Annotated in this window: 53 protein-coding genes and 1 riboswitch (1 of these 54 cut by a window edge); of the genes, 42 read left to right on the plus strand and 11 right to left on the minus strand. The window is 69.8% G+C overall.

Going from position 1 to position 57671, the window contains the following annotated elements:
• Nucleotides 1-20: 20 nt before the first annotated feature.
• The gene (locus ABTV10_RS11120; protein WP_499034713.1) at nt 21-443 is read left to right on the plus strand and encodes a hypothetical protein; all 423 of its coding nucleotides are present in this window, start codon (nt 21-23) and stop codon (nt 441-443) included.
• Nucleotides 444-645: 202 nt separating this feature from the next.
• Here ABTV10_RS11120 and ABTV10_RS11125 read toward each other — a convergent pair whose 3' ends face one another.
• Nucleotides 646-771, minus strand: a complete 126-nt coding sequence (locus ABTV10_RS11125; protein WP_499034715.1) for a BlaI/MecI/CopY family transcriptional regulator — start codon at nt 769-771, stop codon at nt 646-648.
• A 539-nt stretch (nt 772-1310) separates the two neighbouring features.
• Between ABTV10_RS11125 and ABTV10_RS11130 the strand changes: the two genes are divergently transcribed.
• Nucleotides 1311-1952, plus strand: a complete 642-nt coding sequence (locus tag ABTV10_RS11130) for a M23 family metallopeptidase (protein WP_499034718.1) — start codon at nt 1311-1313, stop codon at nt 1950-1952.
• Between the two features lie 80 nt (nt 1953-2032).
• On the opposite strand, the gene ABTV10_RS11135 is transcribed toward ABTV10_RS11130, so the two are convergent.
• The gene (locus ABTV10_RS11135) at nt 2033-2398 is read right to left on the minus strand and encodes a RidA family protein (RefSeq protein ID WP_433612625.1); all 366 of its coding nucleotides are present in this window, start codon (nt 2396-2398) and stop codon (nt 2033-2035) included.
• Nucleotides 2399-2504: 106 nt separating this feature from the next.
• Between ABTV10_RS11135 and ABTV10_RS11140 the strand changes: the two genes are divergently transcribed.
• Nucleotides 2505-3530 (plus strand): Rv2578c family radical SAM protein, encoded by a 1026-nt coding sequence (locus tag ABTV10_RS11140; RefSeq protein WP_499034720.1) that lies wholly within the window; start codon nt 2505-2507, stop codon nt 3528-3530.
• A gap of 6 nt (nt 3531-3536) precedes the next feature.
• On the opposite strand, the gene ABTV10_RS11145 is transcribed toward ABTV10_RS11140, so the two are convergent.
• A complete protein-coding gene (locus ABTV10_RS11145; protein WP_499034722.1) occupies nt 3537-4688 on the minus strand; it encodes an acetyl-CoA C-acetyltransferase in 1152 nt (383 codons plus the stop codon).
• 174 nt (nt 4689-4862) lie between these two features.
• Between ABTV10_RS11145 and ABTV10_RS11150 the strand changes: the two genes are divergently transcribed.
• Nucleotides 4863-6002 (plus strand): AI-2E family transporter, encoded by a 1140-nt coding sequence (locus ABTV10_RS11150; protein ID WP_499034723.1) that lies wholly within the window; start codon nt 4863-4865, stop codon nt 6000-6002.
• Nucleotides 6003-6005: 3 nt separating this feature from the next.
• Here the strand turns inward: ABTV10_RS11150 and ABTV10_RS11155 are convergent, their stop codons facing one another.
• Nucleotides 6006-7544 (minus strand): AMP-binding protein, encoded by a 1539-nt coding sequence (locus tag ABTV10_RS11155; RefSeq protein WP_499034725.1) that lies wholly within the window; start codon nt 7542-7544, stop codon nt 6006-6008.
• 68 nt (nt 7545-7612) lie between these two features.
• Nucleotides 7613-8551 (minus strand): KPN_02809 family neutral zinc metallopeptidase, encoded by a 939-nt coding sequence (gene ypfJ, locus ABTV10_RS11160; protein ID WP_499034727.1) that lies wholly within the window; start codon nt 8549-8551, stop codon nt 7613-7615.
• A 169-nt stretch (nt 8552-8720) separates the two neighbouring features.
• Between ypfJ and aspS the strand changes: the two genes are divergently transcribed.
• The 3 genes from aspS to ABTV10_RS11175 are packed head-to-tail and all read left to right on the plus strand — an operon-like array spanning nt 8721 to nt 12740.
• Nucleotides 8721-10499 carry an aspartate--tRNA ligase gene (aspS, locus tag ABTV10_RS11165; protein ID WP_499034728.1) on the plus strand — a complete coding sequence of 593 codons (1779 nt, stop codon included), beginning with the start codon at nt 8721-8723 and terminating at the stop codon, nt 10497-10499.
• 51 nt (nt 10500-10550) lie between these two features.
• Nucleotides 10551-11516, plus strand: coding sequence for a DUF389 domain-containing protein (locus ABTV10_RS11170; RefSeq protein WP_499034729.1), 966 nt, complete (start codon nt 10551-10553; stop codon nt 11514-11516).
• 48 nt (nt 11517-11564) lie between these two features.
• A complete protein-coding gene (locus ABTV10_RS11175; protein ID WP_499034730.1) occupies nt 11565-12740 on the plus strand; it encodes a hypothetical protein in 1176 nt (391 codons plus the stop codon).
• Between the two features lie 7 nt (nt 12741-12747).
• On the opposite strand, the gene ABTV10_RS11180 is transcribed toward ABTV10_RS11175, so the two are convergent.
• Nucleotides 12748-13530 (minus strand): TetR/AcrR family transcriptional regulator, encoded by a 783-nt coding sequence (locus ABTV10_RS11180; RefSeq protein WP_499034731.1) that lies wholly within the window; start codon nt 13528-13530, stop codon nt 12748-12750.
• Nucleotides 13531-13674: 144 nt separating this feature from the next.
• Here ABTV10_RS11180 and ABTV10_RS11185 point away from each other — a divergent pair, with 144 nt between their 5' ends.
• From ABTV10_RS11185 to aroQ, 12 genes are all read left to right on the plus strand, one after another.
• Nucleotides 13675-14355, plus strand: a complete 681-nt coding sequence (locus tag ABTV10_RS11185) for a PIG-L family deacetylase (protein ID WP_499034732.1) — start codon at nt 13675-13677, stop codon at nt 14353-14355.
• A gap of 99 nt (nt 14356-14454) precedes the next feature.
• Complete coding sequence (locus tag ABTV10_RS11190) at nt 14455-14613, plus strand: DUF8730 family Cys-rich protein (protein ID WP_499034733.1); 159 nt, start codon at nt 14455-14457, stop codon at nt 14611-14613.
• A 53-nt stretch (nt 14614-14666) separates the two neighbouring features.
• Nucleotides 14667-16073 carry a replication-associated recombination protein A gene (locus ABTV10_RS11195; protein ID WP_499034735.1) on the plus strand — a complete coding sequence of 469 codons (1407 nt, stop codon included), beginning with the start codon at nt 14667-14669 and terminating at the stop codon, nt 16071-16073.
• Nucleotides 16074-16235: 162 nt separating this feature from the next.
• The gene (alaS, locus tag ABTV10_RS11200) at nt 16236-18908 is read left to right on the plus strand and encodes an alanine--tRNA ligase (protein ID WP_499034738.1); all 2673 of its coding nucleotides are present in this window, start codon (nt 16236-16238) and stop codon (nt 18906-18908) included.
• A 2-nt stretch (nt 18909-18910) separates the two neighbouring features.
• Nucleotides 18911-19519, plus strand: a complete 609-nt coding sequence (ruvX, locus tag ABTV10_RS11205) for a Holliday junction resolvase RuvX (protein ID WP_499034739.1) — start codon at nt 18911-18913, stop codon at nt 19517-19519.
• Nucleotides 19516-20991, plus strand: a complete 1476-nt coding sequence (gene mltG / locus ABTV10_RS11210) for an endolytic transglycosylase MltG (RefSeq protein WP_499034740.1) — start codon at nt 19516-19518, stop codon at nt 20989-20991. The genes ruvX and mltG overlap by 4 nt, the downstream gene beginning before the upstream one ends.
• 5 nt (nt 20992-20996) lie before the next feature.
• Entirely contained in the window at nt 20997-21809 is an 813-nt protein-coding gene (locus ABTV10_RS11215) for a shikimate dehydrogenase (protein ID WP_499034743.1), read from the plus strand.
• A 108-nt stretch (nt 21810-21917) separates the two neighbouring features.
• Nucleotides 21918-22496: a prepilin peptidase gene (locus ABTV10_RS11220; RefSeq protein WP_499034744.1), complete on the plus strand. Its 579-nt coding sequence runs from the start codon at nt 21918-21920 to the stop codon at nt 22494-22496.
• Nucleotides 22497-22558: 62 nt separating this feature from the next.
• A complete protein-coding gene (aroC, locus tag ABTV10_RS11225; RefSeq protein WP_499034746.1) occupies nt 22559-23755 on the plus strand; it encodes a chorismate synthase in 1197 nt (398 codons plus the stop codon).
• A gap of 4 nt (nt 23756-23759) precedes the next feature.
• Entirely contained in the window at nt 23760-24329 is a 570-nt protein-coding gene (locus tag ABTV10_RS11230) for a shikimate kinase (RefSeq protein ID WP_433612683.1), read from the plus strand.
• Nucleotides 24330-24333: 4 nt separating this feature from the next.
• Entirely contained in the window at nt 24334-25443 is a 1110-nt protein-coding gene (gene aroB, locus ABTV10_RS11235) for a 3-dehydroquinate synthase (RefSeq protein ID WP_433612685.1), read from the plus strand.
• Nucleotides 25440-25868 carry a type II 3-dehydroquinate dehydratase gene (gene aroQ / locus ABTV10_RS11240; RefSeq protein ID WP_433612687.1) on the plus strand — a complete coding sequence of 143 codons (429 nt, stop codon included), beginning with the start codon at nt 25440-25442 and terminating at the stop codon, nt 25866-25868. The genes aroB and aroQ overlap by 4 nt, the downstream gene beginning before the upstream one ends.
• Before the next feature lie 122 nt (nt 25869-25990).
• Here the strand turns inward: aroQ and ABTV10_RS11245 are convergent, their stop codons facing one another.
• The gene (locus ABTV10_RS11245) at nt 25991-26602 is read right to left on the minus strand and encodes a B-4DMT family transporter (RefSeq protein WP_499034747.1); all 612 of its coding nucleotides are present in this window, start codon (nt 26600-26602) and stop codon (nt 25991-25993) included.
• A 147-nt stretch (nt 26603-26749) separates the two neighbouring features.
• Here ABTV10_RS11245 and ABTV10_RS11250 point away from each other — a divergent pair, with 147 nt between their 5' ends.
• The 16 genes from ABTV10_RS11250 (at nt 26750) to ABTV10_RS11325 (ending at nt 44543) form a co-directional block, all read left to right on the plus strand.
• Nucleotides 26750-27868 (plus strand): M24 family metallopeptidase, encoded by a 1119-nt coding sequence (locus ABTV10_RS11250; protein WP_499034749.1) that lies wholly within the window; start codon nt 26750-26752, stop codon nt 27866-27868.
• A gap of 17 nt (nt 27869-27885) precedes the next feature.
• The gene (efp, locus tag ABTV10_RS11255) at nt 27886-28449 is read left to right on the plus strand and encodes an elongation factor P (protein WP_433612693.1); all 564 of its coding nucleotides are present in this window, start codon (nt 27886-27888) and stop codon (nt 28447-28449) included.
• Entirely contained in the window at nt 28450-29028 is a 579-nt protein-coding gene (gene nusB, locus ABTV10_RS11260; RefSeq protein ID WP_499034751.1) for a transcription antitermination factor NusB, read from the plus strand.
• A 169-nt stretch (nt 29029-29197) separates the two neighbouring features.
• Nucleotides 29198-29806, plus strand: coding sequence for a bifunctional pyr operon transcriptional regulator/uracil phosphoribosyltransferase PyrR (gene pyrR, locus ABTV10_RS11265; protein ID WP_433612697.1), 609 nt, complete (start codon nt 29198-29200; stop codon nt 29804-29806).
• Nucleotides 29803-30744, plus strand: coding sequence for an aspartate carbamoyltransferase catalytic subunit (locus ABTV10_RS11270; RefSeq protein WP_499034753.1), 942 nt, complete (start codon nt 29803-29805; stop codon nt 30742-30744). The genes pyrR and ABTV10_RS11270 overlap by 4 nt, the downstream gene beginning before the upstream one ends.
• Complete coding sequence (locus ABTV10_RS11275) at nt 30741-32105, plus strand: dihydroorotase (RefSeq protein ID WP_499034754.1); 1365 nt, start codon at nt 30741-30743, stop codon at nt 32103-32105. Before ABTV10_RS11270 ends, ABTV10_RS11275 begins: the two co-directional genes overlap by 4 nt.
• A gap of 2 nt (nt 32106-32107) precedes the next feature.
• On the plus strand, nt 32108-32659 hold the full coding sequence (locus ABTV10_RS11280) for a PH-like domain-containing protein (protein ID WP_433612701.1): 552 nt from the start codon (nt 32108-32110) through the stop codon (nt 32657-32659).
• Nucleotides 32656-33816, plus strand: a complete 1161-nt coding sequence (gene carA / locus ABTV10_RS11285) for a glutamine-hydrolyzing carbamoyl-phosphate synthase small subunit (RefSeq protein ID WP_499034755.1) — start codon at nt 32656-32658, stop codon at nt 33814-33816. The genes ABTV10_RS11280 and carA overlap by 4 nt, the downstream gene beginning before the upstream one ends.
• Nucleotides 33816-37160, plus strand: a complete 3345-nt coding sequence (gene carB, locus ABTV10_RS11290) for a carbamoyl-phosphate synthase large subunit (RefSeq protein WP_499034756.1) — start codon at nt 33816-33818, stop codon at nt 37158-37160. Before carA ends, carB begins: the two co-directional genes overlap by 1 nt.
• Nucleotides 37157-38005, plus strand: coding sequence for an orotidine-5'-phosphate decarboxylase (pyrF, locus tag ABTV10_RS11295; RefSeq protein WP_499034759.1), 849 nt, complete (start codon nt 37157-37159; stop codon nt 38003-38005). The genes carB and pyrF overlap by 4 nt, the downstream gene beginning before the upstream one ends.
• A gap of 497 nt (nt 38006-38502) precedes the next feature.
• Nucleotides 38503-38823, plus strand: coding sequence for an integration host factor, actinobacterial type (gene mihF / locus ABTV10_RS11300; RefSeq protein WP_007535578.1), 321 nt, complete (start codon nt 38503-38505; stop codon nt 38821-38823).
• A gap of 78 nt (nt 38824-38901) precedes the next feature.
• Nucleotides 38902-39468 carry a guanylate kinase gene (gene gmk, locus ABTV10_RS11305; RefSeq protein WP_499034762.1) on the plus strand — a complete coding sequence of 189 codons (567 nt, stop codon included), beginning with the start codon at nt 38902-38904 and terminating at the stop codon, nt 39466-39468.
• Nucleotides 39469-39533: 65 nt separating this feature from the next.
• The gene (gene rpoZ, locus ABTV10_RS11310; protein ID WP_005513439.1) at nt 39534-39839 is read left to right on the plus strand and encodes a DNA-directed RNA polymerase subunit omega; all 306 of its coding nucleotides are present in this window, start codon (nt 39534-39536) and stop codon (nt 39837-39839) included.
• Between the two features lie 14 nt (nt 39840-39853).
• Nucleotides 39854-41113, plus strand: a complete 1260-nt coding sequence (gene coaBC, locus ABTV10_RS11315) for a bifunctional phosphopantothenoylcysteine decarboxylase/phosphopantothenate--cysteine ligase CoaBC (RefSeq protein WP_499034768.1) — start codon at nt 39854-39856, stop codon at nt 41111-41113.
• 174 nt (nt 41114-41287) lie between these two features.
• A complete protein-coding gene (gene metK / locus ABTV10_RS11320; RefSeq protein ID WP_499034772.1) occupies nt 41288-42499 on the plus strand; it encodes a methionine adenosyltransferase in 1212 nt (403 codons plus the stop codon).
• Nucleotides 42500-42560: 61 nt separating this feature from the next.
• The gene (locus ABTV10_RS11325) at nt 42561-44543 is read left to right on the plus strand and encodes a primosomal protein N' (RefSeq protein ID WP_499034774.1); all 1983 of its coding nucleotides are present in this window, start codon (nt 42561-42563) and stop codon (nt 44541-44543) included.
• A gap of 43 nt (nt 44544-44586) precedes the next feature.
• Here the strand turns inward: ABTV10_RS11325 and ABTV10_RS11330 are convergent, their stop codons facing one another.
• Nucleotides 44587-45318, minus strand: coding sequence for an MgtC/SapB family protein (locus tag ABTV10_RS11330; protein WP_499034776.1), 732 nt, complete (start codon nt 45316-45318; stop codon nt 44587-44589).
• A 112-nt stretch (nt 45319-45430) separates the two neighbouring features.
• Nucleotides 45431-45602, minus strand: a riboswitch (M-box (ykoK) riboswitch).
• Nucleotides 45603-45651: 49 nt separating this feature from the next.
• On the minus strand, nt 45652-46668 hold the full coding sequence (corA, locus tag ABTV10_RS11335; RefSeq protein ID WP_499034778.1) for a magnesium/cobalt transporter CorA: 1017 nt from the start codon (nt 46666-46668) through the stop codon (nt 45652-45654).
• 189 nt (nt 46669-46857) lie between these two features.
• Here corA and ABTV10_RS11340 point away from each other — a divergent pair, with 189 nt between their 5' ends.
• On the plus strand, nt 46858-47853 hold the full coding sequence (locus ABTV10_RS11340) for an esterase/lipase family protein (protein ID WP_499034780.1): 996 nt from the start codon (nt 46858-46860) through the stop codon (nt 47851-47853).
• Between the two features lies 1 nt (nt 47854).
• Here ABTV10_RS11340 and ABTV10_RS11345 read toward each other — a convergent pair whose 3' ends face one another.
• A complete protein-coding gene (locus ABTV10_RS11345) occupies nt 47855-48061 on the minus strand; it encodes a hypothetical protein (protein WP_499034782.1) in 207 nt (68 codons plus the stop codon).
• Between the two features lie 108 nt (nt 48062-48169).
• Here ABTV10_RS11345 and ABTV10_RS11350 point away from each other — a divergent pair, with 108 nt between their 5' ends.
• The 4 genes from ABTV10_RS11350 to ABTV10_RS11365 all read left to right on the plus strand — a co-directional run bounded on the left by ABTV10_RS11350 (nt 48170) and on the right by ABTV10_RS11365 (nt 53400).
• Nucleotides 48170-49888 carry an alpha/beta hydrolase gene (locus ABTV10_RS11350; RefSeq protein WP_499034784.1) on the plus strand — a complete coding sequence of 573 codons (1719 nt, stop codon included), beginning with the start codon at nt 48170-48172 and terminating at the stop codon, nt 49886-49888.
• 131 nt (nt 49889-50019) lie between these two features.
• On the plus strand, nt 50020-50943 hold the full coding sequence (fmt, locus tag ABTV10_RS11355; protein WP_499034785.1) for a methionyl-tRNA formyltransferase: 924 nt from the start codon (nt 50020-50022) through the stop codon (nt 50941-50943).
• On the plus strand, nt 50940-52427 hold the full coding sequence (locus ABTV10_RS11360) for an RsmB/NOP family class I SAM-dependent RNA methyltransferase (protein WP_499034787.1): 1488 nt from the start codon (nt 50940-50942) through the stop codon (nt 52425-52427). Before fmt ends, ABTV10_RS11360 begins: the two co-directional genes overlap by 4 nt.
• Nucleotides 52428-52542: 115 nt before the next feature.
• Nucleotides 52543-53400 (plus strand): mycofactocin-coupled SDR family oxidoreductase, encoded by an 858-nt coding sequence (locus ABTV10_RS11365; RefSeq protein ID WP_499034789.1) that lies wholly within the window; start codon nt 52543-52545, stop codon nt 53398-53400.
• 18 nt (nt 53401-53418) lie between these two features.
• Here the strand turns inward: ABTV10_RS11365 and ABTV10_RS11370 are convergent, their stop codons facing one another.
• Complete coding sequence (locus ABTV10_RS11370; protein WP_499034791.1) at nt 53419-55782, minus strand: phosphoketolase family protein; 2364 nt, start codon at nt 55780-55782, stop codon at nt 53419-53421.
• Nucleotides 55783-55989: 207 nt separating this feature from the next.
• Here ABTV10_RS11370 and ABTV10_RS11375 point away from each other — a divergent pair, with 207 nt between their 5' ends.
• Nucleotides 55990-57042 carry a zinc-binding alcohol dehydrogenase family protein gene (locus ABTV10_RS11375; RefSeq protein ID WP_499034793.1) on the plus strand — a complete coding sequence of 351 codons (1053 nt, stop codon included), beginning with the start codon at nt 55990-55992 and terminating at the stop codon, nt 57040-57042.
• 76 nt (nt 57043-57118) lie between these two features.
• A protein-coding gene (locus ABTV10_RS11380) for a glycoside hydrolase family 65 protein (protein WP_499034795.1) crosses the window boundary here: on the plus strand, nt 57119-57671 show its beginning. 1823 nt of this gene lie beyond the right edge of the window; only the first 553 of its 2376 coding nucleotides appear in the window; its start codon is at nt 57119-57121; its stop codon lies off the right edge, out of view.

Below are 57671 nucleotides of genomic sequence, written 5' to 3' on the forward strand. Positions count from 1 at the left end.
CTCTCCCGCAGGAGGTTGCCGTGATGAATCTCGTTCGCCGACCGGCCGTCTGCACGGCTTTGGTGATCGGCTCGTTTCTGGCGCCGGTCGCCGTCGCGACCGCGGCGGTGACCGTTCCGTTCCAGATCGACCCGGCGCCGTTCGGGAACCCGAACGGCAGCTTCGACGCGCCCGCGGTCCGCTGCACGGCCGTGGTCGGGGAACAACCTGGCACGGTGACGATCACCGGCGGCAAGGAAGACCGGTGGGGATGCCCCCTCTCGTCCGAGGTGCATTGGCTGAACCTGTCGACCGGGGCGTCCGGATCCGCCCGACTGTCCGACGGACTCGGCGGATTCCCGGCCGAGGCGATCCTGCGGACGGGCGCGGGGCAGCTCGCCGTCACCGTCCTGCCCGCGGCCGGAACGATCACCCCGGGCATCGCGGTCTTCTACGTGCCGTAGCTGCCACGATCGGTCAGCGCAGGGTGTCGGCGACATTCCACGCGTCGACACCCGGTCGAGGTGCGTTGCCCCGGCGGGTCAGGCGGGTCGGCACGCCCGGCGCGGGCCGCGTATGTCAGGAGGCGGAGTGCCGCGCTCATCGAGGTTCCTCGGGGGGTCAACCGCTCGAGGGCCGTCCGCAGGCTCGCGGACTCCTCCTCGCTCATCTGCGGTGCAGGTTGTCCATGGTCGACATCACGGTGGTGTAGGCGATGTCGCGTTCCCGAGCGAGTTCGTCGAACACCTGCCGGACCGTCGCGGCGCCCTCCCGGCCCCAGAGCCGGTCCATCCCACGGCTTCGAGCTCGCCGAATCCGCGAACACGCACGCTTGCCTCCCGTTATCGTCGCTCCTCAGGAGACGACGCCGGTTTTGCCCCGGACGCCGCACGAATCAGGGGTGGAAATCCGGCAACGGAGTTTCGACGCTTTGTTACGTCCTACGTACAGAGACAGTAGATGGGGAGGTCTGCCAGTTCGCCACCGTCCACCTCGAAAGGCGGATCCGCGCATATGCCGTTCCCACCACCTGCGTCCCGGTCGTACGGGGTAGCGACGATTCCGGTGTGGGGTTCGGCCCTTGCGGTCGGCTGCGGCGAGGGGTCCGGCGAATGTCGTCGCAGTCCGCGTCCCGACCGCCACGGCGTCGAAAACGTGCAGGTCGAGGCGTCGTCCGCGGCCGATTCGGGGCGTTGGCGGAGCCGGCACCCCGGGCATTCGAGTTGCGAGCACCGTCGGGGTATGGAAATTGTTCGTCTCAGGATTCGTAGCGAGTTTTGTCCAAGTCGGTTCCATCGAACCGATCAAACGCTCGACGAAAGGGTGTGGGAATGGGACGTTCGAAGTGGCAGTTGGGAATCCGACGCGTGGTCGCCGGTGTCGTGTCGGCCGCGGGCCTGACGGGTGCACTCGTGATCGGTTCCGGAGCGACGGCATCGGCGCAGCCCGCGCTCCCGCCGGTCGGTTCGGCGGAAGTCGCGCAGTTCTTGAACGACGCCGCCGGGATGGTGGAGAGCGTGACCGGGGCAGTCCGGAGCCTGCAGAGCCTCGACTTCGGCTCGAGTTCCGGACTGCCGTTCGGCAGCATGGGACTCGGCGGTGTGGTCAGGCCTGCGTCCGGTCCCATCACGACGCGGTTCGACGGCGGGCACATGGGCATCGACATCGCCGCTCCGATGGGGGCGCCGATCCTCGCCGCCGCCGACGGCACCGTCATCAACGCGGGCCCCGCATCCGGATTCGGACTCTGGGTCCGGATCCGTCACAACGACGGCACCGTCACGACCTACGGCCACAACGACGTCAACTTCGTCTCGGTGGGGCAGCGGGTATCCGCCGGTCAGCGGATCGCGAACGTCGGTAGCCGCGGCAACTCCACCGGTCCGCACCTGCACTTCGAGGTCGACCTGCCCGGCGGGATCAAGGTCGACCCGGTCCCGTGGCTCGCGGCGCGCGGCGTGTTCATCTTCTGACTGCCGGTTTCGGGTCCTCGAACGACTCGGACCGTCCGGCCGGCGGTGCCGGTCGGACGGTCCGAGGTGGGACGGCGTTCTCAGTCGGTGACGACGGCGTCGGCCTCGATCTCGATCAGCAGATCGGAGTCGATGAGCGCGCTCACCTCGAGAATGGTGGTGGCCGGGCGGATGTCGCCGAACACCTCACCGTGTGCGAGGGCGGCCTCCTCCCACTTCGACATGTCCCGCAGGTACATCCGGGTGCGGATGACGTCGGTCAGCGAGGCGCCGGCCTCGGTCAGCGAGGCGGCGATCGTCGCCAGGGCGCCGCGCGTCTGCTCCTCGAGCGTGGCGCCGGGCGCCGTCGTGCCGGACACGGCGATCTGGTTGCCGATGCGCACCGCGCGCGAGTAGCCGATCTTGGGCTCCCACTCGGAACCGGACGAGATGTTCTTTCTGGTCATGCGCCAGATTCTGTCAGGCGGGTGGGGGGCCGGCGCGCGCGCACCGTTCGAACACGATTTCGACTCTTCTGTTGACACTGGTTCGCACGCGTGTTCGACTGTCGTCATGAGGTGGCAGGGGCAGGCACTCGACGCGAACGACAACGCGCTCCCGGGGCTGGAGCGCGCGGGGCTCATGCGCAGCGTCCGGACGCCGGAGTTCGACGGGATCACGTTCCACGAGGTGCTGTGCAAAAGCGCCCTCAACAAGGTGCCGGAGGAGTCGGCGCTGCCGTTCCGCTTCACGGTCAACACCTTTCGCGGGTGCACGCACGCGTGTCGATACTGCTTCGCGCGGCCCACCCACGAGTATCTGGATCTCGATTCCGGGCGCGACTTCGACACCCAGGTGGTGGTCAAGATGAACGTCGCCGCCGTGTTGCGGAAGGAGCTGGCGCGCCGATCGTGGAAGCGTGAGCACGTCGCGCTCGGCACCAACACCGACCCGTACCAGCGGGCCGAAGGGCGCTACCGGCTCATGCCCGCGATCATCGGTGCGCTCGCGGAGTCGCGCACCCCGTTCTCGATCCTCACCAAGGGCACGCTGCTGCAACGGGATCTGCCGCTGTTGCGGCAGGCCGCCGAGCAGGTGTCCGTCGGCATCGGGGTGTCGCTCGCGATCCACGACGCCGAACTGCAGAAGGCGATCGAGCCCGGTACCCCGTCCCCGAAGGCGCGCCTCGAACTGATCCGATCGGTCACCGATGCGGGGCTGCCGTGCAATGTCATGGTCGCGCCGGTCATTCCGTATCTCACCGACGGGGCCGCGCACCTCGACGGCCTGTTGTCCGCGATAGCGGAGGCCGGGGCCACCGGCGTCACGATCTTCCCGATGCACCTACGGGGGAGCACGCGTGGGTGGTTCCTGAATTGGCTCGCGTCCGAGCATCCGGCGCTGGTGCGGCGGTACCGCCAGCTGTACGGCCGGGGTGCATACGTCACCCCCGAGTACAAGGCGTGGCTCAAGGCGCGCGTCGAACCGATGGTCGAGAAGTACGGCCTGGGTGGGCGATCCGAGCACCGCGCCGCTCCCGCTGCCGAGCGGCGCGAACTCGTAGGTGCCGGCGCGGCCCCCGATCCCACACTGTTCTGAACGGCGTCAGCCCAGGCGTTCGACGATGAGCACGTTCGCCGTCCCGCCGCCCTCGCACATCGTCTGTAGTCCGTACCGCCCGCCGGTTCGCTCGAGTTCGTTGAGCAGCGTCGCGAACAGCTTGGTCCCCGTGGCGCCCAGGGGATGTCCGAGGGCGATGCCGCCGCCGTTCACATTGACCTTCGCGGGGTCGGCGCCGGTCTCGGCGAGCCACGACAGCACCACCGACGCGAACGCCTCGTTGATCTCGACGGCGTCGAAGTCGTCGATGCTCATGCCGGTCTTCCGCAGCGCGTACTGCGTGGCCGGGATCGGCGCGCTGAGCATGAAGATCGGATCGGCGCCGCGGACGCTCATGTGATGGATGCGGGCGCGCGGAACGAGGTTGTGCGCCTTGACCGCCGACTCCGATGCGACGAGGACGGCACTGGCCCCGTCGGAGATCTGGCTCGCCAGCGCGGCGGTGAGGCGGCCGCCCGGCCGCAGCGGCTGGAGTTCGGCCATCGCCTCCAGGCTCGTCTCGCGCGGTCCCTCGTCGACCGTGACGTCGCCGATCGGAACGATCTCGCGCCCGAACCGTCCCTCCGCGATCGCCGCGTGTGCCCGCTCGTGGCTGCGTAATGCCCAGCGCTCCATGTCCTCCCGGCTGATGCCCCACTTCTCGGCGATCAGTTCGGCGCCGTGGAACTGGGACACCTCCTGGTCGCCGTAGCGTTTCGCCCACGCGGTCGATCCCGTGAACGGATCGTCGAACCCGAAGTCGCGGCCGACGGTCATCGCCGCGGAGATCGGGATCCGGCTCATGTTCTGGACGCCGCCGGCGAGGATCAGGTCGGATGTTCCGCTCATCACTGCCTGCGCCGCGAAGTGCAGTGCCTGCTGGCTCGACCCGCACTGCCGGTCGACGGTGGTGCCGGGCACCTCCTCGGGCAGTCCAGCCGCGAGCCACGATGTCCGCGCGATGTTGCCGGCCTGTCCGCCGATCGCGTCGACGCAGCCGAAGATGACGTCGTGGACAGCCGCCGGATCGAGGTCGGTCCGGTCCATCGCCGATCGGATCACGCCGGCTCCCAGGTCGATCGGGTGGACCGCCGCCAGAGCGCCGTTCCTCCTGCCGACGGCGGTCCGAACCGCGTCGACGATGTATGCCTCGGTCATGGGAGCCCTCCTCGATGCCACGAATAATCAGTTAGATAATTTATCTATACAGCACGCGATGGCGTCCGTCCAGGTCGGGCACGCGGGATTCGTCGGCCTGCGATCCCCGGCCGAACCTCGCCCGGGCGGGTAGGTTCCCGCGTAGGGCAGCAATCGTCACGGGGCGGAGGTGTGATGGCCGGCGACGACTCGCAGACCGGCTCGGACGGGCCGGCCTCGACCGACGACAACCGAAAGGCGAATCTGCGCTCGCTGCGGATCGCGCTCGTCTATGTCCTGCTCGCGGTCGCGGCGTACCAGGTGGCGGGCTGGCTGTTCCACAACACCCGCGGCTTCCTCGGCGTGCTGTTCCTCGCGTGGCTGGCCAGCGTCACCATCGAACCGGTCGTCGACCGCCTCGAACGGGCCGGGCTGCGGCGCGGTGCGGGAACCGGATTGGTGCTGATCGGGACGATCGTCTTCGCCATCGGGTTCGTCGCGATCTTCGGCGCGCTGCTCGCCGAGCAGCTGGCGCAGTTGCTGGGCGCCCTGCCGGACGCCCTCACCCGCGTCACCGAATGGGCCAATCGCACCTTCGGCACCGACTTCGCCACCGGCAAGGACCTGATCAAGGTCACACCCGAGACCATCCGGGACCTCGCCGAGAGGTACACCCCCGGGGTCCTCGGTGTCGTGTCCACCCTGGTCGGAGTGGTGTTCCAGGCGGCAACGGTGCTGCTGTTCGTCTTCTACATGTCGGCGCAGGGGCCGCAACTGCGCCGCACCATCTCGAGCTGGTTCCCCGCGCGGCAGCAGAAGATCATCGCGACCGTGTGGGAGATCTCGGTCGACAAGGCCGGCGGATACGTCGTGTCCCGGGTGATCCTCGCCGCGATCAGTGCGGTCGTCACGGGCATCTTCTTCCTGGCGATCGGCGTCCCGTACTGGCTACCGCTCGCGATCTGGACCGGCGTCGTCTCCCAGTTCATTCCGACCCTCGGCACGTATCTCGCGATCGCGCTGCCGGCGATCATCGCCGCGGCGGCGCAGCCCTTCGACGGCGTGTGGGTGGTGCTGTTCGGTACCGCGTACCAGCAGATCGAGAACTACATCCTGCATCCACGGATCACCTCGCGGACCGTGTCGATCCATCCCGCGGTCGCGTTCGGGTCGGTGATCGTCGGTGCCTCGCTGTTCGGGGCACTCGGCGCGCTGGTCTCGGTGCCGGTGGTGGCGGTGATCCAGGCGATCGTCGAAACCTACGGGCACCGTTACGAACTCGTCCACGAGGAGGAACCCGAGTCCGCCGGGGGCGCGGAGGACGAACCCGACTGAGGGTCAGCGGCCGGCCCGATAGGGGGCCCGCAGCACCCGCTTGCTGAGCTTGCCCATCGCGCTGCGGCCGAGGTCCTCGCGGAACTCGATGGTGCGCGGCACCTTGTAACCGGCGAGCGTGCCGCGGCAGTACTCGACGAGGTCGGCGGCGGCGGGTGCACGGTCGGGGCAGCGCGGGACCACGAGCGCCAACACCGATTCCCCCATGTCCGCGTCGGGCACACCGATGACCGCGACGTCCGCGACGCCCGGGTGGGAGGCGAGGACATGCTCGATCTCCGCCGGATAGATGTTCACGCCGCCCGAGATGATCATGTCGGTCTCGCGGTCGGTGATGAACACGAAGCCGTCGCCGTCGACATAGCCGACGTCGCCGAGCGTGAACAACCCGGGCCGGATCAACGCCTCCGACGTCTTCCCTGCCGCACCGAGGTAGGCGACCGAGCGGCCGTCGCGCTCCTCGAACGCCAGCCTGCCCTCGGCGCCGGCCGGCAGCTCGTTCCCGTCCACGTCCACCGCGACGGCGCGGACGAACGGTGGCCGCACCCGCCCGACGCTGCCCGGCCGCGTCAGCCACTCGGCCGACGAGATTCCGCACAGCGGACCGGATTCGCTGCCGCCGTACGAATCGAACAGCACCGGGCCGAACCAGTCGATCATCGCGCGCTTGACGTCGTGCGGGCACGGTGCGCCGGTATGGGTGACCAACCGCAGCGAACCCACGTCGTAGCGCGCGCGGACGTCGTCGGGCAGTGACAGCAGGCGGTGGAAGTGCGTCGGCACCATGAGCGACGTCGCGATCCGGTACCGGTCGATCGTCGCGAGCACGGCCTCGGCGTCGAACCTCTCGAGGACGGTGACCGGACGGCCGCACGCGATGAGGCGCACCCCGGCGAGAGGACCGGTGTGGTGGAGCGGGCCGACCACCAGGTGACCGGGCCACTGCGCGAGCGGGAGCGCGCGCATCGACCGGACGTAGGCGTCGACCGTCGCACCCGGATCGGGGCTTCCGGCAAGGGCATTGACCCCCTTCGGGGTCCCGGTGGTGCCGGACGTATAGGAGAGGAACGGCAGTGCGGGAACGTCGGACGGCGGGTCGTCGTCCGACGCCTGCGCGAGCCACCCGTCCCACGGCGTGATCCCGTCGGCTGCGTCGTCCGGGCAGCGCCAGCCCACCACCAGCGGCACCCCGGCGAGCCGAGCGGCCTCGGTGCCGACGGCGGCGTTCTCCGGCCCGACGAACAGGGCCGCGGCCCCGGAATCCTCGAGGATGTACGCGAGTTCCGGGGCGGTCAGGTGGAAGCTCGCCGGAACGGGGGAGCAGCCCGCGTGGATGATGCCGACGTGCGCCAGGATCGTCTCCGCGCTGTTACGGGCGAACACCGCGACCCGGCGGTCGGGGCCCAGCGTGCTCGCCCGCAACGCGTTGGCGACCCGATTGACCACCACGTCGACGTCCGGCCAGGACATCTCGATGCGACTGTCGCGCAGGGCGATCTCGTCGGGCGCCTCGAGTGCGCGCTCGCGGTGCACGGTCGCCACAGGTGCCCTCCCAGGAAGTGTCGTCGACGGTCGTCCGCGACCGCCGAGGACAGGCTATGCGGGAGCGTTCAGCGCAGTCCGGCGGGACTGTCCAGATTGCGCGCCGAGTAGGTGTCGCACGCGCTGACCTGGCCCGTCTTGTAGCCGGTGATGAACCACTTCTGCCGCTGGTCCGACGAGCCGTGCGTCCACCCCTCCGGGTTGACGCGCGCACCGGCGGACCGCTGGATCCGGTCGTCGCCGACGGCCGACGCGGCGGACAGCGCGTCGCGGATATCGGCCTCGGTGAGCGGCTTCAGGAGCGGCACACCGGTGTCCGGGCGAGGTTCGGTGGCCGCGTAGTGGGCCCAGATCCCGGCGTAACAGTCCGCCTGCAACTCGGTGCGCACCGCCTGCGAGGTCGCACCGCGCGGATCCTGCTGCGCCCGGCCGATGTCGCCGAGCTGGTTCTGGATGTGGTGACCGAACTCGTGGGCCACCACGTACTCCTGCGCGAGGGCGCCGTCGTTCGCGCCGAACCGATCGGTGAGGAGCTGGAAGAAGCTGGTGTCGAAATACGCAGTCGAATCGGCGGGGCAGTAGAACGGGCCGACGTCGCTGGTCGCGTTGCCGCACCCCGTGCTCACCGCGCCCGAGAAGAGGCGCACCTGCGGTGCCGTGTACTCGACGCCGGTCTGCGCCGGCAGCTGCGGGCCCCACACGTCGTCGAGACTGCCGACGGTGTACAGCACGCGGCAGTCGACGTCCCGGTTGGCGTCCGCGCCGTTCTTGCACTTGGCGGCGAGGCCGCCGCTGACGGCGCTGGTCCCGGAGTCGACGGGCGCTCCCGTCGCCCCTGACAGGCCGCCGAGTATCGAACCGGGATCGCCGCCGAGGAGGAGCGCGAGGACCAGGACGACCAGGCCGCCGGCGCCGCCGCCCAGCACGAACTTGCCACCGCGGCCACCGCCGCCACCGCCGACCGAGACTCGCCCCGGATCGACGTGTGCACCCTCGTTGAACGTCATCGCGTTGACTCCCTGTCCGAAACTGGTTGTGCTGGTCGTTACAGACTTCCAGCAATAGGGGCACGCGTTTGGCGGTGACACGCGGAGGCTCCGTAGGATCGCAGCAGAAAGAAGACCGTGCTGAAAGCATGGATCGACCATTGTGCTGGAAGTTTGTGAAAGGATTCCCGTGCTGCGCACCCACCTGGCCGGCTCGCTACGACCCGAGCACGCTGAGCAGACCGTCACCCTCACCGGTTGGGTGGCGCGGCGGCGCGATCACGGCGGGGTGATCTTCATCGACCTCCGCGATGCGTCCGGCGTCTCCCAGGTCGTGTTCCGCGCAGGCGACGTCCTCGAGCAGGCGCACCGGTTGCGCGCCGAGTACTGCGTCAAGGTCACCGGTGTGGTCGCGGTGCGTCCGGAAGGCAACCAGAACTTCGAGATCCCGACCGGCGCCATCGAGGTGAACGCCACGGAGCTGGAGGTGCTCAACGAGAGCGCCCCGCTGCCGTTCCAGCTCGACGACCAGGTCGGTGAGGAAGCCCGTCTCAAGTACCGTTACCTGGACCTGCGCCGCGAGGTCCCGGGCCACGCGATCCGCCTGCGTTCCAAGGTCAACGCTGCCGCCCGCGCCGTGCTCGCACACCACGAGTTCGTCGAGGTCGAGACCCCGACCCTCACCCGTTCCACCCCCGAGGGCGCACGCGACTTCCTGGTGCCCGCGCGTCTGCAGCCGGGCAGCTTCTACGCGCTGCCGCAGAGCCCGCAGCTGTTCAAGCAGCTGCTCATGGTCGGCGGCATCGAGCGGTACTACCAGATCGCGCGCTGCTACCGCGACGAGGACTTCCGCGCCGACCGTCAGCCCGAGTTCACCCAGCTCGACATCGAGATGAGCTTCGTGAACCAGGAGGACGTCATCCTCCTGGCCGAGGAGATCCTGCACGCGGTGTGGAGGCTCATCGGCCACGAGATCACCACCCCGATCCCGCGGATGACCTACGCCGAGGCCATGCGCCGCTACGGCTCCGACAAGCCCGACCTGCGCTTCGGCATCGAGCTGGTCGAGTGCATGGAGTTCTTCAAGGACACCACGTTCCGCGTGTTCCAGGCCGAGTACGTCGGCGCCGTCGTGATGCCGGGCGGCGCGAGCCAGCCCCGCAAGCAGCTCGACGCGTGGCAGGAATGGGCCAAGCAGCGCGGCGCGAAGGGCCTCGCCTACGTGCTGGTAGGCGAGGACGGCACCCTCGGCGGCCCGGTCGCGAAGAACCTCACCGACGCCGAGCGCGACGGGTTGGCCGCGCACGTCGGTGCGAAGCCCGGCGACTGCATCTTCTTCGCCGCCGGCCCCACCAAGTCGATGCGTGCCCTGCTCGGTGCCGCCCGCGGCGAGATCGCCCGCAAGCAGAACCTCATCGACCCCGACGCGTGGGAATTCGTCTGGATCGTCGACGCGCCGCTGTTCGAGCCCACCGCCGACGCGACCGCCAGCGGCGACGTCGCGCTCGGCTACAGCGCATGGACCGCGGTGCACCACGCGTTCACCTCGCCCAAGCCGGAGTCGATCGACACGTTCGACACCGATCCCGGTTCGGCGCTGGCATACGCCTACGACATCGTCTGCAACGGCAACGAGATCGGCGGCGGCAGCATCCGTATCCACCGCAAGGACATCCAGGAACGCGTCTTCAAGGTGATGGGCATCTCCCACGAGGAGGCGGAGGAGAAGTTCGGCTTCCTGCTCGACGCCTTCGCCTTCGGCGCACCGCCGCACGGCGGCATCGCCTTCGGCTGGGATCGCATCACCGCGCTGCTCGCGGGTCTCGACTCGATCCGCGAGGTCATCGCGTTCCCGAAGTCGGGTGGCGGCGTGGACCCGCTCACCGACGCTCCCGCGCCGATCACGGAGCTGCAGCGCAAGGAATCGGGCATCGACGTCAAGCCGGAGCCGGCCGCAGTCTCCGAGTAGTACCCGGTCTGACCCGGACAGGGAGACCGCAGAGAAACGGGGGAGTCGCACGTGCTGCATCTGCGCGTGATCTGTCCGGTGGACAACACCGACGAGGTGCTCGCACTGCTCGAGGAGGAGCCCGGCGCCACGCACATCACCGTGGCGCGGGGCTCCGCCGTCGAGCCGCACGGCGACGTCGTCCAGGCCGATATCGCTCGCGAGTCGGCCAACGAGGTTCTGACCCAGCTGCGCGAGCTGGGCATACAGCGGACCGGTGCGATCACTCTCGTTCCGATCGAGACGGTGCTGTCGGAGGCGGCGCGGGCGGCCGAGCGGGCAGCGCCCGGCGACCCGAGCGACGCTGTTGTGTGGGAGGAACTGATCTCTCGCACGCGGGAGGAATCCACGCTCAACATCACGTTTCTGGCGTTCCTGACAATCGCGTGCCTGCTGGCGGCGGTCGGCATCGTCACCGACTCACCCGTCACGATCGTCGGGGCGATGGTCGTGGGCCCTGAATTCGGGCCGCTCGCTGCGCTGGCCGTGGCGCTGACCCGCCGCAAGTTCGGTCTCGCCCGGCGCTCACTGATCGCCCTCGTGGTCGGGTTTCCCTTCGCGATTGTCATCACCGCCGGCGCGACCATGCTCGCCGAGTCGATCGGGTGGGTGAACCTGGAGACGATCCACGACGTCCACCAGGTCGACTTCATCTACAAGGTCGGCCCGGCGTCGTTGGTCGTCGCGCTGCTTGCGGGTGCGGCCGGCATGCTCGCGCTCGTGTCGGCGAAGTCGGCGGCCCTCGTGGGCGTGTTCATCTCGGTCACGACCGTGCCGGCGGCCGGCTTCGTCGCGGTGGCCGCGACCGTCGGTGAATGGCGCGTCGCACTCATGTCTGCGGGGCAGCTCGGCGTCAATCTTGCCGGCATCGTGATCGCGGCGGTGGCGGTCCTGATGCTGCAGCGGACAGAAAAGGCCCGTGACCGAGCTGCAACACGGGGTTTGTCGAGGTCAGCGGGCTTCGCACCGCGCCGCTGATCCCGATTGCCCGGTCCCGACCGGCTGGTAGAGGTAGGTTGGTGACCGATGACCGCAATATTGGCGGAACCCCTCTCGGAGGTCGTTGCCGCAGCAGAGAAGTTGCTCACCCGTCGGACCGGGGCACCGGTCCGTCTCGTCGACCCGGTCGACCTCGGGGGAAGCGGCCGTACCATCGTTCTCCGCGTTCGTGTGGCGGAGAACCCGTTCTCGCTTCCCCGGACCCTCGTGATCAAGCAGGTCCGGGAGACGTCGAGGAAGGCCGCGGGTGCGCGCATCGACTTCGACGTGCCGGACCATTCGACGGTCGACGTCGCCTTCCTCCGCGAAGCGGTCTCGTACCAGTTCGCGACCGCGCTGGCGACCGAGAGCCGCCCCGGGGCGGAGCTGCTCGCCTACGACTTCGAGGCACGCCTGCTCGTGCTCGGCGACCTCGGCGATTCGACCCCGTTTCCGTCGCTGCTCAAGAACGCGGATCCCGACACCGTCACCAACTCGCTGATGGCGATGGCGCAGGCGCTGGGCCGGATGCACGCCGCGACCGTCGGCCGCGAAGAGGACTTCACGGCGCTGTTGCGGCGCGCGGAGGTCGCCCACTGTGGTGACGTGGTCGCCGAGCAGGCCGCTGCGTCGCTCGAGACGGTGCCTTCCCTGCTCGGCGAGCACCTCGGCATCGAGGTGGCGTCGGAAGTTCTGGACATCGCGGCGCGGGCCGGGAAGCTGTTCGGCGGTGGGCGCTTCCGCGCCTTCAGCCCGTCGGACCTGTGCCCGGACAACATCATCGTCAACGACGAGGGCGTCCGGTTCCTCGACTACGAGTGGGGCGGTTTCCGCGACGCCACCCTCGACCTCGCGTACGCGCTCGTGTCGTTCCCGGCGTGCCTGTGCAGTATCGACCTGTCGTACGAGCGCGCCCGCGCGATGACCGAGGCGTGGCGCGCCGAGGTCGTCGGGATGTGGCCGGCCCTCACGGACGACGATTTCCTCACCGAGCGGGTTCTCGATGCCCAACTCGCCTGGGTCTGGCTCAGCACGTACCTGTTCCTGCCGGAGGACTACACGCGCATCGCGGCCGTCCGTGGACACCAACTGTCCGCACCGCGTGCGGATGCCCTGCTCGCGCGCTGGGAGAGCCTGGCGACGTTCGCCGAGCAGTCCGGGCACGATGTGATCGCCGAGCACGCATCGGTCGTCGTCGCGCGCCTGCGCGAGCGTATCCAGTAGCGGACGGTCAGTCCGGCGGACGCCGGGCGGCGCCCGCGAGCAGCAGTTCGACCGATCTCCGCAGGTTCTCCCGCGCCGCACGCTCCATGGCGGGGACGCCGTCGTGGTTGGGTTCGTCGGGGGACCGGCGGTCGTCGGCGTCCATGAGGGACGCGGAGAGCGGGAAGCGGACGGCGAAGTCCGGTGCCGCGCCGGCCAGGACGTCCATCCGCTCGGCCCACCATTGCGCGTCGTCCGAACCGGTTTCGCCGGGCACTTGTCGGGCATCGACGATGGTCCGGGCCGCCGCGGCCGTGAGCGAAAACGCGGACGATGCGATCGCGGCCACGTCGCGGGGCGCGATGGCGGCGGGTAACAGTGTGCCCAGCAGCGACTCGAACACCTCCTGCTGGTGCGGTCCCAGCACCGGGCGGGTGTGCGTGAGGTCGAGCATCCAGGGGTGCGCGACGTAGAGGTCGAGCAACTGTTCCGTCCACGCGATCACGGTCGTCGGCGCCGTCGCGGTGAAGCCCGCGTGCGCTCGGTCGTACATGACGTCGAGTAGCTCGTCCTTGCCGTCGACGTACGTGTAGATCGCCATCGCCGTGCAGCCGAGGCGTTCGCCGATCGCGCGCAACGGGACCGCTGCGGTGCCGCGTTCGTCGGCCAGGGCGGTCGCGGTCTCCACGATGCTCTCGAGTGTCAATGCAGGCCCGTCGTCGGGGGCGGTGCGATCGGCGCGCAGGGGAGGCGGCGCCCACAGTCGCGCCATGGTGCGGGCGGCGTCGTCGCGTCCGGCGTCGGATCCCATTCCTCTCCTTACGTTGTAAAGCCACCGGTCGATGTGGACTATACGGTGTAAGGCCTACTGGTGGGGGCGGGTTTCGGGGGATCGCCCCCGGGCGCCGAGCCGGTCCGGGAAACTGGGAGGGACCGCAGAGAAGGGGTGGTACGTGTGGGCGCGAACTCCGGCGAATCCGTGTTGCGAGACGTGGCCGCGCGGGGCGCGGCGCTGGCGGTGGTGGCTCATCCGGACGACGAGAGCTTCGGTCTGGGAGCAATTCTCGCGGCGCTGGCCGCGGCCGGCGCCGACGTCCGCGTGCTGTGCCTGACGCGTGGTGAGGCCAGCACGCTCGGGGTGGGCGTCGACCTTGCGCAGGTGCGTCACGCCGAATTGACGACGGCGGCGGAGCGGCTGGGCCTCGAAGGTGTCGAGCTGCGCGACTTCCCGGACGGCGGGCTGCGCGAGGTGGATCCAGCGGTACTCGACGCGGTGGTGCTGGACACGCTGGGCGCGGCTGCGACGCTCGTGGTCTTCGAGTCGGGTGGCGTCACCGGTCATCCGGATCACCGAGCGGCGACGGCGGCCGCTTTCCGGGTCGCGGCGGCCGAGGGCCTGCACGTGCTCGAGTGGGGTGTCGCGCCGGAGGTGGCGGACGCGTTGAACGCCCAGTTCGACGTCGGCTTCGTCGCGTTGAGCGGTGGCGGTGTGGTCGACGTCGAGGTCGATCGCGGTGTGCAGCTCGCGGCGATCGCGTGTCACGAGAGCCAGTCCACGGACAATCCCGTCCTGGCCCGGCGTCTGGAGCTGTCCGGTCCCGTCGATCGCGTCCGGGTGCACGCGCCGAACTGCTGATGCGAACCGCTCACCGGTGTGGGGACGAGCACATTGAAACTTATACCCCAGGGGGTATTGTTCCGAGGGAAGCCGCAAGCGCCTCCCGAGGAGATTCACATGTGCTACCCCGTTACCTGCAAGAGCTGCTCCAAGACCACGTGGGGCGGCTGTGGCCAGCACGTCGACAGCGTCATGCGCTCGGTGCCGGCCGCGCAACGGTGCACGTGCGAGCCGCCGGCCAAGCCCGGCTTCTTCGCGTCTCTGTTCGGTCGCTGACCCGGTCGCGAGCGGCGCAGGTTCGCGTCGGGGCGGGCTAGTAGCGTCGGGGTGTGACTGATTTCTTCGGCGACACGGACGCACCCGGCGCGGCGGGACTGTTCGAGGCTCCGGCGGCCGAGGCGGAGCCCGAACCGCTCACGTCGGTTCCTCCGCGGCCGTCGCGGCCGAACCCGGGGGCTCCGCTCGCCGTTCGGATGCGACCGGCGACGCTGTCCGAGGTCGTCGGTCAACAGCATCTACTGGCGCCGGGCGCGCCGCTGCGGCGCCTGGTCGAGGGCTCCGGCGCATCCTCCGTGCTGCTGTACGGCCCGCCCGGGACCGGCAAGACGACGCTCGCGTCGCTCATCTCCGGTGCCACCGGGCGCAAGTTCGAGGCACTGTCTGCGCTGTCGGCGGGCGTCAAGGAGGTGCGTGGGGTCATCGAACTGGCCCGACGGCGCCTGCTCCAGGGCGAGCAGACGGTGTTGTTCATCGACGAGGTCCACCGTTTCTCCAAGACCCAGCAGGACGCGCTGCTCGCCGCGGTCGAGAACCGCATCGTGCTGCTCGTCGCGGCCACCACCGAGAATCCGTCGTTCTCGGTGGTCTCGCCGCTCCTGTCGCGCTCGCTCGTGCTGCAGTTGCAGTCGTTGACCGCCGACGACATCCGCCTCGTCATCGAGCGTGCCCGCGCCGACGAGCGCGGTCTGGCCGGCTCCGTGGAGATCGCCGACGACGCCCTCGAGCATCTGGTGCGCCTCGCGGCGGGCGACGCGCGGCGGGCATTGACGGCTTTGGAGGCGGCCGCCGGGACGGCCCTCGACCGAACCGACGAGCGTCCCGCGCTGCTCGACCTCGAGACCGTCGAATCCAGCGTCGACAAGGCCGCCGTCCGCTACGACCGCGACGGCGACCAGCACTATGACGTCATCAGCGCATTCATCAAGTCGATCCGCGGCTCGGACGTCGACGCCGCGCTGCACTACCTGGCCCGGATGCTCACCGCCGGCGAGGACCCGCGGTTCATCGCCCGCCGGCTCGTCGTGCACGCCAGTGAGGACATCGGCATGGCCGACCCCACCGCGCTGCAGACCGCGACCGCGGCCGCGCAGGCGGTACAGCTGATCGGAATGCCCGAGGCTCGACTCGCGCTGGCGCAGGCCACGATCCATCTCGCGACGGCGCCCAAGTCGGGTGCCGTCATCGCCGCGCTCGGGGCCGCGATGGCCGACGTCGCGGCCGGCAAGTCCGGTCTCGTGCCGCCCCATCTGCGGGACGGCCACTACGCCGGCGCCGCGCAGCTCGGCAACGCCGTCGGCTACAAGTACCCGCACGACCATCCGGACGGCGTCCTGCCGCAGCAGTATCCGCCGGACGAACTCGTCGGCGTCGACTACTACGAGCCGACCACGCACGGCGCCGAACGGGAGATCGCCGGGCGGGTGGGGAAGCTGCGGAGGATCGTGCGAGGACGTTGAGCCGCGCTGAGATCCGCGTCACGGCGGGTGAGGCGTCCGCCGGGCCGTCACATGCGGCGAATAGACGCCTCGCGCGAGCGCGTTAAGCTTGCCAATGGTCGATTCGCACCTCGGAGGCGACATCGGCTGCCGAACACTGCGACATGTGAAGGACGAACCCAGGTGCAGACCCACGAGATCCGTAGGCGCTTCCTCGACCATTTCGTCAAGGCGGGCCACACCGAGGTGCCCAGCGCCTCGCTGATCTTCGACGATCCGAACCTGCTGTTCGTCAACGCGGGCATGGTGCAGTTCAAGCCGTTCTTCCTCGGCCAGCAGACCCCGTCGTACGACACCGCGACCAGTGTGCAGAAGTGCGTGCGCACCGGTGACATCGAGAACGTCGGCGTCACCACCCGCCACAACACGTTCTTCCAGATGGCGGGCAACTTCAGCTTCGGCGACTACTTCAAGCGCGGTGCGATCAAGCACGCGTGGGCGCTGCTGACGAACAGCGTCGAGGACGGCGGCTACGGCTTCGATCCCGAGCGCCTGTGGGTCACCGTGTACCTCGACGACGACGAGGCCCGCGACATCTGGAAGGAAGAGGCCGGCATCCCGGACGAGCGCATCCAGCGCCGCGGCATGGCCGACAACTACTGGTCGATGGGTGTCCCCGGCCCGTGCGGCCCGTGCTCGGAGATCTACTACGACCGCGGCCCCGAGTACGGCGCCGAGGGTGGCCCCGAGGCCGACGAGGACCGCTACCTCGAGATCTGGAACCTCGTGTTCATGCAGAACGAGCGCGGCGAGGGCACCGGCAAGGACAGCTTCGAGATCCTCGGCCCGCTGCCCAAGCAGAACATCGACACCGGCATGGGTGTGGAGCGCGTCGCGTTCCTGCTGCAGGGCGTCGACAACGTGTACGAGACCGACCTGGTCCGCCCGGTGATCACCAAGGCCGAGGAGCTCTCCGGTCGCACGTACGGCTCCGATCCGGAGGCCGACGTCCGCTTCCGTGTCATCGCCGACCACGCGCGCACCGCCGTCATGCTGATCGCCGACGGCGTCAACCCCGGCAACGAGGGCCGCGGCTATGTGCTGCGCCGTCTGCTGCGCCGCATCATCCGCTCGGCCAAGCTGCTGGGCGCCGAGAAGCCGAGCATGCGCGAGTTCGTCACGGTCGTGCGCGACACGATGTCGCAGTCGTACCCCGAGCTGGCCACCGATTTCGACCGCATCGTCGGCGTCGCGGTGGGCGAGGAGACCGCGTTCCTGCGCACCATCGCGGCCGGCTCGAAGATGTTCGAGGCCGAGGCCGACCAGGTGAAGTCGGCCGGCAAGAAGGTCTTCGGCGGCAACGAGGCGTTCGTGCTGCACGACACCTACGGCTTCCCGATCGACCTCACCCTCGAGATGGCGGCGGAGGCCGGCCTGAGCGTCGACGAGGACGGCTTCCGCTCGCTCATGGCCGAGCAGCGAAAGCGCGCCAAGGAGGACGCGCAGGCACGCAAGCACGCGCACGCCGACCTGACGGTCTACAAGGAGTTCGTCGACCGCGGCCCCACCGAGTTCACCGGCTTCAACGAGCTGGTTTCCGAAGCACACGTGCTGGCGCTCATCTCGAACGGTGTCCGGGTGCCCACCGCCAAGGCCGGCGAGGACGTCGAGGTCATCCTCGACCGCAGCCCCCTGTATGCGGAGGCCGGCGGCCAGATCGCCGACCTCGGCACCATCACCGCCGCGGGCCTGCGAGTGCAGGTCAACGACGTGCAGAAGATCGCCAAGAAGGTGTGGGTCCACAAGGTCACCGTCAAGGAGGGCCAGATCACCGAGGGCGACGTCGTCCTCGCGCAGGTCGACGCCGAGTGGCGCAAGGGCGCGACGCAGGGCCATTCCGGCACCCACATGGTGCACGCCGCGCTGCGACAGGTGCTGGGCCCCAACGCCGTTCAGGCCGGCTCGCTCAACAAGCCGGGCTACCTGCGCTTCGACTTCAACTGGCAGGGCCAGCTGTCGGAGTCGCAGAAGCAGGAGATCGAGGTCGTCACCAACGAGGCCGTTGCCGCCAACCACACGGTGAACACCTTCGTCACCGACCTCGACAAGGCCAAGCAGATGGGCGCGATGGCGCTCTTCGGCGAGAACTACGGCGACGAGGTGCGGGTCGTCGAGATCGGCGGGCCGTTCTCGATGGAGCTGTGCGGCGGCACGCACGTGCAGACGTCGGCGCAGATCGGTCCGGTCACGCTGCTCGGTGAGTCGTCCGTCGGCTCCGGTGTGCGCCGCGTCGAGGCGTTCGTCGGTCTGGACTCGTACCGCTACCTCGCGAAGGAGCGCGCGCTGCTCGCGGGCGTCGCGTCGTCGCTGAAGGTGCCCTCCGAGGAGGTCCCGGGACGCGTCGAGGCGCTGGTCGAGCGCCTGAAGGCGGCGGAGAAGGAGCTCGAGGCAACGAAGGCCGCCGCGGTCCTCGCGTCCGCGGGCACGTTCGTCGACAAGGCCCACCGCATCGGCGAGGTGCTGCTGGTCGCCGAGCAGGCGCCCGACGGTGTCGCCGGCAACGACCTGCGTGGGCTCGTCACCGACATCCGTGGCCGCTTCGGCACCCAGCCCGCAGTCGTGGTGTTGCTCGGCAACGCCGACGGCAAGGTGCCGTTCGTCGTCGCGGCGACCAAGGCCGCCCAGGAGCTCGGCATCAAGGCCGGCGAGCTGGTTGCGAGCTTCGGCCCGCAGATCGGTGGCCGGGGCGGCGGCAAGGCCGACATGGCGCAGGGCTCCGGCTCCGACACCTCGGGAATCCCCGCCGCGCTCGAGGGCGTGCGGGGTCGGGTCGCCGAGTTGGCAGGGAACTCCTAGCAGTGCCGTCGGCAGAGTCGGGCCCCGACCGTTCTGCACTGTCGGGCCCCGACCGTTCTGCACCGTCGGGTCCCGACCGCCCCGCACCGGCGGGGCCCGATCGGCCCGGGGTCGACGATCCCGGGCGCGGACGTCGGATCGGAATCGACGTCGGCAGCGTTCGGATCGGGGTCGCCTCGTGCGACCCGGACTGCATCCTCGCGACGCCGGTGGAGACCGTTGCCCGTTCCAAGGAGAAGGGACCCGACGCGCCGGACATCCGGCGGATTGTCGCGCTTGTCGCGGAGTACGAGGCCGTCGAGGTTATCGTCGGTCTGCCGCAGACCCTGCGCGGCGAACGTGGCAAGGCCGCGACCCTGGCGACCGCGTTCGCCCGGCGGTTGCGCCGCAGCATCGACCCGATCCCGGTGCGCATGGCCGACGAGCGGTTGACGACCGTCACCGCGTCGCGGGCCCTGCGGGAGAGCGGGGTCCGGGCGAAGGGCCAGCGGCCGATGATCGATCAGGCGGCTGCGGTGGCGATCTTGCAGGGATGGTTGGACGAGCGGAGCAGAGCGGTGAACGTGACGGACTCGGACAGTAGTGGCCGACCCACGGAGGGCGGCCTGTGAACGATCATCGGCAGCCGCCGGGCCGTCCCGAGTTCGAGTCGACCCCCGGTTACGCGGGTGATCACGGCTACTACGACCACGACCGATCCGCCGGTCACCACCCCGGAGACGGGTACGGGTACCAGGCGCAGCACGACCACCAGGGTTACGACACCCAGGGCTACGCCGCTCACGGTTACGAGACCCAGGACTACGACGCCGAGTACGGCTACGAACCGGAGTACGACGAGTACGAGTACCCCGACGCGCGCCGGCGGGCCCTGCCGACCGCTGTCGGCGCCCAGCCGATGAGCCGCGGCGAGATTCGGCGGATCAACGAGGCGGCGCGGCGCAAGCGGCGTGGCCGCGTGATCGGCGTTCTCGCCGGTGCGGTCCTCCTCGGCGGCATGGGTGCGGCCGCGGTTGCCGTGTACGACCAGATCACCGGCGGCGATGTCGCCGACTACGCCGGGCCGGGCGGCCCCGAAGTGGTCGTGCAGGTGCACTCCGGGGACACCGCGGAGCAGATCGCCAACGAGATGGCCGCCAAGGACGTCGTCAAGAGCGAGGCCGCCTTCTACCGTGCCGCGCTCCGCAACGACGCCATGAATTCGCTTCAGCCCGGCTACTACTCGATCGCCACGCAGATCTCCGGCGCCGACGCCGTGTCGGCGCTGGTGTCGCCGGACGCGCGGGTCGGGGCGTTGGTGATCTCCGAGGGCCGGCAGTTGCACGACACCCGTGACGTGCAGACCGGGGCCGTCAAGAAGGGCATCTACACCCTGATCTCGGAGGCCAGCTGTGTCGGTCCGGCGGAGGCCCCGAAGTGCATCAGCTACGACCAGCTCAACCAGGCGGGTGCCGGCGCGGACCTCGCCGCGCTCGGTGTGCCGGACTGGGCTCGCACACAGGTCGCCAACGTCCCGGACCGCGATCGCCAGCTCGAGGGGCTGATCGCCGCCGGCAGCTGGGATTTCGATCCCACCGAGACGCCGGTGGAGATCCTGCACCAGCTCGTGACGGCGAGTGCCGAGAGCTACGAGGCGACCGGACTCGAGACCGCTGGGGCGAACGTGGGCCTGGGCCCGTACCAGATGCTCGTCGTCGCGTCGCTCGTCGAACGTGAGGGCATGCCCGGAGACTTCGACAAGGTCGCGCGGGTGGTGGTCAACCGCCTCGCGGTGAACCAGCCGCTCCAGTTCGACTCGACCGTGAACTACGCCCTCGACACGACCGAGGTCGCCACCACGGACGCCGACCGCGCCCGGGTCACCCCGTGGAACACGTACGCCATGCCGGGCCTGCCCGCCACGCCGATCTCCTCGCCGAGCATCAATGCGCTTCGCGCGGCGGAGAATCCGGCTCCGGGCGACTACCTGTACTTCGTGACCATCGACAAGAAGGGCACCACGCTCTTCACCCGCGACTACGGCGAGCACCTCGCGAACATCGAGTTGGCTCAGCGGAGCGGCATTCTCGACAGTGGAAGGTGATCGACGTGTCGGCGCGTAAGGCGGCGGTTCTGGGCAGCCCGATCTCGCACTCGAAGTCCCCGCAACTTCACCTGGCGGCGTATCGGGCGCTGGGTCTGAGCGACTGGACGTACGAGCGGATCGAGTGCACCGGCGAGCAGTTGCCCGGCCTGGTGTCCGGACTCGGACTCGAGTGGGTCGGGTTGTCGGTGACGATGCCCGGCAAGGTCGCGGCGCTCGAGTTCGCGACCGAGTGCACCGAGCGGGCCGTGACGATCGGGTCGGCCAACACCCTCGTCCGCACCGCCGACGGCTGGCGCGCCGATTGCACCGACGTCGACGGCGTCCGCGGCGCCCTCGTCGACGGTGGCGTCGGTGATCTCACCGGTGCCGCGGCGGTGGTGGTCGGGGCCGGTGGTACCGCCCGCCCGGCGCTCGTCGCACTCGCCGACATGGGGGTGACGTCGGTGACCGTCGTCGCGCGGGACGCGGCCCGGGCGCGGCCCACGCTGGCGTGCGCCGAGGCGGTGGGGATGTCCGTGCAGCACGCGACGTTCGACAGCGACCGACTCGGCGACCTGTGCGCCGACTCGGCAGCCCTGGTCAGCACCGTGCCCGCATCGGGGGCCGCGCCGTACGCGGACGTGATCGGCCGGGCCCGATTCGTGCTCGATGCGATCTACGATCCGTGGCCGACGCCGCTCGCCGAGGTCGTCGAGCGTTCCGGCGGCACCGTCGTCGGGGGTCTGGCCATGCTGCTCAACCAGGCGTACGGGCAGGTCGAACAGTTCACGGGCATGCCCGCGCCGCGCGAGGCCATGGCGGCGGCGATCCGGTAGTCGGCGGCGGACCGGCAGTCCGTCCACAACCGTCCGTCCATCCACAGACGTGTTCTCCGGAGCCGCCAACGGCGCCGTCCGGTCCGGGCGGTGGGCCACTCTCGTGGCATGGGGTGGATCGTCGTGGGAGTGCTCGCCGGTGTCGTGATCGGCTACGGAACCCGTCGGTTGCTGGCTGGGTTCACGCGGGACGCTCCGATCCCGCCCGGCTGGTGCGAGGGCGTATGCGCACTCGGGTTCGCGGCCGTCACGCTACGGGTCGGGTGGTCGGCGGCGTTGCTGCCCGCGCTCGTGCTCGTGTGGTGGATGGTCGCGGCGAGCGTCGTCGACCTGCGCGTGCGGCGGTTGCCGAACCTCCTCACCCTGCCCGGCAGCGCGGCGATCGTCGGTTTCGCGCTGGGGACGGGGGAGGCGCGTGGAGCCGTAGCCGGCGCTCTGATGCTGGCCGGGTCGTACCTGATGCTGCACCTCGTGGCCCCGACCGGCATGGGCGCCGGCGACGTGAAACTGGCGATCGGACTGGGTGCGGCGACCGGGATGGCAGGCGCGTCTGCGTGGTTGCTCGGGGCGGCCCTCGCGCCTGTCCTGACCGCCGCGGTCGGGGTGTCGCGAGGCCGCCCGGACATCACGGTCGCGCACGGTCCGTCGATGTGCGCGGCGACCGCGGTGGCGCTGTGGTGCCTGTGACGGGAGCGACGGGACGGCCGGGAACGGCCCACTGTCGAGTCGGGTGCTACGGACGTGGAAAGATGCAGGATGTGTTGCGCTGGATAACTGCTGGAGAGTCCCATGGTCCCGCCCTCGTAGCCATGCTCGAGGGAATGGTCGCCGGCGTCGAGGTGACGTCCGACGACATCGCGGCGCAGCTTGCGCGCCGTCGCCTCGGCTACGGCCGCGGTGCCCGCATGAAGTTCGAGGCCGACAAGGTCACGATCATCGGCGGCGTGCGCCACGGTCGGACCCTCGGCGGCCCGATCGCGATCGAGGTCGGCAACACCGAGTGGCCCAAGTGGGAGACCATCATGTCCGCCGACCCGGTGGACGAGGCTGAACTCGCCGGCCAGGCGCGCAACGCGCCGCTCACCCGCCCGCGCCCCGGGCACGCCGACTACTCGGGCATGCTCAAGTACGGGTTCGACGACGCCCGCCCGGTCCTCGAGCGTGCCAGCGCCCGCGAGACCGCGGCCCGTGTCGCCGCCGGCACCGTCGCCCGCCAGTTCCTGCGTCAGCTCTTCGGCGTCGAGGTCCTCTCGCACGTCATCTCGATCGGCGCGTCGGATCCGTACGTCGGCCCGGGCCCCGAGGCCGGCGACCTCGAGGCGATCGACGCCAGCCCGGTGCGGGCATTCGACGAAGACGCCGAGAAGTCCATGATCGCCGAGATCGAGGCCGCGAAGAAGGACGGCGACACCCTCGGTGGCGTCGTCGAGGTGGTCGTCCACGGGCTCCCCGTCGGACTCGGCTCGTTCATCAGCGGCGCCGACCGCCTCGACTCCAAGCTCGCCGCAGCGCTCATGGGCATCCAGGCGATCAAGGGTGTCGAGGTCGGCGACGGCTTCGAGACCGCCCGCCGTCGCGGCAGCGCCGCCCACGACGAGATGCGTCCCGGGCCCGACGGCGTCCTCCGCTCGACCAACCGCGCGGGCGGCCTCGAGGGCGGCATGACGAACGGCGAGGCCCTGCGGGTGCGTGCCGCGATGAAGCCGATCTCCACCGTCCCGCGGGCGCTGTCGACCATCGACATGTCGACCGGTGAGGAAGCGGTCGCGATCCACCAGCGTTCCGACGTGTGCGCGGTCCCCGCGGCCGGTGTCGTCGCGGAGGCGATGGTCGCGCTCGTCGTGGCGCAGGCGGCGCTGGACAAGTTCGGCGGCGACTCGATCGCCGAGACCCGCTCGAATTTCCAGCGCTACGTCGACGGCATCGCGGCTCGTCCGCCGCGGTGATCCGATGACACCGCGCGCAGTCCTGATCGGGCCGCCGGGCGCGGGCAAGTCGACCATCGGTCGACGGCTCGCGCAGGCGCTCGAGCTCGAGCTGCTCGACACCGACGTCGAGATCGAACGTCGCACCGGCCGCACCATCCCGGAGATCTTCGCGGAGGACGGGGAACCGTATTTCCGTGAGATCGAGGAGCAGGTGGTCGGGGAGGCGCTCGAATCCCACGACGGGATCCTGTCCCTCGGCGGCGGCGCGATCCTCTCCGAACTCACCCGTTCCCGGCTGGCCGGGCATACCGTGGTGTATCTGGAGATCAGTGTCGCGGAGGGCCTCAAGCGGACCGGCGCGACCACCGGACGACCGCTGCTGAACGGGGGCGACCCGAAGGCGAAGTACCACGCGCTGATGCGCCGTCGCCGGCCGTTGTACCGGCAGGTGGCGACCATCCGGGTCCGAACGGACAGCCGGAGCCCGAGCCGGGTGGTCCAGCAGGTGGTGGCGAAGTTGACCGACGGGTCCGCGCCGGGCGCCCCGGCACGAGACGACCTGGCAAGAGACGACACAGAAGCGGAGCAGTAGAGAAGTGACCGAACCGGTACGCGTCGAGGTGGCAACGGCCGATCCCTACCCCGTGATCATCGGGCGGGGTCTGCTCGGTGAGCTCGTCGAGGAACTCGAGGGCACCCGCACGGTGGCGATCTTCCACCAGCCGCCGCTCGCCGAGACCGCGGAAGCGGTGCGAACGGCCCTGGCGGAGAAGGGCATCGACGCCCACCGCGTCGAGATCCCGGATGCCGAGGAGGGCAAGGACCTCGCGGTCGCGGGCTTCTGCTGGGAGGTGCTCGGCCGCATCGGCCTGACCCGCAGCGACGCGATCGTCAGCCTCGGCGGCGGCGCCGCGACCGACCTCGCGGGATTCGTTGCCGCCACCTGGATGCGCGGCGTGCGCATCGTGCACGTCCCGACGACGCTGCTGGCGATGGTGGACGCCGCGGTCGGCGGTAAGACCGGCATCAACACCGAGGCCGGCAAGAACCTGGTCGGCGCGTTTCACGAGCCGTCCGCGGTCCTGATCGACCTGGCGACCCTCGAGACGGTGCCGCGCAACGAGATTGTCGCGGGCATGGCCGAGGTCATCAAGACCGGCTTCATCGCCGACCCGGTGATCCTCGACCTCATCGAGGCCGACCCCGAGGCCGCACTGGATCCGACCGGAACCGTGCTGCCCGAGCTGATCCGCCGCTCGGTCGAGGTCAAGGCCAGGGTGGTCGCGGCGGACCTGCGCGAGTCGAGCCTGCGGGAGATTCTCAACTACGGCCACACTCTCGGTCACGCGATCGAGCGGCGCGAGCGCTACCGTTGGCGTCACGGCGCCGCGGTGTCCGTCGGGCTGGTCTTCGCGGCCGAGCTCGGCCGTCTCGCCGGCCGCCTCGACGACGCCACGGCCGACCGGCACCGGTCGATCCTCGAACTGGTCGGCCTGCCCACCACGTACGACGGCGACGCGTTCTCGCAGCTGCTCGAGGGGATGCAGACCGACAAGAAGAACCGCGCGGGCATGCTCCGCTTCGTGGTCCTCGACGGTCTGGCCAAGCCGGGCCGCCTCGAGGGCCCGGACCCGTCGCTGCTGGTGGCCGCCTACGGTGCGATCGCGCGGGACGCGAGCCCGAGCGGTGGGACGGTGCTGCTGTGAGGGTCCAGGTCGTCAACGGACCCAACCTGGGTCGGCTCGGCAAGCGCCAGCCCGAGGTCTACGGTTCGACCACGCACGACGACCTCGTGGAGCTGTGCGAGCGGACCGCCGCCGAACTCGGGATCGAGGTCGTCGTCCGGCAGTCCGACAGCGAGGGCGAGATCCTCGGTTGGATCCACGACGCGGCCGACGCCGGGGAACCGGTCGTCCTCAACGCTGGCGGACTGACCCATACGTCGGTGGTGCTGCGCGACGCGTGCGCCGAGTTGACCGCCGGACTGGTTGAGCTGCACATCTCGAACGTCCACGCCCGCGAGGAGTTCCGGCACCATTCGTACCTGAGCGCGGTGGCAACGGGATCGATCGTCGGGCTCGGGGTCGCCGGTTACGCCCTCGCGTTGCGCTTCCTCGCGGAGCGAGGCTAGCGACACCGGCTCGCGCAGCGGGGCTAGCGACACCGGCTCGCGGAGCGGGGCTAACGATAGAAGTGTGAACGGCGAAGGGGCCGAGGCGGTTTCACCGCCTCGGCCCCTTTCTTGTCTTCGTCCTACTGTTCGGCTCGATGGCTGCCGGGCTTTCCGTCCGGCTCGATCCGCGTGAACACCTCGGTGTCGGTGTTGTCGTCGTGGCCGTGCTGGTAGGACCACTCGCTGCCGGCGTAGGACTCGGCGGCCTGTTCCTCGACCTCGAGGTCGGCGTCGTGGGGATAGGCGACGTGGTCGCCGGCGCTGCGTGCTTCGCCGCGTCCGGCGACGAAGCGTCCGAGGGCGACGGCGGTGGTCGCGGGGACGAAGACGAGCAGGACGGTGAACGCCGCTCCTGACGTCACCTCGAAGAGCAGTCCGCCGTTGGTGATCGCGATGTCGAAGAGGATGCCGACGAGCCAGGAAGCCGCTCCGGCGAGGATGCCGGCGACGAACGCGGCCTTGAGCCACATGATCGTCAGATCGGCTCCGTCGTCGGGGTCGGGATGGGCGCGCCGGTCACGGATTCCGTCGAGCGCGCCCCAGACGAATGCCGCGAGGATCACGAGGATCAGCGAGAACCAGCGCATGATGCTGCCCTGCTGGGGCCACTGCGTGACCGCAGCCCCCAGGAAAGTGCGCACCACGACGTGTACCAATGCGAGACCGAGACCACGTACGACCCACCCATTCATGTGACACAGGGTAACCAGCAGGATTCCGGGCTTGTGTCCTAACCCACACAAACGACCCGGAGAGGCGTCGGACACGTTTTTCGGTGGGGTGGGGCGACACGGATCGTGAGCTGTGTCCGGGCGGTGCGCGACCGGTAGTTTCGGGGTATGTCGATCGACCCGGTGACCGCTCCGACCGCCGCCCGCCGCGCGAAGCTGCGCGAGCTCCTGCGGGAGCGCGGCCTCGACGCGCTGCTGGTGACCGATCTGCTGAACATCCGCTACCTGACCGGGTTCACCGGATCGAACGCCGCGCTCCTGGTATCGGCGAGCGACGACGCCGGCGCCGAGGACCGCACCGTGATCTGCACCGACGGCCGCTACCTGGTGCAGGTCGCGGAGCAGGTGCCGGACCTGGCCGCCGAGATCGCGCGCGCGAGCGCGCCGCGGCTGATCGAGCTCGTCGCCGCAGGGGGCGCCGGCAAGCTGGGATTCGAGAGTCATGTCGTGACGTTCGACCAGCACGCGGCGTGGACCGACGCGGCGCCCGGCATCGACTTCGTCCGGGCGCCGGGACTGGTCGAACAGTTGCGCGCGGTCAAGGACGAGGGCGAGATCGCGCTGCTCCGCCGCGCGTGCGCCGCCGCCGATGCCGCGCTCGCCGCGCTGATCGAGCGAGGCGGGCTCCGTCCGGGGCGCACCGAACGCGAGGTGGGTCGCGAACTGGAATGGCTGATGTTCGAGAACGGCGCGGACGGCATCTCGTTCGAGACGATCGTCGCGGCGGGCGCCAACTCCGCCGTGCCCCATCACCGCCCCACGGAGGCTGTGCTGGCGTCCGGTGACTTCGTCAAACTCGACTTCGGCGCCCAGATCGGCGGGTACCACTCGGACATGACGCGCACCTACGTCCTGGAGGCGGCGGCGCAGTGGCAGCGCGACCTCTACGACCTGGTGTCGCGGGCGCAGGCCGCCGGCCGCGGCGCGCTCGCACCGGGGGTGGCGGTCGGTTCCGTGGATGCGGCGGCGCGCACGGTGATCGACGACGCGGGATACGGCGACCTGTTCCTGCACGGACTCGGCCATGGCGTGGGGCTCGAGATCCACGAAGCGCCCGGGATCGGCAAGCTCGGCACCGGTACACTGCTACGCGGTGCGGTGGTGACCGTCGAGCCGGGTGTGTACTTCTCCGGGCGCGGTGGCGTCAGGATCGAGGACACGCTCGTCGTTCGCGAGCAGGGGCCCGAACTCCTCACTCTCACCAGCAAGGACCTCACGATCGTCTGAAGGAGACGCGAAACCAAGTGGCAGATACCAGTGATTTCAAGAACGGACTCGTGCTGAAGATCGAGGGCCAGCTGTGGCAGATCCTCGAGTTCCAGCACGTCAAGCCCGGCAAGGGTCCGGCCTTCGTTCGCACGAAGATCAAGAACGTGCTCTCCGGCAAGACCGTCGACAAGACCTGGAACGCCGGCGTCAAGGTCGAGACCGCCACGGTCGACCGTCGCGACATGACCTACCTGTACCACGACGGTAGCGACTTCATCTTCATGGACGGCGAGACCTACGACCAGCTCTCGATCAGCGAGGACACCGTCGGAGACGGTGCGCGCTTCCTGCTCGAGAACATGCAGGTCCAGGTCGCCACGCACGAGGGCGCACCGCTGTTCGTCGAGCTCCCGGTCACCGTCGAGCTCGAGGTCAAGCACACCGATCCGGGTCTGCAGGGCGACCGCTCCACCGGTGGCACCAAGCCGGCCACGCTCGAGACGGGTGCCGAGATCCAGGTGCCGCTGTTCATCAACACCGGCGACAAGCTCAAGGTCGACTCCCGTGACGGCAACTACCTCGGGCGTGTGAATTCCTGAGTGTCGGGCACACATAAGAAACTCGGAGCACGTCACAAGGCGCGCAAGCGGGCCGTCGACTTCCTGTTCGAGGCCGAGGCGCGCGACGTCGACCCGGTCGATCTGGCCGACGAGCGGGCCCAGCTGGCGGGCCGCGACGATTCCGTCGCGCCGGTCGCCCCGTACACGGTGACGGTCGTGACGGGTGTTGCCGAGAACCTGGACCGTATCGACCAGGTGATCGAGTCCCATCTGCAGGACTGGACCCTCGACCGGCTGCCGGCGGTGGATCGCGCGATCCTGCGCATCGCCGTGTGGGAACTGTTCCACGCGACCGACGTCCCGCCGGTGGTGGCCGTCGACGAGGCCGTCGAGCTCGCCAAGGAGCTGTCCACCGACGATTCGCCGGGCTTCGTGAACGGCGTGTTGGGTCAGGTCGTTCTGGTGGCCCCGCAGGTGCGGGCCGCGGCGGCCGCGACCTCGCAGCGTGCGAAGTCGGACGACGCCGCTGCCGACGCCGCTGACGGCGCTGGAATTGTCGGCACCGCCGACGGCGCTGGAATTGTCGGCACCGCCGACGGCGAAGATTCCGAGTCCTGACGTGATCGTGCTGCCGCCCATCCCGAATCGGGGTGGGCGGCAGCATGTTCTGGTCGCCTTCCGGACTCGACCTACCCGGAATCTGGCGCGGAGTCGGCCGCTGATAGGCTGAGCCGCGTCAGACATCCTTTAACGATCCGTCCAGAGAGGCGGAGAAGGAGGTCGCTGAATGCGTATGCCCGAAGGGCCCTCATCAGGTCTTCCCGCGAACGCTCGCGAACTGCTGTCCCCGGCCGACGTCGGCAGGACCATCGCCCGTATCGCTCATCAGATCATCGAGAAGACCGCGCTCGACGCCACCGACGGTTCCGCACCGCGCGTCGTCCTCATCGGCATCCCGACCCGCGGCACCACGCTCGCCACTCGTCTCGCCGACAAGATCGAGGAGTTCGCGGGTGTCCGGCCGCCCGTCGGTTCGCTCGACATCACGCTCTACCGCGACGATCTGCGTACCAAGCCGCACCGTCCCCTCGAGCGCACGTCCGTGCCGGAGGGTGGCGTCGACAACACGCTCGTCGTCCTCGTCGACGACGTCCTGTTCTCCGGGCGCACGGTGCGTTCCGCGCTGGACGCGCTGCGCGACCTCGGCCGCCCGCGCGCGGTCCAGCTGGCGGTCCTCGTCGACCGCGGTCATCGTGAGTTGCCGTTGCGCGCCGACTACGTAGGCAAGAACGTGCCCACCGCACGTACCGAGGACGTGGCCGTGCTGCTCGCCGAGCATGACGGCCACGACGGCGTCGTGCTGTCGAGCGGGCACGCAGAGGAGAACGAGAAGTGAAGCACCTGCTCTCCATCGCGGATCTGAACCGGGATTCCGCGACCGAGCTACTCGACGAGGCCGAGCGCTTCGAGCAGGCCCTGCTCGGGCGTGAGGTCAAGAAGCTGCCGACGCTGCGCGGCCGGACCGTGATGACGGTGTTCTTCGAGAACTCCACCCGCACCCGGGTGTCGTTCGAGGTGGCCGGCAAGTGGATGAGCGCCGACGTGATCAACGTCAGCGCGTCCAGTTCGTCGGTGTCCAAGGGCGAGTCGCTGCGCGACACGGCGATGACGCTGCGCGCGGCCGGCGCCGACGCGCTGATCGTGCGGCACCCGGCTTCCGGTGCGGCGCACCAGATCGCGCAGTGGACGGGGGCCGCGGTGGACGGCGGTCCCGCGGTCATCAACGCCGGCGACGGCACCCACGAGCACCCGACGCAGGCGCTGCTCGACGCGCTGACGCTGCGTCAGCGGCTCGGCGGCATCGAGGGCCGCCGCATCGTGATCGTCGGAGACATCCTTCACAGCCGGGTGGCACGGTCGAACGCGCTGCTGCTGTCGATGCTCGGCGCCGAGGTGGTTCTCGTCGCGCCGCGCACGCTGCTGCCCGCCGGGGTGGAGACGTGGCCGGTGCGGGTGTCGCACTCGATCGATGCCGAACTGCCCGGCGCGGACGCGGTCCTGATGCTGCGTGTGCAGGCCGAGCGGATGAACGGCGGGTTCTTCCCGTCGCCGCGCGAGTACTCGATCACCTACGGGCTCAACGAGAAGCGACTCGGGCTGCTGGCAGACCACTCGGTGGTCCTGCACCCCGGTCCGATGCTGCGCGGCATGGAGATCGCGTCGTCGGTCGCGGATTCGCCGAAAACCGCTGTACTGCAGCAGGTTACGAACGGTGTCCACGTCCGGATGGCAGTGCTGTTCCGGCTGTTGGTGGGAACGGAAGAGGTCGCGTGAGCGACCTGAACACAACGAGAAACGAGAAGGTGACGCCGCAGATGTCCGCGAGCAGGAACGTGCTGATCAGAAACGTTCTGGTGTACGGCGAGGGTGAGCCGACCGACCTGCTGCTGGGCGACGGCCAGATCCTCGAGATCGGCACCGGGCTCGCCGCGGGAGACGACGTCGAGGAGATCGACGGCGCGGGCCAGATCCTGCTGCCCGGCTTCGTCGACATGCACACGCATCTGCGTGAGCCCGGACGCGAGGACACCGAGACCATCGACAGCGGCTCGGCGGCCGCCGCGCTCGGCGGCTACACCGCCGTGTTCGCGATGGCCAACACCAGTCCGGTCGCCGACACGGCCGTGATCACCGATCACGTGTGGCGGCGCGGCCAGGAGGTCGGCCTCGTCGACGTCCATCCCGTCGGCGCGGTCACGGTGGGCCTCGCGGGCAAGCAGCTCGCCGAGATGGCGACGATGGCCGCCGGTGTCGGTCGGGTCAAGATGTTCTCCGACGACGGGCACTGCGTCGCGGACCCGCTGATCATGCGCCGCGCGCTCGAGTACTCGGCGTCGCTGGGTGTCCTGATCGCGCAGCACGCTGAGGAGCCGCGGCTGACGGTCGGATCGGTCGCGCACGAGGGCCCCACCGCGGCCCGCCTCGGTCTCACCGGCTGGCCCCGCGCCGCCGAGGAGTCGATCGTCGCCCGCGACGCCCTGCTGGCCCGCGACGCCGGTGCCCGCGTGCACATCTGTCACGCCTCGACGGCGGGATCCGTCGAGCTGGTGAAGTGGGCGCGCGGCCAGGGCATCGACATCACGGCCGAGGTCACCCCGCACCACTTGCTGCTCGACGACTCGCGGCTCGAGACGTACGACGCGGTCAACAAGGTCAACCCGCCGCTGCGTGAGGCGTCGGACGTCGCGGCGCTGCGCCGCGGGCTGGCCGAGGGCATCATCGACTGCGTGGCCACCGATCACGCGCCGCACGCCGAGCAGGACAAGTGCTGCGAGTTCTCGCAGGCTCGCCCCGGCATGCTCGGGCTCGAGACGGCCCTGTCGATCGTCGTGGAGACGATGGTCCGACCGGGTCTGCTCGACTGGCGCGGTGTGGCCCGCGTGATGAGTGAGCGCCCCGCGGAGATCGTCGGACTCGACGACCAGGGCCGCCCGATCGAGGTGGGGGAGCCGGCCAATCTGGTGCTCGTCGACCCGGACGCGGAGTGGACCGTGCACGGGCCGGAGCTGGCCAGCGTCGCGAACAACACCCCGTACGAGGCCATGACGCTGCCCGCGAAGGTGACGACCACCGTGCTGCGCGGTCGCGTCACCGCCCGGGACGGGAAGGTCCGGCCCCTCGGAGAGGAGCGCTGACGATGGAGCGACTTCTGTGGGTCGTCGGCTGCATCGCGGTATGGGCACTGCTGGTGTTCCTGATGTACCGCGGGTGGAAGGGCCGCGCCGCGCGCCAGGCCGACCGGATCGGTGAGCTGCCGCAGGTTCCCGCCGAGCTGGGTGACCAGCTCATCGCGCCGAGCACCGGCCTGTACGTGGGCAGCACCGTCGCCCCGAGCTGGCAGGACCGCATCGCGGTCGGCGACATCGGATACCGGGCGACCGGCGAGATCAGCCGGTGGTCGCGCGGCATCCTGCTCGAGCGCAACGGCGCCTCGGCGATCTGGATCCCGGACGAGTCGATCCGCGCGATCCGCACCGAGCGGGGCCTGGCCGGAAAGGTGATGACGAAGGACGGAGTCCTGGTGATCCGGTGGGAGTTGCCTACCGGCACCGAGATCGATACGGGATTCCGCGGAGACGACAAGACGGTGTACCCGGAGTGGGTGCGCGAGACAGACAGCACGGACAAGACAGACACAGCGAATGCGGCGGGCTCTGGTGAGGTCGAGCAGAACGGAGAAGACGCATGAGCGGCTTTGACACCAATACGGCGGTCCTGGTTCTCGAGGACGGCCGGGTCTTCCGGGGAACCACTTTCGGTGCCGTGGGGCAGACGCTCGGTGAGGCGGTCTTCAGCACCGGCATGACCGGCTACCAGGAGACCCTGACCGACCCCAGCTACCACCGCCAGATCGTGGTGTCGACGGCACCGCAGATCGGCAACACCGGCTGGAACGACGAGGACAACGAGTCCGTCGGCCCTACCGGCAAGTCGTCCGAGTCCAAGATCTGGGTCGCCGGCTACGTGGTGCGTGACCCCTCGCGCCGCACGTCCAGCTGGCGCGCCACCGGCTCGCTGCAGGACGAGCTCGAGCGTCAGAGCATCGTCGGCATCGCGGGCATCGACACCCGTGCCCTGGTCCGCCACCTGCGTACCCGCGGCTCGATGCGCGCCGGCATCTTCTCGGGCGACGCACTCGCCGACGTGGACGTCCTGCTCGACCGCGTCAAGAGCCAGCCGACGATGCTCGGCGCCGACCTGGCCGGCGAGGTGTCCACCCCGAACGGTTACGTCGTCGAGCCCGCCGGTGGCGAGGCCCGCTTCACCGTCGCGGCCATCGACCTCGGCATCAAGACCAACACGCCGCGGATGTTCGCCGAGCGCGGTATGCGGGTGCACGTGCTGCCGTCCACCGCGACGCTGCACGACATCCTCGACGTCAAGGCCGACGGCGTCTTCCTGTCCAACGGCCCCGGCGACCCGGCCACCGCGGACGGTGCCGTGCACCTCACCAAGGAGGTGCTGGGTCAGGGGCTGCCGCTGTTCGGCATCTGCTTCGGCAACCAGATCCTCGGCCGGGCGCTGGGCCTGAGCACCTACAAGATGAAGTTCGGCCACCGCGGCATCAACATCCCGGTCGTCGAGCACGAGACCGGACGCATCGCGATCACCGCGCAGAACCACGGCTTCGCGCTCGAGGGCGAGGCCGGCCAGGAGTTCGACACCCCGTTCGGTCGCGGCGTCGTCAGCCACACGTGCGCCAACGACGGCGCCGTCGAGGGCGTCCGCCTGCTCGACGGTTCGGCCTTCTCGGTGCAGTACCACCCCGAGGCCGCGGCCGGCCCGCACGACGCCGCGTACCTGTTCGATCGTTTCGCCACCATGCTCGAGGGAGTCAAGAAGTAATGCCACGTCGTACAGATCTCGAGCACATCCTGGTCATCGGCTCGGGCCCCATCGTCATCGGCCAGGCCTGCGAGTTCGACTACTCGGGCACGCAGGCGTGCCGCGTCCTCCGCGAGGAGGGCCTGCGCGTGAGCCTGGTCAACTCGAACCCGGCCACGATCATGACCGACCCCGAGTTCGCCGACTCCACGTACGTCGAGCCGATCACGGCCGAGTTCGTCGAGAAGGTCATCGCCCGTGAGGCGGCCAACGGCAACAAGATCGACGCCGTCCTGGCCACGCTCGGTGGCCAGACCGCCCTCAACACCGCGGTCGCGCTGCACGAGCAGGGCATTCTGGAGAAGTACGACGTCGAGCTGATCGGCGCCGACTTCGACGCGATCCAGCGCGGCGAGGACCGTCAGAAGTTCAAGGACATCGTCGAGAAGTGCGGCGGCGAGTCCGCGCGCTCCCGGGTCTGCTACACGATGGAAGAGGTCAAGGCCACCGTCGCCGAGCTCGGTTACCCGGTGGTCGTGCGCCCGTCGTTCACGATGGGTGGCCTCGGTTCCGGCATGGCGTACGACGAGGTCGACCTCGAGCGCATCGCCGGCGGCGGCCTGGCCGCGTCGCCCACCGCGAACGTCCTGATCGAGGAGTCCATCCTCGGATGGAAGGAGTACGAGCTCGAGCTGATGCGCGACGGCCGCGACAACGTCGTGATCGTCTGCTCGATCGAGAACGTCGACCCGGTCGGCGTGCACACCGGTGACTCGGTGACCGTCGCCCCGGCGATGACCCTCACCGACCGCGAGTACCAGAAGATGCGCGACCTCTCGATCGCGATCCTGCGCGAGGTCGGCGTCGACACCGGCGGCTGCAACATCCAGTTCGCGATGGACCCGACGAACGGCCGCCTGGTCGTCATCGAGATGAACCCGCGCGTGTCGCGCTCGTCGGCGCTGGCGTCGAAGGCGACCGGCTACCCGATCGCGAAGATGGCCGCCAAGCTCGCCATCGGCTACACGCTCGACGAGATCGTCAACGACATCACCAAGGAGACGCCGGCCTGCTTCGAGCCGACGCTCGACTACGTGGTCGTCAAGGCCCCGCGCTTCGCGTTCGAGAAGTTCCCCGGCGCCGACGGCACGTTGACCACCACGATGAAGTCGGTGGGCGAGGCCATGTCGATCGGCCGCAACTTCACCGAGGCGTTCGGCAAGGTCATGCGTTCGCTCGAGACCAAGCGGGCGGGCTACTGGACCGGCCCCGAGGTCGAGGGCACCCTCGACGAACTGCTCGAGGCGATCACGGTCCCGACCGACGGTCGCATGTACCAGATCGCGCAGGCCTTCGAACTGGGCGCGACGCTCGAGCAGCTGTTCGACGCCACGAAGATCGACCCGTGGTTCCTCGACCAGATGCAGCAGATCGTGGAGTTGGGCGACAAGGTGCGCACCGCCGACGCGTTCGGTGAGACCGAGCTGCGGTTCGCCAAGCACCACGGGTTCTCCGATCGTCAGATCGCGGCGCTGCGCCCGCAGCAGTTCGCCGACGGGGACGCGGTCCGCGCGCTGCGCGGCGAGCTGAACGTGCACCCGGTCTACAAGACCGTCGACACGTGCGCCGCCGAGTTCGAGGCGAAGACGCCGTACCACTACTCGACCTACGAGCTCGACCCCGAGGCCGAGACCGAGGTCGCGCCGCAGACCGAGCGTCCCAAGGTGCTGATCCTGGGGTCGGGCCCCAACCGCATCGGCCAGGGCATCGAGTTCGACTACTCGTGCGTCCACGCCGCGCAGACGCTGTCCGAGGCCGGCTACGAGACCGTCATGGTCAACTGCAACCCCGAGACCGTGTCGACCGACTACGACACCGCCGACCGCCTGTACTTCGAGCCGCTGACGTTCGAGGACGTGCTCGAGGTGTACCGCGCCGAGTGCCTGTCCGGCACCGTCGCGGGCGTCATCGTCCAGCTCGGCGGCCAGACCCCGCTGGGCCTGGCGAAGCGCCTCAAGGCGGCCGGCGTCCCGATCGTCGGCACCAGCCCCGAGGCCATCGACCTCGCCGAGGACCGTGGCGAGTTCGGTCGCGTGCTCACCGAGGCCGGCCTGCCCGCGCCGAAGTTCGGCACCGCCACCACATTCGAGGGCGCGCGCGACATCGCGTCGGGCATCGGCTACCCGGTGTTGGTGCGCCCGTCGTACGTGCTCGGCGGCCGTGGCATGGAGATCGTGTACGACGAGAAGTCGCTCGAGAACTACATCTCCCGCGCCACCGAGATCTCCGACGACCGGCCGGTGCTGGTCGACCGCTTCCTGGAGGACGCGGTGGAGATCGACGTCGACGCGCTGTGCGACGGCACCGAGGTGTACCTCGGCGGCGTGATGGAGCACATCGAGGAGGCCGGCATCCACTCCGGTGACTCGGCATGTGCCCTGCCCCCGATCACCCTGGGCCGTGCCGACCTGGAGAACGTGCGCCGTTCCACCGAGGCCCTGGCGAAGGGCATCGGCGTCAAGGGTCTGCTCAACGTCCAGTACGCGCTCAAGGACGACATCCTCTACGTCCTGGAGGCCAACCCGCGTGCGTCGCGGACCGTGCCCTTCGTCTCGAAGGCGACCGCGGTGCAGCTGGCCAAGGCGTGTGCCCGCGTGATGATGGGCGAGTCCATCGCCGAGCTGCGCGCAACCGGCATCCTTCCGGCCGAGGGGGACGGCGGCAGCGCGCCGATCGACGCTCCGGTCGCGGTCAAGGAAGCGGTGCTGCCGTTCAACCGGTTCCGTCGCGCCGACGGGACCGGCATCGACACGCTGCTCAGCCCGGAGATGAAGTCCACGGGTGAGGTCATGGGCATCGACGCGGACTTCGGTACCGCGTTCGCCAAGAGCCAGACCGCCGCGTACGGCTCGCTGCCGACCAGCGGCTCGGTGTTCGTCTCGGTTGCCAACAAGGACAAGCGCTCGCTGATCTTCCCGGTCAAGCGGCTCGCGGACCTCGGCTTCCGGATCCTGGCCACCGAGGGCACCGCGGATGTCCTGCGCCGCAACGGCATCACGTGCGAGGAGGTGCACAAGCAGTCCGGTGAGAACCTGCCCGAGGGCGCCCGCACCATCGTCGACCAGATCAAGGACGGCGAGGTCGACATGGTGATCAACACCCCGTACGGCAACTCCGGCCCGCGTGTCGACGGCTACGAGATCCGCAGCGCGGCGGTGTCGAAGAGCGTTCCGTGCATCACCACCGTGCAGGGTGCGTCTGCCGCGGTGCAGGGCATCGAGGCCGCCATCCGCGGCGACATCGGCGTCCAGTCGCTGCAGGAGCTGCACTCGCGGCTGCGTGATTCCGCGGACTCGCAGCAGTGACAGCGGAGACGACGTTGCACACCACGTTCGGGGCGCGGCTGCACGCGGCGCTGGGCCATTACGGCCCGCTGTGCGTCGGCGTGGACCCGCATCCCGAGCTGCTGCAGGCCTGGGGGCTGCCCGAGACCGTCGACGGCCTCGAGAAGTTCTCCGAGCTCTGCGTGGAGGCCTTCGTCGGCCGGGTCGCGCTGGTGAAACCGCAGGTGGCGTTCTTCGAGGCGTACGGCTCGGGTGGCGTCGCGGTTCTCGAACGCACCATCTCGGTGCTGCGCGAGGCCGGCACGCTCGTCGTCGCCGACGCCAAGCGCGGCGACATCGGTTCCACCATGAGCGCGTACGCGCGGGCATGGCTCGGTGCGGGATCACCTCTCGAGTCGGACGCGGTGACGGTGTCGCCGTACCTCGGGTTCGGCTCCCTCGATCCGGTCCTCGACCTTGCCGAGCGTAATCACGGGGGACTGTTCGTGCTGGCCGCGACGTCCAATCCGGAGGGCGCGCAGGTGCAGACGTCCACCGCGGCGGACGGTCGCAAGGTCAGCCAGGTGATGGTCGACGAGGCGGCGGCCCGCAACGCCGGTGCCGACGTTCTCGGTTCGGTCGGTGTCGTGGTCGGTGCCACGCTGACCGACGCCCCCGATCTGGGCGCACTGCACGGGCCCATCCTGATGCCCGGTGTCGGCCACCAGGGCGGCACGGCCGACGACGTTCGTCGACTGGCGGGGGACTGCCTGCGCTCCGTCGTGCCCAGCGTCTCGCGTGAGGTGCTCCGTGCCGGGCCGTCGGTCTCCGCGCTCCAGGAGGCCGTGTCGCGGTCGGTGGAGGCGTTCGGGTTCCTGCAGGACTAGCACTCGGCTCGTTCGAGCGACGAGTTCCGGCGAGGCTGGGTTCGGGGTCGATTCCCCGGGCCCGGCCTTCGTCGTACATGCCCGGCGCTCGGAGATCGGCAGGTCCACGCCCGACACGGATCGAACCGGGGAAGTTTTCGCAAATTTTTCGGCATCGGCGGCGACGGTCCGGTGAACTGTGGGCCACGCCACGTCGAAATGTGCGGCAAGTCCGGCTACCGCATGCCGAAAACGGCTGACTACCTGCGGTTTCGTCGAGTGTTCGGGTGCTTCGGCTGGTCGCCGCCGCTGACGGGGGCGGTGCCGCGAGTCGCCTTCGAACGCACCGTCGAATGAGCACATAACCCACCCGAATCGGGCGGTGACGTCGGGGGGTGGGTTAGCAATCGAGGCTCGGCGTGAGTACGGTCGCTATCGCCCCTGGTTATCCGGGGGGTTGTAGACGCCCCGGCCGAGCCGGGAGTTGTTGGATTTGCACACGACGAGACGGAGGAACCGTGGCCCTTCCCCAGTTGACCGATGAGCAGCGCGCTGCTGCTTTGGAGAAGGCGGCTGCCGCCCGCAAGGCCCGGGCTGAGCTCAAGGAGCGCCTCAAGCGCGGCGGCACCGACCTGAAGCAGGTCCTGAAGGATGCCGAAGAGGACGAGATCCTCGGCAAGATGAAGGTGTCGGCTCTGCTCGAGGCCCTTCCCAAGGTTGGCAAGGTCAAGGCTCAGGAGATCATGACCGAGCTGGAGATCGCTCCGACCCGTCGCCTTCGTGGCCTCGGCGATCGGCAGCGCAAGGCTCTGCTCGCCCGGTTCGATTTCGAGGCCTGAGCGCGACAAGTGATTGCTGACGCACAAAAGGTGTCAGGCAGCGAGACCACTTCGGCATCGGTCCAGAGTGGTGACGCAGTGCGGAGGGGCCGGCTGGTAGTACTGGCCGGCCCCTCGGCCGTCGGAAAGTCCAGCGTCGTCCGTCTGCTGCGTGACCGTATGCCCGAGGTCGTCTTCAGCGTCTCGGTGACCACGCGGGATCCGCGGCCCGGCGAAGTGGACGGGCAGGACTACCACTTCATCTCGCGGGAAGAATTCGATCGCATGATCGCCTCCGGCGATCTGCTCGAGTGGGCCGACATCCATGGTGGGCTGCAGCGGTCGGGCACCCCGGCCGAGCCGGTGCGCCAGGCGCTCGCCGAAGGGAAGCCCGTCCTGGTCGAGGTCGATCTGGTGGGCGCGCGGTCGGTCCGATCGGCGATGCCGGAGGCGGTGCTCACGTTCATGGCGCCCCCCAGCTGGGAGGTGCTGGTCTCCCGTCTGACGGGCCGCGGCACCGAACCCGCCGACGTCGTCGAGCGGCGACTGCAGACCGCGAAGGTCGAACTTGCCGCTCAGGACGAGTTCGACACCGTCATCGTCAACGAGGACGTCAGCCAGGCGTGCGATGAGTTGGTATCCTTGTTGGCTGGACGACAGGCTTAAGCGCCGTCGCCCCTGATTCCGGCATTCAATTTGGCACTTTTCAAGTCCAGTTCAGGAGAAACCGAGTGAGCAGCACCGAAGCAGTAGTGTCCGACACCGCCGGTCGTGGCGCCCTGCCTGCCTACGACACCCCGCTCGGCATCACCAACCCGCCGATCGACGAGCTGCTCGAGCGCACGTCGTCCAAGTACGCCCTGGTCATCTACTCGGCCAAGCGTGCGCGGCAGATCAACGACTACTACAACCAGCTGGGCGACGGCATCCTCGAGTACGTCGGCCCGCTCGTCGAGCCGGGTCTGCAGGAGAAGCCGCTGTCCATCGCGCTGCGCGAGATCCACGCCGACCTGCTCGAGCACACCGAAGGCGAGTGAGCGGAGAGGCGCCCGTGTCCGATCGGGAATCCGATGCGGTGGGACCCAGGCGGATCGTCGTCGGCGTCGGCGGCGGTATCGCTGCGTACAAGAGTTGCGCGCTGGTTCGCAGCTTCACCGAGAACGGTCACCGCGTCCGGGTGATCCCCACCGAATCTGCGCTGCAGTTCGTCGGGCGGGCCACGTTCGAGGCACTGTCCGGTAATCCGGTGCAGACCGGCGTCTTCGCCGACGTGCCGGAGGTGGCCCATGTGCGCCTGGGGCAGGAGGCGGACCTGGTGGTCATCGCCCCCGCCACCGCCGACCTCATGGCTCGCGCGGTGGCCGGGCGGGCCGACGACCTGCTGACCGCCACGCTCCTGACGGCGCGTTGTCCGGTCGTGTTCGCCCCGGCGATGCACACGGAGATGTGGGAGCACCCCGCGACCGTCGCGAACGTCGCGACGCTGCGCGAGCGCGGCAACATCGTCATCGAACCGGCGTCGGGCCGGTTGACCGGCAAGGACACCGGTGCGGGGCGGATGCCCGAGCCCGAGGAGATCTTCGCGCTCGCGTCGCTGCTGTTGGAGCGCGCGGCGGCGCTGCCGCGTGACCTCGAGGGGCGACGGCTGGTGGTTTCGGCCGGCGGCACCCGTGAGCCGCTCGACCCGGTCCGTTATCTGGGCAACCGCAGTTCCGGCAAGCAGGGCTACGCGATCGCGCGCCTGGCCGCGCAGCGCGGGGCCGAGGTGACGCTGATCGCCGGCGCGACCGCCGAACTGGCCGATCCGGCCGCCGTCGACGTCGTGAACGTCCGCACCGCCGAGCAGATGCGCGAGGCGGTCATGAAGCATGCCGTCGACGCCGATGCCGTGATCATGTCGGCCGCCGTTGCGGACTTCCGGCCCGCCACGGTCGCGACGAGCAAGATCAAGAAGGGTGCGGACGAGCCCAACTCGATTCCGCTGATCAAAAACGATGACATTCTCGCCGGTCTCGTGCAGGCTCGGCGGGACGGCACTCTCGCTCCCGGAACCGCGATCGTGGGATTCGCGGCCGAGACGGGTGACGCGTCGGGAACTGTCCTCGACCACGCGCGAACAAAACTGGTGCGCAAGGGTTGTGACCTTCTCGTCGTGAACGCGGTCGGTGACGGCAAGGCATTCGAGGTCGACCACAACGATGGTTGGCTGCTCGGGGCCGACGGCACCGAATCGGCGATCGAACCGGGTTCGAAGTCGCTGATGGCCAGCCGCGTGCTCGATGCGGTTGCGGGCCTGCTGACCCCGAAGTAGCACGCAGCGACCGCGGTGCCGCACGGGGGGACGGCCTCCTGGCACCGTGGTCGTCTGCGGTATTGAATAGAAGTAGAAACGAAAATCAGCGCAGGTGTCGTATCGGGGCCACACGATTCGAGAATTCGAATTCGAGCGGAGTCGGCCTCGGACAGAACGTCGAGAGGGAGATCTGTGAGCACGTCCGGCAAGCGGCTATTCACCAGTGAGTCCGTGACCGAAGGTCACCCCGACAAGATCTGTGACGCCATCAGTGACTCCATCCTCGACGCGATGCTCGCGGCAGATCCCCGTAGCCGTGTGGCGGTCGAGACCCTGGTGACCACCGGACAGGTGCACGTCGCCGGCGAGGTGACGACGTCCGCGTACGTCGACATCCCGAAGATCGTGCGCGACAAGGTTCTCGAGATCGGGTACGACTCGTCGGCCAAGGGCTTCGACGGTAACTCCTGCGGTGTCAACATCGCGATCGGCGCGCAGTCGCCGGAGATCGCGCAGGGTGTCGATCACTCGCACGAGGCGCGTGTCGACGGTGTCGCCGACGACGAGATCGATCGGCAGGGCGCCGGTGACCAGGGCCTGATGTTCGGTTACGCCTGCACCGACACCCCGGAGCTGATGCCGCTGCCGATCGCGCTGGCGCACCGACTGTCGCGTCGCCTGACCGAGGTCCGCAAGACCGGCGTGCTGCCCTACCTGCGCCCGGACGGCAAGACCCAGGTCACCATCGAGTACGACGGCGACCGCCCGGTTCGGCTCGACACCGTCGTCATCTCGACCCAGCACGCGGCGGACATCGACCTCGACAACCTGCTCACCCCGGATCTGCGTGAGAAGGTCCTCGGCCACGTCCTCGCCGATCTCGACATCGAACTCGACACCGCCGACGTGCGCCTGCTGGTCAACCCGACCGGCAAGTTCGTCCTCGGTGGGCCGATGGGCGATGCGGGCCTGACCGGCCGCAAGATCATCGTCGACACCTACGGCGGCATGGCCCGCCACGGCGGCGGCGCGTTCTCGGGCAAGGATCCGTCGAAGGTGGACCGTTCGGCCGCGTACGCGATGCGCTGGGTCGCCAAGAACGCCGTCGCGGCCGGCCTCGCCGACCGCATCGAGGTCCAGGTCGCATACGCCATTGGCAAGGCCGCCCCGGTCGGCCTGTTCGTCGAGGCCTTCGGCACCGAGAAGGTGGACGTCGCGACGATCCAGCAGGCCATCAACGAGGTCTTCGACCTGCGTCCGGGCGCGATCATTCGCGACCTGGACCTGCTCCGCCCGATCTACGCGGACACCGCCGCGTACGGTCACTTCGGTCGTACCGACGTCGATTTGCCGTGGGAGCGCACCGACCGCGCCGAGAAGCTGCGCGCGGCCGCCGGTCTCTGACCGCGACCGAGAAGTCAGCTCGCTGACCGGCACCGACAAGACAGCGGCAGCACACGCGCCCGTGGCGCGAGTGCTGCCGCTGCTTCCTGTTGCGCACCTGGACCGCGAGTTCGACTATCTGGTTCCGTCGGAGCTCGACGAGCAGGCCCGCCCCGGTGTGCGCGTCCGGGTCCGGTTCGCGGGACGGCTCGTGGACGGCTTCCTCCTCGAGCGGATCGAGACGAGCGAGCACGACGGCAAACTGGCGTGGCTCGATCGGGTTGTCTCGGCCGAGCCCGTCCTGACCGCCGAGGTGCATCGACTGGTCGACGCGGTGGCGCAGCGCTACGCCGGAACACGCGCCGACGTGCTGCGCCTGGCGATCCCGCCGCGGCACGCGAAGGTCGAGTCCGAGGAGCCGGTGCCGCACCCGGCGCCGGAATCGCCGACGTTCGACCGGGCGGCCTGGTCCGCGTACACCCACGGCCTCAACTTTCTCGAGGCGCTGGCATCCGGACGTGGGCCGCGCGCGGCGTGGCAGGCGCTGCCCGGCGAGGACTGGTGCGCGCGGCTGGCGGAGCTGGCCGGTGTCGTCGCGGCGTCCGGGCGGGGAGCCGTACTGGTGGTGCCCGACCAGCGGGACCTCGATCGACTGGTGCGGGCGTGCGAAAGTCTGCTCGGCGCAGACCATGTCGTGGGGCTCGCGGCGGGACTCGGGCCGTCGGCGCGGTACCGGCGGTGGCTGGCGGCGCTGCGGGGGACGGCCCGCGTGGTCGTCGGAACCCGGGCGTCGGTGTTCGCGCCGACGCCGGACCTCGGCCTGATGGTCGTGTGGGACGACGGCGACAGCAGTCTGTCCGAGCCGCGTTCGCCGTACCCACACGCGCGCGAGGTCGCGCTGTTGCGGGCCCACGGCACGGGGTGTGCCGTCGTGCTGGCCGGCCATGCCCGGACCGCGGAGGCGCAGGCCCTCGTCGACTCGGGGTGGGCGCACAACCTGGTCGCGGCACGCGATGTCGTGCGCGCGCGTGCCCCCAAGATCACTGCACTCGCGGACAGCGATCACGCGCTGGCCCGTGACCCCGGGGCCCGTGCGGCCCGCCTCCCGGCGATCGCGTTCGCCGCGGCCCGGCAGGCACTGGCGGCGGGAGCCGGTGTGCTGGTTCAGGTTCCGCGCCGTGGCTACGTGCCGTCGTTGGCCTGTGCCAAGTGCCGGACGCCCGCGCGCTGCCGCCGGTGCAACGGCCCGTTGGCGCTGCCGACCGCCGCCGGCCCGGACGGCGCCGGTTCACCGACGTGCAAGTGGTGCGGTGTCGCGGACACGAACCACCGCTGTCACGCGTGCGGTGCGCGGGCGCTGCGGGCGGTCGTGGTCGGGGCGGGGCGCACCGCGGAGGAGTTGGGGCGGGCGTTTCCCGGGGTCGCCGTGCACACGTCCGGCGGATCCGACGTGAAGGCAGAGATGGCGCCCGGCGCCAAGCTGGTCGTGTCGACGGTGGGCGCCGAACCGGTGATGCCCGGCGGCTACGGCGCCGCCCTGCTGCTGGACGGGTGGGCGCTGCTGGGGCGCGCGGACCTGCGCGCCGCTGAGGAGACGCTGCGGCGGTGGATGACCGCGTCGGCGCTCGTGCGGTCGCAGACCGACGGCGGTCAGGTCGTGGTCGTCGCCGACTCCGGGATCCCCACGGTGCAGGCGTTGGTGCGCTGGGATCCGGTGTGGCACGCGCGCGGTCAGCTGGAGGAACGAGCGGAGGTGGGGTTCCCGCCCGCCGTCCACATGGCCGTGGTCGACGGCACCGCCGCGTCGATCGGGGAGTTGCTCGAGGTTGCCGGGCTTCCGGATTCGGCGGAGGTGCTGGGCCCGGTGCCTCTGCCGCCGGGGGAGCGGTTGCCGTTCTCGAGCGAGGAACCGGAGCCGGACGACGTGGAGCGCATGCTCGTTCGGGTGCCGCGCGGTGACGGTCGGGCGCTGGCGAAGGCCCTGGCGGAGGCCCAGGCCGTCCGCAGCGCCCGCCGATCGACCGGTCCGGTGCGGGTCCAGATCGATCCGCTCCGGATCGGCTAGCTCGCCCGGACGTCGACGACGTGCATCAGTCTGTGCTCGGCGGTCACCGGCCCGCGTCGAACAGCGTCTCGGACTCCGCCGGGGAGATGCTCCATCGAACGCTCGTGACGAGCGGTTCGAGGCTCATCCGGTTCACCGCCGACTCGAGGAGGGTGTCGTCGCGCCGGCGCGCGGTCAGTTCGGCCGCCACCTGGACGCGGGCAGGGTGGGAGGTGTCGCGCGACTGCACCGACCGCAACCGGAACTCGGGTCGCGAGATCGCCTGCACGGTCAGGCCGCGGACATGCGCCTCCGCGTCCTCGTGGCACGTCACTTCGAAGCGGTAGTCGACGGGCGACTCCTCGCGCCCGGCCCGCGCGGGCTGATGATCCATGAGTCGGCCGACCGGGCGCAGGATCATGTTGGCCCCCATGATCGCAACGGCTCCGATGACGGCCGCCCAGTACATTCCGCCGCCCGCCAGCGCGCCGACCGCGGCGGTCGCCCACAACGTGGCGGCGGTGTTGAGGCCGGTCACGGACGCGCCCTGCTTCATGATGACGCCCGCTCCGAGGAAGCCGATGCCGGACACGATCTGCGCCGCGACACGGGTGGGATCGGCGTCCGGGCCGTCGAAACCGTAGGCGCTGAGGATCACGAACAGCGTCGCGCCCAGACTCACCAGCGCGTTGGTGCGCAGACCTGCCATGCGGGCACGCCATTGCCGTTCGAGACCGACCAGGGCGCCGAGCCCCAGCCCGAGCGCCACCCGAAGAATGATGATCGTGGTGTCCATATCGGACCTCCGTGCATGAGCGGCAGCGGACCTTGGGGTCCGCTGCGCGATTTCGTCGAAATGCAACGCAGGAGTTTCGCGGCGACCACGCGTGCAACGGTGACCGTCCGGTCGAACACCTCCACGTAAGAGCTTCGGCACTGCACGACGTATCCCACATCCGTGGGAAGCCACTTGGGATCACCCCTTAAGCCGGGGAAATCTGTCCTGATCTTGGGCGTCTCTCGACGTCGTGAGATCAGTGGCCTGTGTTCGTGCAGGAGCTTCGCCTAACGAGGTGCTGCACGTCGAGGGTGCCAGCGGGGCCTGAGCACTGTCAACCTGGGGTCATGCTCACAGCCAGTGCTGGCGTTTGAAGACGTAGAACAGGGTGAGCGAGGTGGCGATCATCAGCAGCACCGCCATCGGGTAGCCGAACTGCCAGCCGAGCTCCGGCATGTCGTTGAAGTTCATCCCGTAGACGGTGCCCACCAGAGTCGGTGCGAAAAGGATTGCCGCCCAGGCGGATATCTTCTTCACTTCCTCGCTCTGGTTCAGGCTCGTCACGGTCAGCCGGCGCATCTCCTCGTTCTGCTGCTGGGCGACGAGCGTGGCGTGCACCGACAGGGCGGTCTGCAGGTGCGCACGGGACGAGTCGGCCCGCTCGACGACACGTAGCGTGTGGTCGAGCACGTCGCGCAGGTGGCGGCGGAGTTCGAGGTCCACGTGGTACTTGTCCGATCCGCGTTCGAGGGCCTCGAGGATCGACACCAGCGGATGCGTCGCGCGCTGGAAGTCGATGACCTCGCCCGACAGGTCGTAAATGCGTTTCGCGACGGCGGGGTCGCCGGTGAACACCTGGTTCTCGATCTCGTCGATGTCGTTCTCGAGGCCCGCGGCGACCGGCAGGTACTCGTCGACGACCTGGTCCAGGACCGCGTACAACACGGCCTCGGGGCCGAGACGCAGGAGCCCGGGGTTGGCCTCGAGTCGGTGCCGTACCTGGGCGAGATGGGGAGACTCGGCGTGCCGGATGGTGATGACGAAGTCGGGTCCGACGAACACGTGCACCTCGCCGAACTCGACCTTCTCGACGTCGTCGAGATAGCGGGCCGGCCGCAGCACCACGAACAGGGTCTCGTCGTACCGCTCGAGCTTGGGGCGCTGGTGGGCGGCGATCGTGTCCTCCACGGCGAGGTGGTGGAGGCCGAATTCGCTAGCCAGGGACTGGACTTCGTCGGCGTCGGGGCGGTACAGGCCGATCCAGGCCATCCCGCCGAGTCGGTTCATCGTCTCGTAGGTGCAGTCGAGTGTCTGCGGAGTGTCGACGCGAACACCGTCGACGTAGACGGCGTTGTCCACGATGGTCATACCCGCACCGTTCCTGTCGAGGAGACTCGCCTCATTGCACCACGGGGTCGGTCGCGGGTGTGAGTGGATCGACACAGATTTCGTTCCGCTTTCGTTACTGGGCGCGATTGGCGCGTGCGTGGCTCCGGTAGCGGTCTTCGTGGAAACTGCTGGCAGTCCTACGGGTCACGGAGGTGCACGGTGAATCGGATGACGAGGCGGTTCGCCACTGGAGTGTCGGTTGTCGCGACGGCCGGGTTGACCGCGTTCGCAGCACCCGCAGTGTCCGCGGCGCCGGTCGAGCCGCCGCTGTCCACAGCGGGACCGGACTACGTGGTGCCGGTCGATCCGGGGCCGATCCAGATCCACCACGCGGCGGCGCTGCGCTACGCGGAGAGGCACCCCGATTCCGCGCCGCCCGGGGCGAACGACTTCGCGTGCCGACCGGATCCGGACCACCCGAACCCCGTCGTCCTCGTGCACGGCAGTGACTCCGACGCCTACACCGACTGGTCCGCGCTCTCTCCGATCCTCGCCGAGCGGGGGTTCTGCGTGTTCGCGCCGAACTACGGCGCGGACGGCAAGCCCGGCAAGTACGCGCGAGGCGACATGGTCCGCAGCGCAGGCGAACTCGCTGATTTCGTGGAGAGGATCAGGGCGTCGACGGGGGCCGCGAAGGTCGACCTCGTCGGCTACTCGCAGGGTGCGACCGTGGCGCGGTACTTCGTCAATCGGCTGGGCGGTGCGGGTGTCGTGGGTCGCTGGGTGGGGCTCGCGTCGCCGACGTACGGCGGAGTGATGTACGGGATGGTGCCGCTCCTGCGGCTGCTCCCGGACGCCGACGGCATCGCCGGGGCGCTCACCTCCGAGGCGATCAGTCAGCAGATGCAGGGTTCCCCATTCCTGGGTGCGCTCAACGCGGGCGGGGACACGGTTCCGGGAGTCGAGTACACGACCATCGGGTCGCGCTACGACGAGATGATCCAGCCCTACACCAACATCGCGTTGCGGGACGACGGCGCGACGAACCTTCTGGTGCAGGACCTGTGCCCGGAGAACCGGGGTGGGCACTTCACCATGGTGTACGACCCTTTCGCGCTCGGACTCGCGATGCGGGCACTCGATCCGTCCGCGCCCGCGCCCACGTGTGAGCCCGTCGCGCTGGGCGCCGGCATGGCCGACATGGTCGTCGCCAGTAATTCCTGAACTACTCGGCCAATCGTGCGACAGCCTGTGCCCACAGGAAGTGCTTGTTCGTCCCCAGGTCCCGCACCGTCTCGATGCCGAACGCGGCCTTCAGGTGCTGCGCGTCGGACTCGCTGATACCCCGCAGCGCGGTCACCGGCGCGTCGGCCAGTTCGTCGACCGGGCGCATCTCGAATGCCTTGTCGAACTTGCTCGCGATGCCGGACATGTCCACCTCCGAGAACGGTGCAGCGGGAGTGCCCCGTGGCTCCGGTGTACACGCCGTAGTGGGGCCGGGTCTAGCAAACCGTCGCCCGGCACACCTATCGTTCGGCGCATGACCACAGCTCCCGAGCGCGTCGACAACGGCCACGCCGACCCCGAGAAGCCGGCGGACCGCCAACCCTGGGACGGACTGCGAGCCTGGGCGCGCCGCTTCGACGCCGTCGGGCTGGCGGTGGCGCTGGTCTTCTTCACGTGGTCGATCAGCCCGTCGCTGCTGCCCCGGGCCTGGTACCTGCAGGGTGTCGCGACGGGTATCTCGGTAGCCGCCGGTTACGGCGTCGGCTGCCTGGCCGCGTGGGTGGTCCGCTCGTGTGGCGTGACGCCCGCGTGGTCGGCGCGCACCCGGCGGATCGGATGGTGGCTCCTGGGCATTGCCGCCGTGATCCTCGTCCCCGTCTTCCTCGTGCTGGGTGCGGTGTGGCAGAACTACGTTCGCGATCTCGTCGGCATCGAGCACACCAACCACGCCAACGTGCTGCTCGTGTTCCTCATCGCCGTCGTGGTGTGGTTCGTCCTGCTCGAGGCCGCACGCGGAATTCGGGTGGGGACACGCAAGATCACCGACCTGGCGCGACGGCTGGTTCCGCGGCCCGCCGCGAACGTGGCGGGGCTGGTGGTCGCCGCCGTCATCGCTGTCCTGCTCGTCAACGGCGCGCTGTACAACGGCCTGATCGCGTTCGCGAACTGGAGCTTCTCGGGAGCGGACACTGCGACCGCGCCCGGCGTGGAGCAGCCGACCGTGCCGGAACGCAGCGGATCGCCCGCGTCGGCGCAGGCATGGGACACGCTCGGGCAGGAGGGGCGCACGTTCGTCGGCCGGGGACCGGACGCCGCGGACATCACCGCGGTGACCGGTCGTCCGGCGAAGGAACCGATCCGGGTCTACGCCGGACGGGAGTCGGCGGGCTCCGTGGGCGAGGTGGCCGATCTCGTCGTCGCCGAGCTCGATCGCACCAAGGCGTGGGAGCGGAAGGTGCTCGCGGTCAACACCACCACGGGGCGCGGCTGGGTAAACCAGGACGTGGCCTCCTCGCTCGAGTACCTCGAGGCGGGCGACACGGCGATCGCGTCCATGCAGTACTCGTTCCTCCCGAGCCCGCTTGCGTTCATCGCCGACCGGCAGACGCCGCAGGTCGCCGGGCGGGACCTCTTCAACGCCGTGTTCGCGCGGTGGATCGACCTGCCCGTCGAGACCCGCCCGAAGCTCGTCGTCTTCGGCGAGAGCCTCGGCTCGTACGGAGGCCAGAACGCGTTCGCGGGCTACCAGGACATGGCCGTGCGTGTCGACGGCGGGCTGTGGGTGGGCACCCCGAACTTCACGCCGCAGTGGCGGGAGGCCACCGCCGATCGTGACTCCGGCTCACCGGAGATCCTGCCGGTGATCGACGGCGGGGAAGCGGTGCGGTTCGCGGCCGACCCGCAGGACCTCGACATCGGCGGGGCGTGGGGGCCGCGCCGGGTCGTCTACTGGCAGCACGCGAGCGATCCGATCGTGTGGTGGTCGCCGTCGCTGCTCTTCAACGAACCGGACTGGCTGCGGGAACCGCGGGGCCGCGACGTCGATCCGAACATGACGTGGATGCCACTCGTCACCTTCTGGCAGGTGACGCTCGACATGGTGTTCTCCGCGGACGTCCCGGCCGGGCACGGCCATTCGTACGGGCCCGAGGCCGCCGGCATGTGGGCGCGAATTCTGCAGCCCGAGGGGTGGTCCGACGACGACACCGCACGGGTGCAGGCGGCGCTGACCGGGGCGGGGAGCGCTCCGTAGAATCTCGGGGTGAACCCCCTTCCGGCGCCGCCGGGATTCGACGCTCCGGGAGCCGCCCTCGTGAACTCCGAGACCACCCGCACGACCAACCGCACGACCACCTGTTCGCTCCGAGCGGAGGTCCGGCGCTGATGCGGATCGTCTTCGCGGGGACGCCCGAACCGGCCGTGCCGTCGCTGCGGCGGCTCATCGAGTCCGACCGGCACGAGGTGGTCGCCGTCGTCACCCGACCCGACGCCGTCGCCGGCCGCGGTCGAAAGCTCGTGCGTTCGCCGATCGGGCAGCTCGCCGACGAACACGGCATCGAGGTGCTCACGCCGAAGACGGCATCCGATCCGGAGTTCTTGGCGCGGCTGAAGGAACTCGCGCCCGACGCCTGCCCCGTCGTCGCGTACGGCAACCTGCTGCCGCGACCGGTCCTCGACGTGCCTGTCCACGGGTGGATGAACCTGCACTTCTCGCTACTGCCGGCGTGGCGGGGCGCCGCCCCTGTCCAGGCCGCGATCAATGCGGGTGACGAGATGACGGGCGCGACCGTGTTCGCGCTCGACGAGGGCATGGACACCGGTCCTGTGTACGGCGTGGTGACCGAGACGATCCGCACCACCGACACGGCGGGCGAACTGCTCGGCCGGCTCGCCGAGAGCGGCGCGATCCTGCTCGAGAGCGTGCTCGACGGCATCGAGGACGGTGCGCTGCAGGCCGTTCCGCAGCCGCGGGACGGTATCTCGCACGCGCCGAAGGTGACGGTCGAATCGGCCCGGATCCGTTGGGACCAGCCGGCGCTCGCGGTACACCGCCACATCCGGTCGGTCACCCCCGCGCCGGGAGCGTGGACGATGATCGGCGATCTGCGCGTCAAGGTCGGACCGGTGACTCTCGTGGAGGAGACGCTGCCACCGGGGCGCATCGAGGTCCGCAAGGACGGCTTCTACGTGGGTACGTCGACGACCGCGGTCCGGCTCGGACAGGTCCAGCCACAGGGCAAGAAGCAGATGGCGGCAGTGGACTGGGCGCGCGGTGCGCGTCTGGACGGAGAGGTACGGGCACAGTGAGCGACGAGAAGCGACCGGCGCGGCGATCCGGCGGATCGGGTCGTCAGGGTGGACGCCCCGGCGGACAGGGCCGGCAGGGAAGGCAGGGCGATCGCAGCCGTCCCCGGCAGGCCCGCCGACCCGATCCCGCGGAGGCGGCGCTCGACCAGCCGCGGCGCGCGGCCCGCGACGTGCTGCGGGCGGTACGGGAGCGGGACGCCTACGCGAATCTCGTTCTGCCGGGGCTGCTTCGGGAACGTCGGCTGGACGGCCGCGATGCCGCGCTGGCGACCGAACTGGCCTATGGCGCCGCGCGTGCCCGCGGCCTGCTCGACGCCGTCATCGCGCGCTGCGCGGGGCGCCCGATCGAGGAGATCGACGGCCCGCTGCTCGACGTCCTGCAGCTCGGCACCTACCAGTTGCTGCGCACGCGGATCGCGCCCCACGCCGCGGTCGCGACGTCCGTGGACCTCGTCCGCGCCGAGGCCGGCCCCGGCAAGGCGGGATTCGTCAACGCGGTGCTGCGCCGCGTGTCGGAGAAGTCCGAGGACGAGTGGGTGGCCGAGCTGGCACCCGACGCCACCACCGACCCGGTGGGCCATCTCGCGTTCCGGTACGCCCACCCGAAGTGGATCGCGCAGGCGTTCGCCGACGCGCTGGGCGTGGACGCGGGTGAGCTCCAGGACGTGCTGATCGCCGACGACGCCCGCCCGGCCGTGCACCTGGTGGCCCGACCCGGCGAGATCTCGGCGGAGGAACTCGCGCTCATCACCGGCGGCGAGGTGGGCCCGTACTCGCCGTACGCGGTGCATCTCGACGGCGGCGACCCCGGCCTGCTCGACGCCGTTCGTGAGGGTCTCGCGGGCGTCCAGGACGAGGGCAGTCAGTTGGTGGCCCGCGCGCTGACGCTGGCGCCGCTCGACGGCCCGGACGGTGGCCGCTGGCTCGACCTGTGCGCCGGTCCCGGTGGCAAGGCCGCGCTGCTCGGCGCGCTGGCCGACATCGAGGGCGGTCGACTCGACGCGGTGGAGCCGGCCGAGCACCGTGCCGACCTGATCCGCAAGACCACCCGTGGTCTGCCCGTCGACGTCCACGTCGCGGACGGCCGCGATCCCGGGCTGCAGGGCGGGTACGACCGGATCCTCGTCGACGCCCCGTGCACCGGTCTCGGCGCCCTGCGCCGGCGTCCCGAGGCGCGCTGGCGGCGGCAGCCGTCGGATGTGGCGGGCCTCGCGAAGTTGCAGCGTGAGCTGCTCGAATCGGCGCTGAAGCTCGTCCGGCCGGGCGGGGTGGTGCTCTACTCGACGTGCTCGCCGCACGTCGCCGAGACGGTTGCGGTGGTCGCGGACGCGGTGCGCCGGCACGGCGCGATCGCGCTCGACACCCGCGAGTCGGTCCCGGGCGTGCCGGGACTCGGCGACGGTCCGGGTGTCCAGCTGTGGCCGCACCGGCACGGTACCGACGCGATGTTCATGGCGGCACTGAAGCGGCCGCTCGAGGACTGAACTTCACCCCGGCAAATGTGCCCTGCCTCACAGTGACACGTGTTCTAATTCACTGTGGGCGGCGATGTCGCCGCCCACAGTGAATGGGCACGGGCTGGCACGGAGGACACCTCTCATGAATCGGGTTGCCGGGAAAGTCGTTCTGATCACGGGCGCCGCGCGCGGGCAGGGGCGTAGTCACGCCGTCCACCTCGCCGACGAGGGCGCCGACATCATCGCGTTCGACATCTGCGCCGACATCGAGACCAACGAGTACCCGCTCGCGAGCGAGGCCGATCTGGACGAGACCGCGCGACTGGTCGAGAAGGCGGGACAGCGGATCGTCACCGCGCGGGTGGATGTGCGGGACCGGGCGGCGCTCGACAAGGCGCTGGCGTCGGCGGTCACGACGCTGGGTCGCCTCGACGTCGTCGTCGCCAACGCGGGCATCTGCCCGCTCGGCAACCACGTTCCGCCGCAGGGGTTCGTCGACGCCTTCGATGTCGACTTCGTCGGCGTCGTCAACACCATCCACGCGGCCCTGCCGTACCTGAAGGCGGGAGCGTCGATCATCGCCACCGGTTCGGTGGCCGGCCTGGTTCCGCAGACGGGCATCAACGGCCAGCAGGCGATGCAGGGGCCCGGCGGCGACGGCTACGGGCTCGCGAAGAAGATGATCGGCGCCTACACGGAGTCGCTCGCACTCACCCTGGGGCCCAGTTCGATTCGGGTCAACGCCATCCATCCGACCAACGTCAACACCGACATGCTGCAGAGCACGCCGATGTACAAGACGTTCCGCCCCGACCTCGAGAACCCGACGGCCGAGGACGCGAAGGTCACCTTCCCGTTCATGCAGGCCATGCCGACGCCGTGGGTGGAGCCCGAGGACATCTCGCACGCCGTGGTGTACCTCGCGTCGGACGAGTCGCGCTTCGTCACCGGCCAGCAGTTGCGGGTCGACGCCGGCGCCGGGCTGAAGCTCGGTATCTGACCGAGCCCGCCGGCCCGGTCACACCGGTTCGGGCCACACCCAGCCCCGGACCTCCGGCATGTCCTCGAGGTGTTCGCGGACGTAGGCGTGGTGGCGTTCGAGCATCCGCTCGCAGTAGCCGGTCAGGTCGGCGGCACCGTCGGGTGTGCGACGGCAGCGGCGCAGCGCCTCGATCGCGAGGTGGTAGCGGCTCATGTGGTTGAGCACCACCATGTCGAACGGGGTGGTGGTGGTGCCCTGCTCGGTGTAGCCGCGGACGTGGAACCGGTCGGGGTTCGTCCGCCCGTGCAGCAGTTGGTGGAAGGCGCGGGCGTAGCCGTGCCACGCGACGACGACGTCGACGTCGCGGGTGAACAGTTCCTCGAAGGCGTCGTGGTGGCGTCCGTGCGGGTGGATGTCGGCCGGCGCCATCGACATCAGGTCGACGACGTTGACCACGCGGACCCGGAGGTCGGGCACGTGCCCGCGGAGCAGCGCGGCCGCGGCGAGGGTCTCCTCGGTGGGGACGTCGCCGACACACGCCAGCACGATGTCGGGTTCATCGCCGTCGCCGTCCTCCGTCCCGGCCCAGCCCCACACCGACGCGCCGGCGGCAACGTGCTCGCGCGCCTGCTCGAGCGTCAGGTACTGCGGGTGGGACTGCTTGTCCACCACCAGGAGGTTGACGCAGTCGCGGGTCTCGAACACGTGCTCGGCCACCACCAGCAGCGAGTTCGCGTCCGGTGGCAGGTACACCCGGGTGACGCCCCCGGAGAGGGACAGGACGGTGTCGATCAGGCCGGGTCCCTGGTGGGAGAACCCGTTGTGGTCGTTGCGCCAGCACGTCGACGTCAGCAGGATGTTCAGGCTCGCTACCGGGGCGCGCCAATCGATGGAGCGGGAGCGCTCGAGCCACTTGGCGTGCTGGATGGTCATCGAGGCGCTGACCATCGCGAACGCCTCGTACGTCGCGAACAGCCCGTGCCGGCCGGTGAGGAGGTATCCCTCGAGCCAGCCCTGACACAGGTGCTCCGACAGCACCTCCATCACCCGTCCGTGATGGCCCACGTGGTCGTCGTCGGGGACGAGGGTGCCGACGAAGCAGCGGTCCGTCACCTCGAACACCGCGCCCAGGCGGTTGCTGTTGGTCTCGTCGGGGCAGAACAGCCGGAAGTTGTCGGGGTTGGCGACGTAGACGTCGCGGAGGAATTCGCCGAGGGGACGCGTGGTCTCGTGGTGGACGGCGCCCGGTGACGGCACGTCCACGGCGTACCGGTCCGCGGCGGGAAGGTCCAGGGCGCGCAGGAGTTTCCCGCCGTTCGCGTGCGGGTTCGCACCCATCCGGCGGTCGCCGTCCGGTGCCAGCGCGGCCAGCTCGGGAACCAGCCGGCCCTGCGGGTCGAACTGCTCCTCGGGTCGGTAGGACAGCATCCACTGCTCGAGGATCCGCATGTGTGCTGGGTCGTCGCGGACATCGGCGACCGGGACCTGGTGCGCCCGGAACGTGCCCTCGACCTCGAGACCGTCCACGATGCTCGGGCCCGTCCAACCCTTCGGGGTGCGCAGGACGATCGCCGGCCACCGGGGCCGCTCGGTGAACCCGGATTCGCGGGCGTCGCGGCGGATCCGGGTGATCGCGGTGTGGGCCCGATCGAGGGTCTCGGCCAGGTCCCGATGAACCTGCGGCGGATCGTCCCCGGCGACCAGCACCGGGTCCCAGCCGAACGCGTGGAGCAGCGCCAGCACCTCGTCGTCGGAGCGGCGCCCCAGCACGGTCGGTCCCGAGATCTTGTACCCGTTGAGATGCAGGATCGGCAGCACCGCACCGTCGCGGGTCGGGTCGAGAAAGAACGGGGCCTTCCACGAACCGGACAGCGGACCGGTCTCGGCCTCGCCGTCACCGACGACGCACGCGACGATCAGGTCGGGATTGTCCATCGCCGCCCCCGTAGCGTGCGCGAGCGAATACCCCAGTTCGCCGCCCTCGTTCACGGATCCCGGCGTCTCCACCCCCGAATGGCTCGGGATGCCGCCGGGCGTGGAGAACTGTCGCGCCAACCGGCGTAGCCCGGCCTCGTCGGGCGTGACGTCCGGGTACAGCTGCGAATACGTGCCCTCGAGGTAGGCGTTCGCCACGACGGCCGGGCCGCCGTGACCGGGGCCGGCGACGAACAGGACATCGGCGTCGGTGCGGCGGATCAATCGGTCGAGGTGCGCGTACACGAGCGACAGGCCGGGACTGGTGCCCCAGTGTCCGAGCAGACGCGGCTTGATGTCCGGCGCCGCCAGCGGACTGCGCAGCAGCACGTTGTCGCGGAGGTAGATCTGCGCCACCGTCAGATAGTTGGCCGCCATCCAGTAGCGGTGGAGCAGTTCGAGATCGTCGTCGGGGCTGGTTTCCACGGGTCGACTCCTCCGGTAGGGCGAAGGTGCTTCCATCCTGACGGCAGTGGGCGCCGCTCGCCAGCGCTTTGCGCGACGCGACCGGTACCTCCGATTCCCTCTGTTGCGAGCGCGCCGAACCAGGCATCCTGGAGAGACGACTACCGGCACGCCGACGATGCCGCGCACTGGCCGTGACCATCGCCGCCGACGAAGTACGGATCCGGGATGCGCAGCGAGACCACACGAACGACGACGGCGACCACCACGATGCGCGCGTGGCGCACGACCAGACCCGGGCCGCTCGCGGACCGCCCGCTCACGATGGACCGCGAACTGCTGCCGCGCCCCACCAGCAAGGACCTGTTGGTCAGGGTCCTCGCGTGTGGTGTGTGCCGGACCGATCTGCACGTCGTGGAGGGCGAGTTGCCCCCGCACCGACTCAACGTGATCCCCGGCCACGAGATTGTCGGTGAGATCGTCGGGATGGGGGAGGACCTGGGCGAGAACTCCGGGCGCTTCGAGATCGGGCAGCGGGTCGGGATCGCGTGGTTGCGGGGCACATGCGGGCACTGCCGCTACTGCGTGCGCGGCGACGAGAACCTGTGCCCCTACTCGACCTACACCGGATGGGATGCCGACGGCGGCTACGCCGAGTACACCACGGTGCCCGCCGACTACGCGCTCGAACTCCCCACCGGGTACCCGGTCGTGGAGATCGCGCCGCTGCTGTGCGCGGGCATCATCGGCTATCGCTCGCTGAAGCGCGCCGATCTGCCGGAGGGTGGTCGACTCGGAATCTACGGTTTCGGCGGCAGCGCGCACCTCACCGCGCAGGTCGCGCTGGCGCGCGGTGCCCGCGTCCACGTGATGACCCGCGGCGAGGAGGCCCGCGAACTCGCCTTCAGTCTGGGTGCGGCGTCGGTGCAGGGGGCGGCCGATCCGCCGCCGGAACCGTTGGACTCGGCGATTCTCTTCGCCCCGGCCGGCGACCTCGTGCCCCCCGCGCTGGAGGCGCTCGACGCGGGCGGCACTCTCGCGCTCGCCGGCATCCACCTCAGTGACATCCCGCCGCTGAACTATCAGCGGGACCTGTTCCGCGAACGGCAGATCCGCAGCGTCACCGCGAACACCCGGCAGGACGCCGAGGAGTTCCTCGCCTTCGCGCAGCAGCACCGCCTGCGGGTCAGTGCGCACCGCTATCCGCTCGGCGCCGCCGACAAGGCGCTGGCGGACCTCGCCGGCGGGGTATTCGGTGGTGCGGCCGTTCTCGTGCCGTGACGGCGCGGGTGTCCTAGCGTGAACCGACGGGTCCGTCGTCGACGGATCCGGCAGGCGACTGGGAGGTGCGCACGTCGTGATCACTCATCCCGCGTTCCCGGTCGAGCCCTGGAGCCTGCACGCGACGAGCCTCGATCTCGGGGTGCTCGCGCAGACCGAATCCCTGTTCACCGTCGCCAACGGCCACCTCGGTTGGCGGGGCAACCTCGACGAGGGCGATCCGCACGGACTGCCGGGCAGCTACCTCGCCGGCGTCTACGAGGTCCGCCCCATGCCGTACGCCGAGCCAGGCTACGGCTACCCGAACTCCGGCGAGACCATCATCAACATCACCGACGGCAAGATCGTGCGCCTGCTGATCGACGACGAGCCGTTCGACGTCCGGCGCGGTCGCGTCCTGAAACACGAGCAGGAGCTGGACCTGCGGGCCGGCGTGCTGCGCCGCATCGTCGAGTGGCGGTCGCCCGCGGGCCGGACCGTCCGGCTGAGCACCACCAGGGTCGTGTCGTTCACCCAGCGTGCGATCGGCGCCGTCGACTACCGGGTGGAGGCGCTCGACGGACCGGCCCGGGTGGTGCTGCAGTCCGAACTCGTCGCCAACGAGCCGATGCCCGACGCCGAGGCGGACC

Origin of the sequence: Paraburkholderia sp. RHO2, assembly GCF_050955445.1 — a bacterium.
GTDB lineage: Bacteria > Actinomycetota > Actinomycetes > Mycobacteriales > Mycobacteriaceae > Prescottella > Prescottella agglutinans_A.

What these genes read in the sequence shown, in the direction of transcription:
- ABTV10_RS11375 (WP_499034793.1), top strand. Translation starts at nt 55,990, where the DNA reads ATGCGCAGCGAGACCACACGAACGACGACGGCGACCACCACGATGCGC.
- ABTV10_RS11330 (WP_499034776.1), bottom strand. Translation starts at nt 45,318, where the DNA reads ATGGACACCACGATCATCATTCTTCGGGTGGCGCTCGGGCTGGGGCTC.
- pyrR (WP_433612697.1), top strand. Translation starts at nt 29,198, where the DNA reads ATGCGTATGCCCGAAGGGCCCTCATCAGGTCTTCCCGCGAACGCTCGC.
- ABTV10_RS11250 (WP_499034749.1), top strand. Translation starts at nt 26,750, where the DNA reads ATGTCGATCGACCCGGTGACCGCTCCGACCGCCGCCCGCCGCGCGAAG.
- ABTV10_RS11175 (WP_499034730.1), top strand. Translation starts at nt 11,565, where the DNA reads ATGACCGCAATATTGGCGGAACCCCTCTCGGAGGTCGTTGCCGCAGCA.
- ABTV10_RS11340 (WP_499034780.1), top strand. Translation starts at nt 46,858, where the DNA reads ATGACGAGGCGGTTCGCCACTGGAGTGTCGGTTGTCGCGACGGCCGGG.
- ABTV10_RS11230 (WP_433612683.1), top strand. Translation starts at nt 23,760, where the DNA reads ATGACACCGCGCGCAGTCCTGATCGGGCCGCCGGGCGCGGGCAAGTCG.
- ABTV10_RS11350 (WP_499034784.1), top strand. Translation starts at nt 48,170, where the DNA reads ATGACCACAGCTCCCGAGCGCGTCGACAACGGCCACGCCGACCCCGAG.
- ABTV10_RS11180 (WP_499034731.1), bottom strand. Translation starts at nt 13,530, where the DNA reads ATGGGATCCGACGCCGGACGCGACGACGCCGCCCGCACCATGGCGCGA.
- ABTV10_RS11190 (WP_499034733.1), top strand. Translation starts at nt 14,455, where the DNA reads ATGTGCTACCCCGTTACCTGCAAGAGCTGCTCCAAGACCACGTGGGGC.
- ABTV10_RS11145 (WP_499034722.1), bottom strand. Translation starts at nt 4,688, where the DNA reads ATGACCGAGGCATACATCGTCGACGCGGTTCGGACCGCCGTCGGCAGG.
- ABTV10_RS11135 (WP_433612625.1), bottom strand. Translation starts at nt 2,398, where the DNA reads ATGACCAGAAAGAACATCTCGTCCGGTTCCGAGTGGGAGCCCAAGATC.
- ABTV10_RS11125 (WP_499034715.1), bottom strand. Translation starts at nt 771, where the DNA reads ATGGACCGGCTCTGGGGCCGGGAGGGCGCCGCGACGGTCCGGCAGGTG.
- ABTV10_RS11345 (WP_499034782.1), bottom strand. Translation starts at nt 48,061, where the DNA reads ATGTCCGGCATCGCGAGCAAGTTCGACAAGGCATTCGAGATGCGCCCG.
- corA (WP_499034778.1), bottom strand. Translation starts at nt 46,668, where the DNA reads ATGACCATCGTGGACAACGCCGTCTACGTCGACGGTGTTCGCGTCGAC.
- ABTV10_RS11140 (WP_499034720.1), top strand. Translation starts at nt 2,505, where the DNA reads ATGAGGTGGCAGGGGCAGGCACTCGACGCGAACGACAACGCGCTCCCG.
- ABTV10_RS11280 (WP_433612701.1), top strand. Translation starts at nt 32,108, where the DNA reads ATGGAGCGACTTCTGTGGGTCGTCGGCTGCATCGCGGTATGGGCACTG.
- ABTV10_RS11245 (WP_499034747.1), bottom strand. Translation starts at nt 26,602, where the DNA reads ATGAATGGGTGGGTCGTACGTGGTCTCGGTCTCGCATTGGTACACGTC.
- fmt (WP_499034785.1), top strand. Translation starts at nt 50,020, where the DNA reads ATGCGGATCGTCTTCGCGGGGACGCCCGAACCGGCCGTGCCGTCGCTG.
- ABTV10_RS11220 (WP_499034744.1), top strand. Translation starts at nt 21,918, where the DNA reads ATGGGGTGGATCGTCGTGGGAGTGCTCGCCGGTGTCGTGATCGGCTAC.
- ABTV10_RS11150 (WP_499034723.1), top strand. Translation starts at nt 4,863, where the DNA reads ATGGCCGGCGACGACTCGCAGACCGGCTCGGACGGGCCGGCCTCGACC.
- carB (WP_499034756.1), top strand. Translation starts at nt 33,816, where the DNA reads ATGCCACGTCGTACAGATCTCGAGCACATCCTGGTCATCGGCTCGGGC.
- ABTV10_RS11365 (WP_499034789.1), top strand. Translation starts at nt 52,543, where the DNA reads ATGAATCGGGTTGCCGGGAAAGTCGTTCTGATCACGGGCGCCGCGCGC.
- ypfJ (WP_499034727.1), bottom strand. Translation starts at nt 8,551, where the DNA reads ATGACGTTCAACGAGGGTGCACACGTCGATCCGGGGCGAGTCTCGGTC.
- ABTV10_RS11130 (WP_499034718.1), top strand. Translation starts at nt 1,311, where the DNA reads ATGGGACGTTCGAAGTGGCAGTTGGGAATCCGACGCGTGGTCGCCGGT.
- aroC (WP_499034746.1), top strand. Translation starts at nt 22,559, where the DNA reads ATGCAGGATGTGTTGCGCTGGATAACTGCTGGAGAGTCCCATGGTCCC.
- carA (WP_499034755.1), top strand. Translation starts at nt 32,656, where the DNA reads ATGAGCGGCTTTGACACCAATACGGCGGTCCTGGTTCTCGAGGACGGC.